Below are 57,671 nucleotides of genomic sequence, written 5' to 3'. Positions count from 1 at the left end.
GTATCCGTTATACTGACGACGAGAAGAAGCTTTTTGACACTAACGGCACTGCGTCTGTACCGTTTGACCCAATCACGGTTGACGACCAACGCATTAGCGGTGATTTAAGCCTTAACCACAAACTGAACAGTGAAGTAAGCGTTTATGCTCGCTACGCGCACGGTTTCCGTGGCCCTTCAATTCAAGGCCGAGATGCAGCATTTGGCTCAGCACCATCTGTAGCTGAATCAGAGGTTATGGACTCTTTTGAAATTGGCTTTAAAGCCGATTTACTTGACGACACCCTACGCTTCAACGGTGCAGTTTACTATTACAGCATCGATGACATGCAATTTACTGCAATTGGTGGTGCTGACAATCTAACTCAGCTTATCAATGCTGATAGAGGCACTGGCAAAGGTTTTGAGTTTGACGTTAAGTGGCTTGCAACAGATAACATTTTGTTAACTGCTGGCTATAGCTTCAACGATACTGAAATAGATGATCCTAACTTGTTAGTAGCGCCTTGTGGTTCTGGTCAATGCACTGTGACTGATGAGCTTGTTGATGGTTTTGCTGCTGTCGATGGAAACCCATTCCCTCAAGCGCCAGAGCAAACTTTTGTATTTACAGCAAGGTATTCAATCCCAATGGGCGATTCAGGTGAGTTCTTCGCATTTACTGATTGGGCTTGGCAAGGTGAAACAAACATCTTCCTATACGACGCTGTTGAGTTCCAAACAGACGGTCAGTTTGAAGGTGGCCTTCGTTTAGGTTATGAAAACTTTGATCACGAATACACTGTGGCTTTGTTTGGTCGAAACATCACTGATGAGGAAAACCTTCGAGGAGCAATCGATTTTAACAACTTGACTGCGATCGATAACCAACCTCGCGTATTCGGTATCGAATTTAGAAAGAGCTTTTACTAAATTTTTATTGAGTTACTAATAAAACGTATTACATAACACAAAGCGGTAGCTGTATTTCAGCTACCGCTTTTTTTATCTGTTACGCCGCCATATGAATATCAGACGTAGGCATTTGTACTAGCTGCTGTAATTTTCTGCACACTTCCACCCAACGGGCAACTTTCTGGTAGTAGACCTGCTCAATTAACTGCCCTTTTTCATTAAACAAAAAGCTCGCTAATTTCCCCTTATTACCCGGCATATAAAAGTGATGCACGGTAAATTGATGAGACAAAGGGGCATTTACCACCTTTTGATACATACAGAAAGGCAGTGCATTTGCACGCTCATCGCCACCAGTTAAGCGACTACGGCGCTGAAACGTATCTGAACCTAAATCAGCCATTATGCCATGTTTTAAAATAAGCTGGTCGACCGCTTTAATACCTGTTTGCATAACTATCTCCTAAATGTTGCGCTAATCAGCGAACCAAGATGTGACTCAAAATAAACCATACTGATATTTATACAGTATATGGTTATTTGTTTAAAATGCAAACAAAAAAGCCGCTTATTCAAGCGGCTCCTGTTTAGTCGTTGTCAAAAAGCTTAATTGAGGGCTGATTCTAGGAATGCCCACTGGTCAGCATACCCCTCTATTTGCATCCATGTAGGTGTGCCTGCACCGTGTCCCGCTCGGGTTTCCACGCGAAGCAGGATTGGGTTATCACAGCTTTGGTCAGCCTGTAGTTGGGCTGCAAATTTATAGCTGTGCCACGGCACAACACGGTCATCGTGATCACCTGTAGTAACTAATGTAGCTGGGTAGCACGTGCCCGGCTTAGTGTTGTGAAGTGGCGAATAAGCATAAAGCGCTTCAAATTCGTCTTTGTTTTCACTTAACCCATAATCAGAGGACCATGCTCGCGCATTTGCACTAGGTGTGTGATAGCGAAGCATATCTAACACGCCAACTGCAGGTAAGGCTGCTGAGAAAAGATCTGGGCGCTGAGTCAAGGTCGCACCAACAAGCAAACCGCCATTCGAGCCACCTTGAATACCCATTTTATCCGGCGTGGTGTAGCCACTTTCAACCAAATACTCGCCCGCTGCGATAAAGTCATCAAATACGTTTTGCTTATCTAACTTAGTCCCAGCCTTGTGCCACTGTTGCCCATACTCACCACCACCACGTAAGTTAGCTATGGCCAGTACATTGCCCTGCTCTACCCATACCATGCGCGATACTGAATAGCGGGGCAGCAGTGAAATATTAAAACCACCATACCCGTACAGTAATGTTTTATTATTTCCATCTAGCTTCAAGCCTTTTTTATGCACAATAAACATGGGAACTTTTGTTCCATCTTTACTGGTGTAAAAAATTTGCTTTGTTTCGTAGTCATCATAATTAACACCGGTATCGATGGATTTAAATAATGATGACTCGCCGCTTTTTACGTCATACGCAAATACTTGGCCAGGGTTAGTGAACCCCGTAAGTTTATAGAACGTTGTATCGGCATTTTTGCTTCCGTAAAACCCGCTAACACTTCCAATATCATTAAACGCAATTTCATCTATTTTCTTGCCGTTTAAATCAAATACACTTACCTGCCCTTTTACATCTTTTAGATACTGAGCAAAAAGTTTTTCACCCAATAGTGAAACGCTCGACAAGGTATCAGATGTACTTTCAATTACGGTTTCCGTTGCTTTAACGCCACCATCGAAATCAACCTTAATAACCTTACCTGTAGGGGCATTTGCTGTAGATGTGAAAAATAACTCGTCGTCATGCTCGCCAATTAGGTCGTAACGGCCATCCCATTTGTCGAAAACCGAAACGAGCTCACTGTCATCATTTTCCAGCGATTTAGCATAAACACCATTCGCCTGATATCCCTCGAACACAGAAATGAGCAGTGTTTTGCCATCTTGAACAACCGAAGGATAAGGGTTCCATGTAGGTTTATTATCAAACGCGAAAACCTTTTTGTCTTCACTTTGCGCTGTACCTATTGCGTGAAAATAGATAGATACGGTTTGGCTATCATCATACTTACCAGCTTCATTTTGGGGGTAACGTGAATAGAAAAAGCCGCTTTCATCTGGCAACCACGCGATATTTGAAAACTTAATGCCTTTAATAGTGTCAGTTAAATCCGACTTCTTACTGGTGTCACGAACGTGAATAGTTTTCCAGTCAGTACCACCGTCAGAAAGCATGTAGGCCAAGAACGAGGCTTTGGGGCTTAGTTCAGTTGACGCCATAGACACTGTGCCATCTTCACTCAATGTATTTGGGTCAATCAGTACTTCAGGCTCACCGTTAACGCCGTCAGCCATATAAAGCACATATTGGTTTTGCAAGCCGTCGTTATAAGAATAAAACAGCTTGCCGTTTACCATATATGGCGTTGAGTATTTTTCGTAGTCCCACAGCGCTGTTAGACGTTCTTTGTATCTTTCTCTAGAGGGCAATTCAGCCAGGTAAGGACGAGCAAGGGTGTTTTGAGACTCAACCCAAGCACTTACCTCATCGCTCTTTTCTTCTTCTAGCCAGCGGTATGGGTCGCTCACTACAGTGCCATGATAGTTGTCTTGCTGAGTCACAGTTTTGGTTTCTGGATAGTCGGACACTTTTGGCATGCCGCCACTTTGTGATTCACCTTGCACTGAACTAGTTGATTCGGTATACGAGCTTGTACACGCCAAGGTTAAACCTGCTGATGCCGCTACTATGGCAGCGTATATTAGATTTTTCTTCATTTTTATTCCTTAAACGAAAAATGCCGGTTTCAACCGGCATTTTCTATTTAGCTTTCTGTCGTAACTTGCGTATGTTTTCGACCTTTAAACACGCTTTTAAGGTCATTTAAAATAAGGTACAGCGCTGGGACAAGCAGCAAGGTGATCACCGTGGCGAACAAAATACCGAAGGCCAATGAAATAGCCATTGGGATCACAACTTGAGCCTGTAAACTGCGCTCAAAAACAATTGGCATAAGCCCCATAAACGTTGTTAGTGAGGTGAGGATAATTGCTCTGAAACGCTGAGTACCTGCGCTAATAGCAGCATCCATTAGCGACATGCCTTCTTTGCGCGCACGGTTAACAAAATCCACCATGATCAAGCTGTCGTTAACTACAACCCCAGACAACGCAATTATGCCGCAGATAGAAAGTACGCTTACCGCCATACCTAATACCAAATGCCCCACAATGGCGCCTACGATACCAAAAGGTATAACCGACATAATAATAAACGGCTGGCTGTACGATTTAAGTGGAATAGCAAGCAAGGTATAAATGGCAAAGAGTGCAAATAAAAGCCCCTGCATTAGGCTGATCATAGCGTCAGCCTGCTCTTTCGAGTTACCTTGAAGCTGGAAGTCCACCTTGGGATACCGCGCTAATAGATCCGGCATCAGATTTTCAATCACATCATTGGTTACTTCTGACGGGTCAAGCAACGCTTTATCCACTGCACCAGTTACGGTTACCGAGCGTTTACCATCGACACGAATAATTGAATCAAAGCCCTGACCAACTGTAAATGTAGCCACCTGCTCAAATGGAATTTCTTGCCCATTTGGCGCGCGGATACGCATGTTTTCAAGATGCTCTATAGAGCTACGTTCCGTTTTCGGATAACGCACCATCACTTTGATTTCTTCATCGTCACGCTGGATACGCTGTACTTCCGCACCATAGAAACCAAAGCGAACCTGCTGACCTAAATCACGCAAAGAAATACCTAGCGCATCAGCCTGAGGTTTCAGCGCGAGTTGAATTTCTTCGCTTCCGCCTGAGAAGGTGTCGTTAATGTCGGTAACACCTTCGTATTTATCCAACGCTTCTTTAAGTTCATCACTTATCGAACGAAGGGCCTTAATATCGCTTGAGCTAAATTCAAAGCTCAGGTCTGAACCACCACCAGGGCCCCCCGGAGAGCTAATATTAAACGACTTAACACCTGGGATTTCTGGTAACTCTTGACGCCACATGTCTTGAATTTCAAAGTCTGTCAGCGTACGCGTTTCACCTTTGGTAAGCTCTGCGAAAATCTCTCCCCCAAGGTTGCCGTTATCAAAGGCAATGGCGTGCTTTATAACGTTTTCACCCGACTCTTCAGCTACTTTGTCGTCCATGCGGTGCATGGCCTCGCGAAGCGTAGTCAGTACATTATCACGCTGTTCAAGCGATGAGCCTGGCTCAAGCTCGAAACTTGCAATCATAAAATCGCTAGGAATATTCGGGAAAAACACGAAACGTACAATACCACCACCGAACAGGCCTACTGTGAGGATCAGCATAGCCATAAACACAGCAACCGTGGTGTAGCGATTTCGCACAGCTGTAGCCAAAAATGGCGCGTATTTATTGTTTATAAACGTCTTAATACCTTCGCTGAAGAAATCTCGGAACTTTTGAAATCTGTTCGCCTTTTCAGGATCGTATGGCTTAAGCTTCATGTGCACCAAGTGAGCCGGCAATATTAGTTTGGACTCAATGAGCGAGAAAATAAGGCACACGATAACCACCATACCGATGGTTTTCCAAATAATTCCAAACGGCCCAGATACCATCAGCATGGGCGAGAATGCTGCAATGGTTGTCAACACGCCAAATGTCGCTGGCATAGCGACCTTTTTGACGCCCGCTATCACGTTTTCAGCGCTATGGCCTTTTTTGTCTATTTCAGAATACGCAGATTCCCCCATGATAATGGCGTCGTCAACCACAATACCCAGCACAAGAATAAACGCGAACAGGCTAAGCATGTTGATAGACACACCAACCATATCTAGCGGCATAACTAACAAGGTGCCAAGAAAACAAACCGGCAAGCCCACAATGACCCAAAACGCGAGCTTAATTTTTAAAAACAAAGAAAGTACCAAGAAAACCAGAAGCGCGCCGAAGAACATGTTTTCCAGCATCATGTTAAGTCGGTCAGCTAAGTAGAACGAACTGTCGCCCCACGTATCAGCTGTTATATGCGCCGGAAATTCCGATTTCTGACTCTCAATATAGGTATTAACTTGCTCAGAGATTTCTAATGCGTTTTGATCACCTACCGCACGCACTCGCAAACTAACAGCGGGTTTATCGTCGAATAGCGCATATTGGTTATTTTCAATAAAACCATCGTTGATATACGCCACATCACCTAATGTCACACGCGTGCCGTTACTGTTTGTTACTAAAACAATCTGCGAGAAATCCCAGCCCGTATAGGCTTGCCCTTTCGTTCTAAGCAGAATATCGCCATTTTCAGTGCGAATTGAGCCGCCGGGTAAGTCGACGCTGGTTTGACTTAAACGAGCTACGACATCGGCGAATGTAAGGTTGTATTTTTGCAAATCAACTTCCGAAAGCTCAACGGAAATCTCATAATCCCTTGCCCCAACAACTTGAACACTTGAAATACCAGGTAGGTTAGCAATGTCGTCGCGCAAATCTTTGGCAAACTCTTTTAGCTCCCGTTCAGACGCGTCACCGTAAACCGAGAGCCAAATTACGTCTTGTTGTATTTTTTGACGGTAAATAACGGGCTTTTCAGTGTCTGCGGGGAAGCTCGGAATAGCGTCAACTTGTACTTTTACTTCATCAAGTAAAGATTGAACATCATAGTCTTCTTCCACCTGAATACTTACCGTACCCATACCTTCAACGGCTGTGGAATTAAGCTGCTTAATACCCTCTAAGTCTTTAATTGACTCTTCAATTTTAAGCAGTACGCCCTCTTCTACTTCCTGAGGTGCGGCCCCCAAATACGGTACGCGAACATTAATAACGTCTATCTCGAAATTGGGAAATACTTGCTTCTGAATACTGAAGGCACCAAATAATCCGCCAACTACAAGCAACCACATCAGAAGGTTTGCAGCTACGCTGTTACGCGCGAACCAGGCAATAAGCCCTTTATTGGTATCAATACGGCTCATTCGCTATCACCTTCGGTGGACGTGCTCTCTACTTTATCGTTATCTTCGCTAGCATCCGATTCAGCGGCATCAGATAGCACTGGCTCATCACCTGGTAGACGAACCTTCATGCCATTATACGGGTTTGGTACGGCACTTCTCACTACCAGGCTTCCATGCTCAATACCAGAACGAATAAACACTTCTTTAGCGGTTGTACGCGCAACCTCAACAGGCTTTATTTCAATCTCACGATTGTCGTTAACAGTCAGTACGGTATTGTCTAAACGTAAAATGCTACGAGGCAACACCACCAATTCTTCATTCTGACGAGACGTGATTTCTGCTTCTACAAACTGACCAAAACGAAGGGGGGCATTATGTGAAGATTTCAGATTGTAAGGATCTTGTACTTCTACAATGGCATATACTACTCGGCTGCCCGTATCTAAGATACCTTCTGAACGCACCAGTTTACCTTCCCAAGTACGTTTCACACCGCCCACAGAGGCCGTTAACGAAACCGGAGCGCCGTCATTGGACTGTCCGGCAATATTGATAAACATTAAGTCGCTGTCAGTAATAGGCAGCCTGACTTCTGCAGTATCGGTGGAGTAAACGGTACCAAGTACTGCGCCCATCGATACAAACTGACCCAGGTCAATATTACGTTCAACCACAATGCCATTATAAGGGGCTGTAATTTGCGTTCTTGCCAAGTTGCGTTTTGCGCGCTCTAGTTTGGCTTCTGCAGCTTTAACGTTTGCTTGTTCTTTTGCCAGTTGCGGCTTACGTAAACCCAACTCAGGCGGTGCAACGCTACTTACCGATCGCCATTCTTGCTCTGCTACTTTGCCGCGAGCTATTTCTTCTTGAAGCGCTGCTTGCGCTTGAGCTAATTCAGCCTCTGCAAGCTTAAGATCCGTGCGATAATCATCTTGTTCAAGTGTTGCCAGCACATCCCCTTTTTTGAACGTACCGCCAGCTATAAATACATCAGACAAACTCACTACTTGGCCACTGACCTGCGCACTTAACGCAGTTTTATTTCGCGGAACAACGTTACCCTGAGATTTTACGATAAAGCTCACGGCCTCTGCTGTTGCTTCTTTCGCTTCAACCAAAAAAGCAGGAATTTCCACGGGTACTTGCTCTGGTGGCTTACGTGATTTGATCATGACTGTCGCGGCGATAAACGCGACCAAAACTATGATTAGTGGAATGCCACTTTTCATCAAGATGGAGTTTTTCATTTACTATCCCTAGGAACGAAGGAAATCCACGCGAGTGAAACGGACGCAACGATGTATTGCACTTTCACATACCACCTGATAACCCACGAAAATCTATTATTATTGTTTCAACACTAGTGTACTGATTTGTGGTTATTGTGCCCACTTAAGATTGTTAAATTTTGTGTCTGTTAATTGTTTTTAAAATACACATAAAAATCAGCCGCCCTAATATAAAAAATTATCAAAAGAATACAAAGTAAGATTGATAATTATCAGATTTTCGTTGATTATTTAATCACTCATTGGTTATGAGTTAACCGGCGGTTGTTATTTGAGCTTAGTCTTTAATGCGAAGTAGCCTCGGGAATGATTTCGCTACGTTGAAGGGAAAACACATTATGAGTCTTAAGAAACAATACCTTAAATCAAAACCTCTGTGCAAAGTGACATTTCGACTAAATGCGGAAGCGGCGCAAGACGCCAAAGAAGCAGCGTTGTGTGGTGACTTTACTGACTGGAAATCACAGCCACTAACGATGAAGAAACTGAAAAGTGGAGACTTTACGTTAACGGTGGATTTAGAGAAGGATCACGAGTACCAGTTTCGCTATCTCATTGATGGTGAAAAATGGGAAAACGATTGGGAAGCAGATGCTTATATTCCCTCACCTGTGAGCATAGAAGACAACTCAGTGGTGCGCGTTTAAATTATTGTTCCATTAAAAAACATACCCGTAACTACTCTAGGTATTTTATAACGATTCCCTACAAAAAAGGCTGCGTATACGCAGCCTTTATCTTCATTTTGCTAAACCTTAAAATTCGATTTACAACGAATTTTCCAGCTCTGGAAGTACATCAAACAAGTCGCCTACTAACCCGTAGTCTGCAACCTGGAAAATTGGCGCTTCCTCATCTTTGTTGATAGCAACAATGACTTTAGAGTCTTTCATACCTGCAAGGTGTTGAATAGCGCCCGAGATACCTACCGCGATATAAAGCTGAGGCGCAACAATTTTACCTGTTTGACCTACCTGCATATCATTCGGAACGAACCCAGCATCTACTGCGGCGCGTGATGCACCAATAGCAGCACCTAGCTTGTCAGCAATGCCCTCAAGAAGCTTGAAGTTGTCACCGTTTTGCATACCACGGCCACCTGAAATTACCACTTCTGCTGCAGTTAATTCAGGTCGCTCAGACTCAGTCAGCTCTGCCGATACGAAATCAGACTTCTCGCTCCCCTTAACAACGTCTAAAGACGTAACTTCTGCGCTGCCGTCTGTTGTTGCAACATCAAATGATGCAGCTCGTACAGTAATCACCTTTTTCGCGTCAGATGATTGTACGGTAGCAATAGCGTTACCTGCGTAAATTGGGCGTACAAACGTGTCTTCACTCTCTACACCAATGATGTCAGAGATTTGCGCTACGTCTAATAAAGCCGCTACGCGAGGCATGAAGTTCTTACCTGTAGTGGTTGCAGCAGCAACAATGTGGCTGTAGTCAGCAGCAAGTTCTACAACTAGATCAGCCGTATTCTCAGCAAGCTGATGCTTGTAAGCAGCATTGTCAGCAACAAGTACTTTTGCAACACCGTCAATTTGCGCCGCAGCTTCAGCTACTGCTTGGCAACCTTCACCTGCGACTAGCACGTGAATATCGCCACCCATTTTCTGCGCGGCATTCACAAGCTTATGCGTTTCAGTCTTTAAGCTTGCATTATCGTGTTCTGCATATACGAGTACGCTCATGAGATCACCTTTGCTTCATTTTTTAACTTGTCTACCAACTCAGCAACATCTGCCACTTTAATGCCACCCTCGCGCTGAGGCGGAGGCGTCACTTTTAGCACCTTAACGTTTGAGTCAAGTGAAACACCAAAATCCGCAGCCGCTTTAACGTCTAACGGTTTGCGTTTTGCTTTCATGATATTAGGAAGCGATGCATAACGCGGCTCGTTCAAGCGAAGATCTGTGGTTACTACAGCTGGAAGCGAAAGTGCAACAGTTTGAAGACCGCCGTCAATTTCACGGGTTACATTTACTTTTTCGCCGTCAACAACGACTTCTGACGCAAAAGTCCCCTGCGGCATACCAGTAAGTGCTGCAAGCATCTGTCCCGTTTGGTTATTATCAGAGTCGATACTCTGCTTACCAAGAATAACAAGCTGTGGTTGCTCTTCTTCAACTACTTTAGATAACAGCTTCGCCACTTGAAGTGAATCAAGATTTTGGTCGGTATCGATTTGAATACCACGGTCAGCACCTAGGGCTAGTGCTGTACGTATTTGTTCTTGGCAGCTCTTATCACCAATTGAAACAACAACGATTTCAGTGGCCACACCTTTTTCTTTTAATCGAACGGCTTCTTCAACAGCAATTTCGCAAAAAGGGTTAATGGCCATTTTTGCGTTGGTAAGATCTACGCCAGACTCATCGGCCTTCACTCTTACCTTAACGTTGTAGTCGATCGCGCGTTTGACCGGTACGAGTATTTTCATATTTACCTCAATTGTTGAGTTCGTCGGTGTCTATTACGTTTCATTAATAATTAACTATTAATAATTAAAAACGTATTACTTCACCACGCTTTTTGAAACTTTAACAATGTGCTCTACGTTAAAAAAGAATCCGTGGAACGTACGTTTTTTAAAGGCTAGCCTTAAAACGCCGTTAACACCACGTTTACCAGCAGTTATAATACACTGCCAGTTAACGTTAACGTAAACTGCTTTGCAATGTACTTACTGTTGACGTAAACGTCAACCTGCATTACCTTGCAAAACGACAATTAATTTACATGTTTTTGACACAAAGCATTATTTGTTTCATCAATAGTGCATTATAAAAATACAAACATAAGGAGCCTCCCGTGGAACGAGAATCGATGGAGTTTGACGTAGTCATCGTCGGTGCCGGCCCAGCTGGATTATCAACGGCTTGTAAGCTTATGCAGCTTGCAAATGAAAAAGACCAAGAGCTAATGGTTTGTGTGGTCGAAAAAGGCTCCGAGGTAGGTGCACACATTCTTTCTGGTGCCGTGTTTGAGCCGCGCTCACTAAACGAACTTTTCCCTGATTGGAAAGAAAAAGGTGCACCTCTCAATACACCAGTAACTGAAGACCACATTTACCTACTTAATGATGAGACTTCAGCGAAAAAGTTACCTAACGCTATTACTCCGAAAACCATGCACAACGATGGCAACTATATTGTGTCTATGGGTAATGTGTGTCGCTGGTTGGCAGAACAAGCTGAACAACTAGGTGTTGAAGTATTCCCTGGCTTTGCGGCCTCTGAAGTCATTTACAATGAAGATGGCAGTGTTGGCGGTGTACTTACCGGCGACATGGGCGTGGGTGAAAACGGCGAACCTAAAGACGGCTACATGCCAGGTATGGAACTACGCGCTAAATACACAGTGTTTGCAGAAGGCTGTCGCGGTCACTTAGGAAAAGAGCTCATTTCGCACTTTAAGCTGGACGAAGACAGTTCACCGCAACATTATGCTATTGGCTTTAAAGAGATTTGGGATATAGACCCATCCAAGCACCAGCCAGGGCTTGTGGTTCACAGTGCAGGCTGGCCACTTGACGATGCAACAGGCGGTAGCTATTTATACCACGCTGAAGATAACCAAGTGTTCGTTGGCCTAATCGTAGACCTAAACTACGACAATCCATACCTAAGCCCGTTTGATGAATTTCAACGTTTAAAGCACCACCCCGTATTTAAACAGTACCTTGAAGGCGGTAAACGTGTCTCTTATGGCGCAAGAGCTATCGCTAAAGGAGGGTTTAACTCGTTGCCTAAAATGACCTTCCCAGGTGGTTTACTCGTCGGCTGTGAAGCCGGAACGCTAAACTTTGCCAAAATTAAAGGTAATCACACGGCCATGAAGTCGGGCATGCTTGCAGCAGAGAGTATTTTTGAAGCCATTTCAGAAAATGCTGAGGCACCTGTAAAAGAGTTAATAAGCTTTACAGAGAAATTTAAATCATCGTGGCTATACGACGAATTGTTCCGCTCTCGTAACTTTGGCCCCGCTATCCACAAACTCGGAAATTTCTGGGGTGGCGCATTTAACACGCTAGAGCAAAATATCTTTAATGGTAATTTGTTTTTCACCATGAAAGACGAACATAAAGACTACGCACAGCTTAAAGAAGCGAAAGATGCAAAAGAGATTTCATATCCTAAGCCAGATGGCGTGTTAAGCTTTGATAAATTGTCTTCTGTATTTTTATCTAATACAAATCACGAAGAAGACCAGCCTTGCCACTTAAAATTAAAAGATCCGTCTATTCCTTTGCAGGTTAATTTACCTAAATTTGCAGAGCCAGCACAGCGCTACTGCCCTGCTGGTGTATATGAAGTAATTGAAGAGGAAGGTGAAAAACGGTTCCAAATTAATGCACAAAACTGTGTTCACTGTAAAACCTGCGACATAAAAGACCCAAGTCAAAATATTAAATGGGTAGTTCCGGAAGGTGCCGGCGGACCAAATTACCCGAACATGTAATTTAAAGTATTAATTTGCTATTTAACGGATATTTTTAAAAAGCGAGCTTGGCTCGCTTTTTTTTTGTGCTACTTTTATTTATTATCCAATAGAAATTAAGTACAACGTATTAAGGTTAATTAATGAGCGATTTTTTAGATATTTTAACCCATGGAAGACGTTTACAAGGTGCTGTTAAGGAATTAAGCATTGAAGAACTTGAACAAGTTCAAGAAAAACTTAGCGGTATAATTGAGAAAAGAAAAGAAAAATTAGTAGAACAAGAAAAGCTTGAGAAAGAAAAATTAGAGAAGCTCGCTGCTATTAAAAAGCAAATGGAAGAAGCGGGTTTAAATGTTGAAGATCTACAGGCATTAAATGTAGAAACAAACAAAAAGGTTGGCAAAAAACGTCCGGTTAAATACAAGCTTGTTGATAGCAAGGGTGAAGAACACCTTTGGACAGGTATAGGACGCATGCCTCGCGTTTATAAAGAAGCGCTAGATAGCGGTAAGTCACTCGACGATTACGCTATTAATTAATTGAAATTGTGAATTAAACAAGGCCTGTTTTTACAGGCCTTATTTTGTTTGAACAGCATGTTCAGAAACGGATAAGTATATTGTGAAGTTGAACTACAAACTTTCGGAATGCGCTTCTACCTCTCCCTGGCTGATTCTCATTCATGGACTATTTGGAAATGCCGATAATTTAGCCGGCATTAAGCGCCACTTTGAGTCTAATTACAACGTGATCAGCATTGATCTGCCTGACCACGGTGAATCCCCATGGACATCTTCATTTTCTGTCGACGATGCTGCAAATGGGGTGTTCGAGATTATGCAATCGCTTAATATTAGAGAAGGCGCGGTTTTAGGCCACTCATTAGGCGGCAAAGTAGCCATGAGATTAGCCTTAAACCACGGCGACGTTGTTTCTCACCTCATTGTCGCCGATATTGCACCAGTATCTTACGACCATAGCCACCAAACCGTATTTGATGGACTCAAGGCCGTTCCTTTAGATGCAATTCAAAGTAGAAAAGATGCTGAAAAAGAAATGGCTAAACATGTGAAAGAGCCAGGCGTTCGACAATTCTTATTGAAGAGCCTATATCAAGATGAAAATGGCGATTGGAAATGGCGTTTTAATGTCAATGGATTAATTGCCAGTTATTCACACATTATTGATTGGGAACAAACAAATCAAACATTTGATGGCGTAACATTATTCATCAAGGGCAGTGAGTCTGATTATATTACGCCAGCCTATCGCGATGAAATAACGCGTTATTTTCCTATGGCTAAAGCACATGTAATAGAAGGTACTGGCCACTGGTTACATGCAGAAAAGCCAGCGGTCTTTAACGCCGTTGTAGAAAGAACGCTCAATAAATCGTCTTAAAGAAGGGTTTTCATCATCATTTAAGATGAGAATGACTATTATTACCTATTTTTGAACGTTTTAGGCTCTTACAGGCGTATATACTGTGATATAGTTGCGCCAGATTTTTTTAAGTAACAACACTATGCTTGCAGAAAATTACGAACTCATTGAGTCCATCATGCTGTATGGCGGCTTATCTATCCTTTTTGGGTTGATGGGTTTTGCTGTACACGATGTACTGCGTAAGAACGATGTGCCACTTATTGGACGAGTGGTAACGTACGGTGTGCTAGGTTTAGGCGCATTAGGGTTTCTTGCGAAGGGCATTATTGAATGGTTTTGGCTAAGCACAGGCGTTTAATTAGTAACGATTAATAGAGGTTAGATATGGCAAGCGTTGGCCTATTTTTCGGAAGTGACACGGGTAATACCGAACATGTTGCGAAAATGATCCAGAAGGAATTGGGTAAACAGCTAATTGATGTTAAAGACATTGCCAAGAGCAGTAAAGAAGACATCGCTGAATTTGATTTGCTTATCTTTGGTATCCCTACGTGGTACTACGGTGAAGCGCAATGCGATTGGGATGATTTCTTTCCTGAACTAGAGCAAATTGACTTCAACGACAAGCTAGTTGCTATTTTTGGTTGTGGAGACCAGGAAGACTATGCAGAGTACTTCCTAGACGCGATGGGCATGGTACGTGACATCGTTGAAGCCAAAGGTGCGATTTTAGTAGGTCAATGGTCAACTGAAGGCTACGACTTTGAAGCGTCTAAAGGCATGGCTGACGACAATCACTTTGTTGGCTTGGGTATTGACGAAGACCGTCAACCAGAACTAACTGACTCGCGCGTTAAAGCGTGGTGCAAGCAAATTCACGATGAACTTTGCTTGGCAGAACTTGCTTAAGCACTGCTGCGAAAAAGAATACAAAAAACCGCTCTGATGAGCGGTTTTTTTTGATAATTAATTAGCTGCGCCTGCTGTCAGTTACGCTAATTCAGCGATTACAGGTGAAACCGCTCTACTGCTTTTCTCAAGCTCTCAGTTTGCGCATCCAACAACATTGTCGACTCGTTCGACTGGCGCGTGCTTTGCGCACTGGAGTCGGCTAAAGCAACTATGCGGTTCAAACTTTTCGCAACATCACCAAGTAAAACATCTTGTTGTTCGGTATCAGCCACAATGTGTTCATTAATATCGCTTAACCGCTCAATGATTTCTCTAATACTCTCTACTTGTTGAGATACTTGCTGGGTAATTTCCACCCCTTCTTGCGCTTGTTCGCGCCCTGCATTAATAGCTTTTACTGCCTGCGCAGCATCTTTTTGTAAGTTCCCAATCATCTGTTCAATTTCTTCCGTAGAGTCATGGGTGCGGTTAGCTAGCGTTCGCACTTCATCCGCAACAACCGCAAAGCCTCTACCTTGTTCACCAGCTCTTGCAGCTTCAATGGCTGCATTCAATGCTAACAAGTTGGTTTGCTCTGCAATCGTTTTAATCACGTCTAAGATACTGCCAATATTGCGAGAGTTGTCGTCCAAACGATTAATGATCTGCGCCGAAGACTCCGCCTGTTTGGCTTGATTACCCACCTGCTGACTGCTTTTTTGTACCAATTGACCAATATCTGTACTTTGCTTTGTTATATCGCGTAGGGCGTCCATTGCTTCATTAATTTGGGCGAGGTTGCTGCGGCTTTTTTCCTGTACATGTTTTGTATTCGTAGACGTTACCGTTACTTGCTCACGTTGCTTGTCTACCTCAGATAAGCTCTTATTACCCAGCTCTACGCTTTCTTTTGTAATGTCTATAAGGCGTTTTTCTTGCTCTAATATATTGCCCACTAGCTCTCGTAAACTATCGGTTAGGCTGTTCACTTTTGCGGAAAGGGCAGAAAACTCGTCATTGCCCTCTTGAGGCAATTTGGTGCTTAAATCCCCTTTACTTAGCTGACTTAAGCCTTTATTGATACGGCCAAGGGGCTTGGAAATACTACGGGTTACAATAACCGCTAAAAATATTGCAGCAACCAAGCCCAGTGCCGCGACAATGATATTGCGCACAAGGTTGGCCTGAACAGATTCAAGAATGGCGTTCTGCCCATCAAGAGATTGCTTCTGGACAGCGTCAAACAAAGTATTAATGTCGGCAAGTGCGGTTTCTAACGCTTCTTTTGCTTCCTTCTGAGCTTTCGCCGCTTTGTCTACTTCAGAAAGTTTTTGTCGCTGCAAAGCAATTAATCCATTTGTGCCGTTTACCGCTTCCATCAGTAAATCATACTGTTCGTTAAAAGAAGCTATCGTACCGCCATCATCTACCCCTGTGGCCAAACGATTTACATAGTCTTTATCTACCTGCAAATTACTCAATTGGTATTCTAAATCTTCAATAATACTCGCACTTTGCGTAGCGTTATCGGTTTCAGCCAGTTCAATGAATGAATCATTCATTGTGAGCAATTTGTTGTCTATTGCAGTACCCGCACCAATTAGCGTTTCAATACTGGGGTTATTTCCCTCTAAATAGGAAAGATCTAGCATTAACGCACTAGCCTCATCGGCCGTCATTAAGACTTTTTCAAGCTGTGCAGCAAGCGCCTTCTCGATATTCATTCGCTCGTTGATAGCGGTATACATGTCGTTACTACTATTAACGTAGGCTAGACTAACGTCGACAGCGTTACTGGCTACCGCGTTGTTTGGCATAAGTGAGTTTAAACGAGACAAGTCGTCAGAGAATGCGGAAGATAAAGTATCAAACGTCTCTTTGTTTGCGACCAGCTCTTCTCTATTTTCGACATGATATCCGTTGGCAGTAATCACTGATAAAGAGAGGATCTCAGTCTTTACTTTTACCATGCTGGTCTGAACTGGCATCTTTTGCTCTACAACGTCTTGTGCAGAATCTTTTATTCCGCTAAGACCAAAATAGGAAAGAATACTGGTAAGTAATAATAAGCAGCCGAATAAGCCAAAGCCTAACGTGATTTTATTTATAATTGTTAACTGCATGGGCACTTCCACCAAAAAAACATGCCAAAAAATAAAAAGGGTTGTATCGCCTTTTTAAGTTTAGTTTAACAGGATGTTAATTCAATGCATCAAAAGTTTTATTTATTTTGCACATTTGTTAGATAAATCTTGCACTTACAATCTGGTCAGGCCAGACACCATGCGGGCTGTATCGAAGTAACAATTTTTATCGCACCAGTGCAATGGATAAATTTTCAGCGAGAAAACAAAGTTTCCACGGTTTTGCTTTTAAATTGTTTCAACTTACCTATAATAACCACCAAATACTTTTTCACTCGTTCTTAGTAGGCTGAAATGGATCAAAATAAAGAATTGAAAAAAGCAGGGCTAAAAGTCACTCTGCCTCGCCTTAAAATTTTACAAATTCTGCAAGAGCCAGAAAACCAACACATCAGCGCTGAAGACGTTTACAAAATCCTTATCGAACAGGGTGAAGAAATTGGTCTTGCTACCGTGTACCGCGTGTTAAACCAATTTGATGATGCAGGCATTCTTAATCGCCACCATTTCGAAGGTGGAAAATCTGTATTTGAAATCAGTCACAAAGATCACCACGACCACCTTGTGTGTTTGAAGTGTGGCAAGGTCATTGAGTTTGAAGATGACATTATCGAAGAACGCCAAGAGATGATTGCAAAGCAACACAAGATGAAGCTAACGCATCACAGCCTTTACTTATACGGTGAGTGTACAGACGGTAACTGCGACAACTTACCTGAATAAGTAACAGTTTTATTCTAGCAAAAGGCCCGCTTTAAGCGGGCCTTTTTTCGTTACGCTTTAAACTTATATGCGTGGTAAGCCTTAATTGCTTTCTCCCACACGTCACCCACTTCCCCTGTGCCAATAGGTTTTCCGTCTACTTCAACTACCGGGGCAACTTCTTTGCTTGAAGAGGTTAACCATACTTCATCTGCCTCCAGCAACTCATCTTTGCTAAACCAAGTTTCTGTAACAACCAGGCCTGCCTGTTTAAATGCTTCAATTGCAATGGCGCGAGTAATACCGGGAAGAAGTTCATGGTTTAAGGGGGGCGTAGATATACATCCGTCTTTCACCATAAACACGTTGCATGAACTTGCCTCGGTTATCATACCTTCGCTGTTGTACAAAATAGTTTCGTTAACGCCTGCGTCAACACCTGCTTGATAGTGCATTACATTGCCTAACAAGGATGTGGATTTGATATGGCAGCGTTGCCACCTTTTATCCTGTTGAAGCGCAACTTTGAAAGGCCTTGCTTCAGATTTTGCTGTGGGCTGTGGTGGCGCTATTTCAAAAGCAAACCCGAATACCGTAGGTGCTATATTCTTAGGGTATGCATGAAAACGTTTTGTATCGGTGCCACGGCTTACGTGGAAATAAACACCAATGTTTCCGCTTTCTATAAATGCTTTGTTTTTTTCGACCAAGCTGGTCAAAATGTCTTGCCATTCTTCTGCTGAATAAGGGTTAGCGATTTCAATAGCTTTAAGGCCTTGCGCCATACGCGAAGTGTGCCCCTTGAAGCCTACTGCGCTACCAGAATACGTTGGAATGACTTCATAAATACCATCACCAAAAAGGAAGCCTCTGTCCATCGGAGAAATTTTAGCCTCAGAAAGAGGCATATACTCACCGTTTAAAAACGCAATCGTCACAATATTTCTCCTTGTAGTCGGCGACGCCTACTTGTCATCAGTAGCCAGTCTGCCCTTGCTTCTTCTTCATGTTGAAAAACAAAATTCACTTTTTCGCCTGGCACGGCTTGGGCCAAGCGACTTATATCACAGGGGCTTACACAGCCAAGTTTTGGATAACCCCCTAATGTTTGTCTGTCGCGCATCATTACAATAGGCTGCCCGTCGCCGGGAACTTGAATTGCACCTAAATGAATTGCCTCTGAGCGCATGTTTTCTATATCGGCTGTAACTGATTCACCGGTCAACCTAAAGCCCATGCGATCGATAGCCGATGAAACCGTATAGCTGCTTGTTTCAAACGTGCGTAAAGCAACAGCGCTAAAACTCGAAAACTGATACCCAGGAATAACCCGAATAGACTCTAAAAAACCATAGTTGTCTATGTGCTGCCGCGAGAGAGTGCGTATTCTAGCGGTGCTTTTAATTCTGCTGTTAGCTGAAATGTCGATGCAATCGCCATCTTTTAACGTGCATCCCTTACCATCCAACCCACCAAGTTGTTCGCGTACTACCGTACATGCACTCCCTACCGCTTTTGGCACATGCCAATTTCCACCTATTGCCAAATAGGCTTTGCTACCAAGTAGAGCGCTGCCAAACGTAATAGTTGCGCCTGCTGGTACGTGTTGACTCTGGTATGTTGCTTTAGCGTTTCCATCTACATCGAGTGAGGGCTCCCTGCCAGTCACAGCAATAATACAATCTTCATCAACCCGTAATCGCACTTCACCAATCGCTTCGAAGCATGGCGTACCGTCTAAATTGAAGGCGAGAAAATTGGCCCAATCATAGGCGTTACTATCCATAGGGCCTGATTCACAAAATCCATCCCGTTGCCGCCCTACTCGCCCGTTATCAATAATAAGGCTATACAGTCCCTTATTGAGTACTTCAATTTTCATCGTTCAACCTGCAATCCTGCTATATATTCCTGTTCAGTAACCGAAACGAACTTAACGACATCACCTGCTTTTAACCGCGCTTCACTTTGCTCTTCGCTGTGAATGAGCATGTCGAATGCCGTAAGCCCCAATAAATTCCATCCTCCTGGTGATTCACTGGGGTAAACGGCAGTTTGCCTGTCAGCGATTGCAACCGCACCTTTAGGTACGCGTTTGCGCGGTGTGCCTAGTCGCGCACATTTGAGCGCTTCTGGAATATCACCCATGTAGGCAAAGCCCGGAGAAAAACCCACTGCGTATACTTTATAAGTCGTGCTAGTGTGCAATTCGATAATCTCTTCAATAGACAGTGACGTTTTCTTACTCACTACACTTAAATCACTTGCATTAGGCGCACCGTACCAAACAGGAATTTCAATCACGGCGCTACTTTCATTCTCTTTTGCTTGCAAAGAGAATGATTGCAGGCTCATGTCTTCAGCGCTTAGATTACTTATGGCACGGTATACACCGTGGCTATCAATTAATGCCATATCAAAAATAATTAACAGGCTGTCATAAGAAGGCACACACTCACGCAGCCAAGCCCACGAATCGCTTCCCTTTTTGCTATCTATCGCTGCCAGCATGTGATGACAGGCATTATTCGCGTCGTCCAGGTTTGCGCCATCAAAGTACAAAATAATGGCGTCTGCACTTGCTGTAACTATTCGCTTAATGCGACCGAAAGCTTGCATCTACTGTCCTTGTTATTTAAACGGCTGTCAGTGCTTGGTTCTGAGTACTTAGTTTTAGATATACCACTCTCAGCACAACAATGGGTAACAGCCTCTTGTATTGTTCTTGTAAAATGTGTTTTTTATGAGGCAGGTTTATAGAAATGTTCTGATTTTCTTTGCAATATTCACCGCCCCTTTAGTATCACCATGTACACACAGAGAATCCGCTTCTATTGCAAGTGTTGCTCCCGAGGCTGTCGTTACTGTTCCCGATGATATAAGTTGTTTAGCTTGAAGCAATGCGTCGCTCTCGCTTAACACGGCACCTTCGATCAAGCGAGATTGCAGTAAACCTTCATCGGTATAACGCCTGTCTGAAAATGCTTCAAAATACAACGGCAGCCCCCACTCTTGCGCAGCTTCTTTAATCGCTGCATTTTGCGACGTAGCCTGTACCATTAGTGCGAGGGGCGAATTTAACGACTGCATATTTATTTCGGCTATGCTTTGCATTACTGTGCGCATGACAGCTGTATCTTTCATCATGTCATTGTAAAGGGCGCCATGAGGTTTCACATAGCTCACGTTGGCCCCACAAACCTTTGCCATTCCACTCAATGCACTTACTTGATATTGAATCATAGCGCTGAGTTCATCAGCAGCAATCGCCATACTTCTGCGACCAAATCCCTGTAAGTCTGGATAGGCTGGATGGGCACCTATGACCACGTCATGTTGTTTAGCTGACAGAATAGCCTGCTTCATGACTAACGGATCACCCGCATGAAAACCACATGCAATGTTGGCCTGATCAATTTCTGCCATAATGGCCGCTTCCACCGGCATAGACCATGCGCCAAAACTCTCACCTAAATCGCAATTTAACTTCATAATGGTTTAGCTCTTACGTTCATTCCAGTATCATGTTACCTGTTCTTTTTAAAAAGTCAGTGCTGATGATAAATATTGGAAAAATTAATACATTACGCGTCGTAGCCCAATACCCTTTTGGCTACGCTTTAGCGCCACTTGTCGAAAACAACGACGAAAACGACTGCGTAATAGAAATAGATGATGCTGAAGAGCTGCAAACTGTGACCCTTGCGATTGACGAAGTAGAAACTTCCCTCGCAGAAGGACAACAGATAGACGTATTTGTAGCCACAGATCAGCGCGGCGATCTTTATGCCACTATCAAAAAACCTTTGATTCAAGTTGGTGAAACTAAGGTACTTAAAGCGGTATCTGCCACTAACTTTGGTGCATTTTTCGACTGGGGTTTAGACAACGACCTTTTAATGCCCAACGACTACCAGGCCCAACCTGTCAATCCAGGTATGTACTATGTTGTTCACACCTTTTTTGATGATAAAACCCAGCGTATTTTAGGTGCTACCAAGCTTCACTATTTTCTAAAGGAAAGTAGTGCCTATCTCAACGAGGGCGACACAGTGCAATGCTTGGTTTATGCCAAAACTGATTTAGGTTTTAAGGTCGTTATCAATGAAAAAAGCTTAGGTCTTATTTTCCATAGCGATGCCTTTAAGCCACTTAAAGTCGGGCAAGCTACTGAAGGGGTAATTAAAACAATTCGTGACGATGGCAAGGTGGATGTAGCCCTTCAGCGCATAGACAAAGGTGGCCGTGATGCACTTCAACAAGCCATTTTGGATGACTTAGAAGCTCATGGTGGGATTTCTACGCTAACAGATAAGAGTGCGCCAGAAGCCATTTACTCTCATTTTAACGTGAGTAAAGCGGCGTATAAAAAAGCGTTAGGGGCGTTATATAAGCAAAAGAAAATCACGCTTAGCCCAGATGCTGTTCGCCTTAACAAATAAACGCACATGTCACAGCTGCATTGAAGCGCTAAACTGGCCTGTCTTGCAGCTTCCTTTTTTATTTTTATGACATTAGGACAAACAATGAAAGCACGTGTTTCTTGGGATCAAGATTTAACTTTTACAGGAACTACAGACAGCGGTTACAAAACGGTGATGGACGGCAGCGGTAAGGCTGTATCTCCGATGGAGTCAGTGCTGTTGGCAGTTGGTGCATGCTCAAGTATTGACGTGGTAGACATTCTTAAAAAAGGGCGCTTTAACATTGAAGCCTGCAACTGTGAATTAGAAGCTGAACGCGCTGAAGAGCCGCCTCGTGTATTTACTAAAATTCACGCGCATTACACGGTGTCAGGTGAAGGCATTAGTGAAAAGGCCCTTGCTCGCGCTGTGCAGCTTTCTGCAGAAAAATACTGTTCCGTCATGTTAATGCTAACGGGTAATGTTGAGATCACTACAAGCTATACTTTGGTTTAATAAACTATAGTAGAACCAGCCTCTTTTTAGCGATTCTCGCTAGGCATTAGTAGAAAAGGCCAACCACTTGGGTTGGCTTTTTCGTTGAAACTGTTTGTTACACTCATAAGTGATTGATATTATTAACAATTAACATTAGTTAACATCTTTGGCATATTAGCTGCTGTATATGGTCATTATTATATAACAACAACTACGTTAGGGTTATTGACCATGGAAACTACAACGCACAGCAACACCTCTTTTTCACCATCACATTCTTTATTACCGTTTTCGCCAACATCACTCAAATTACTTGTTGGAAGCGGTATTGTTGCCCTCTCTCTCTCGATGACAGCATGTTCTGATGCTGATGCCATTAATGACCAAGCCAACGCCACCGAAGTTGAAGAAACCGTTTTTGCTATTCCCGTTGAAACCCAAACCATTGTTACTGGAGACATTACGTCCACTTACGACACAACCGCTATTTTAGAAGCCCGTGAAGAAGCATTTGTGGTTGCGCGAGCATCTGGAATTATCGAAGAAATCTTCGTAGAAGAAGGTGATTATGTTGAAAAAGGCCAGGTACTGGCACAGCTTGATAAACGCCGCTACGAGCTGAACTTATCAAAAGCTTTGGCTGATTTAGCTGGTATTGAAAGCGAACTAGAAAAGGTCAACAAAGTCTATTCTAAAAAGCTTATCAGCGATGACACTTACGACAAGCTCACTTCGCAATTTGAATCAGCAAAAGCATCTGTACGCTTGGCTGAACTTGATTTGAAAGAAGCCACTATCACAGCCCCAATTGATGGATACATTGCAGAGCGAAACGCAAAAGTAGGTAACCTGACTGAATCGTTCCAACGGGAGAGAATGTTCCATATCGTTCAGCAACGTAATCTTCAAGGCATTGTGTATCTGCCTGAAAATGAGCTACCTAACGTAGTGATTGGACAAGGTGCAATGCTTACCGTGGCGGCTTTAGGCGACAGAAGTATCACCGCGAGTGTTGAACGTATAAGCCCGGTCATCGATGCGACCACCGGCACGTTCAAAGTAACGTTAAAAGTACCTAACGAAGATAACAAACTTAAAGCCGGCATGTTTACCGATGTGTCACTTGAGTACGCAACACATGCTAACGCCACGTTGTTGCCTCGTAGAGCGCTAGTTACCATCGATAATAATCATAGTGTATTCGTTGTCGACAACGGCAAAGTTAAAAAAGTTGATATTTCTACAGGTTTTGAAAACAACGAAGTCGTTGAAGTTATTAATGGTTTAAACGGTAATGAAGAAGTGGTTACCGCAGGCCACCAAAACTTGAAAGACAGCGCCCCTGTTGAAGTAGTTAACAGCTAATTCGGCCCAACAAGGAAATCACACAATGCGTATTGTAGATATTGCTGTAAAGCGCCCTGTTGCCGTTAGTATGTTCACTTTTGCGGTATTGCTATTTGGTATGGTGTCGTTTGGCAGACTGTCGGTTAACCTACTGCCTGACTTATCTTACCCTACTCTCACCATTCGTACTGACTACGACGGTGCAGCGCCAGGCGAAGTCGAACAACTGGTTTCAAAACCCATTGAAGAAGCCATTGGTGTAGTGAAAGGTGTACGTAAGGTCACGTCAACATCGCGTGCAGGCCAGTCTGACGTAGTGCTTTCATTTGCATGGGGTACTGACATGGATTTCGCGAGCTTAGAAGTGCGCGAGAAACTTGATGTATTACAACTTCCCCTTGATATAGAAAAGCCAAGGCTCCTTCGTTTTAACCCAAGTTTAGACCCAGTAATTAAACTGGGGCTGACGGCACAAAGCGATACGTCAAGTTTAAGCGTAGCGCAAATGAAGCGATTACGTTTATATGCCGAACAACAGGTAAAACGAGCTTTAGAGTCGGTAGAAGGTGTGGCAGCCGTGCGCGTTGGCGGTGGTTTAGAAAACGAGATACACATTCTTATCGACCAGCAGAAAGCCAGTCAGCTGTCTATTCCCATTACCCGAATTATTGACCGGGTCAGTGCCGAAAACATTAACGCGGCCGGCGGTCGAATTGATAACGCAGCCCAAGCGTTTTTGGTCAGAACCCTCAATCAGTTTGAAACACTGAGCGATATCGAAAACCTTTTCATTGGGCGTTTTGAAGGCAGAAACATTCAACTTAAAGACGTGGCAACGGTTGAGAGTGCTTATAAAGATCGTGATGTGGTAACGCGCTTTAACGGCAATGAAGGCATTGAAATTGCCATTTATAAAGAAGGCGATGCTAATGCGGTTAACGTTGCGCAAAAAGTGGCTAGCCGGTTAAATGAGGTCAACAACAACTTGCCTTCTAACTACACGCTTAGCGAAATTTATGACCAAAGCGTGTTCATTAAGCAAGCTATAGATAACGTAAAATCAGCGGCAGTGATGGGCGGTATTTTAGCCATGTTGGTGCTGTACCTTTTTCTTAAAGACTTCTGGGCTACCGTTATTATCTCGGTTTCTATTCCGGTATCAGTAATTGCCACCTTTAATCTAATGTATGCCAACGACATAAGCTTAAACATGATGAGCTTAGGTGGTATCGCTCTGGCTGTTGGATTATTAGTAGATAACAGCATTGTTGTGCTTGAAAATATCGATCGCCATAAAAAATTAAAAGTGGCTGGGACTAATAACGCTACAGCTAATGAAAAAACGACGGCAGAAGCCACAGGCACTGAAGCATCTGCCGCTAGCGAAGGAACAAAAGAAGTCTCTGGCGCAATTGTGGCTTCGACACTGACCACTATGGCCGTGTTTGTGCCGCTAATATTTGTAGAAGGTATTGCAGGTCAGCTGTTTAAAGATCAAGCGTTAACCGTGTCGTTCGCTTTAGCTGCATCGCTTGTTGTTGCACTCACACTTATCCCTGCGATGGCACATAAGAAGAAAAAGCAACAGCTAGACCACGAAGATGTGTTTACTTCACCAGCGCCTACCCCTCCTACGTCGACGTTTGGCAAAGTTATGTATTACGTTACCCTGCCAGTTCGTTGGGTATTCAGACTTATCTTTGTATTTTTACCTGCAGCCTTGGTCACCTTGGTGATAGGTGCATGGCATATAGTCAGCAAATTATTAAGCGTTGCGTTTAAACCACTTATCTGGGTATTTAACAAAGGGTTTGACCTTCTCGCTTCTGCTTATGAAAAACTGCTGCGCGTAAGTCTTAAAGCCAAAGCGCTGGTGTTAGCTACTGCCTTTATTCTTGCTGCTGGCGCGATAATGCTTGTACCAAAACTAGGTATGGAACTTATTCCTACCCTGTCACAAGGAGAATTTTCGGTAGAAGTGACCCTTCCTGCGGGCTCGCCACTGGCGCGTACCGACGCTATTATCAGCGAGCTTGCTGCGGTTGCAGTAAATAACAATGATGGCGGCGAAACCATGGTGCTTCGCACCTATGCCATGTCTGGTACGGGAAGCCTTATAAGCGCTGCGCCTAATCAGGGTGGCGATCATTGGGGCCGCTTAAACATTGTCATGCAGCCTTCGGCGACAGCTGGCGATATGGACGCGGTAAAGCGTGCCCTTCGTGATTACCTAGCCTTTAAACCTCAGGTTCAGGCAACGTTTTCAGAGCCTGAGCTATTTAGCTTTGCATCGCCTATTCAAATTGAAATTGCGGGTTACGACCTAAATCAGTTACAGCAGTATGGCGACGCCATTGCGACCAAGCTAGCCAGTTTTAGTAATTTTGCAGACGTAACGACCAGCATTAGTGACGGAAACCCAGAGCTTAAAATAGCCTTCCATCACGCCAAACTTGCTCGCCTTGAGCTTGATGCATCAACCGTTTCTCAGCTTATTGCAGCCAAAGTAGGTGGCCGTGTCGCTACACAGTACAGTGTTGAAGACAGAAAGGTGGATGTGCTAGTAAGAACGCAAGAAAACCAGCGAGATGACATCGCCAGCGTGCGTGCCATTGTTGTTAATCCAGGCTCTGCACAACCTATTCCATTAAGTGCCGTGGCAGACGTTTACATGAGTGTAGGTCCTAGCGAGATCACCCGCGTTGGACAGCAGCGTGTAGCGCTGGTATCTGCGAATTTAGCCAAAGGTAAGCTTGATGAAGCGGTTGCCGTTGCTAATAAAGTCATTGATGAAACCCAACTTCCTCTATCTTTAAGTGCAACAGTAACTGGACAAAGTGAAGACATGCAAAGCAGCTTCCGTTCGCTACAGTTTGCCCTAGCACTTGCCGTGTTTATGGTGTATTTGGTTATGGCGTCTCAGTTTGAGTCGCTGCTGCACCCTCTGCTTATTTTGTTCGCAGTGCCGCTAGCCGGCGCAGGTTCTGTGTATGGATTGTGGCTTACCAATACGCCGCTAAACGTGGTGGTATTTATAGGTTTGATTATGCTGTGCGGTATTGTAGTGAACAACGCTATTGTATTAGTTGACCGTATAAATCAATTACGCCGTCAAGGAGTAGATAAAGACACCGCTATTCTAGATGCTGCAAAGACCCGCCTGCGCCCCATTGTGATGACTACACTTACTACGGTGTTGGGTCTATTGCCTATGGCGTTTGGTTTTGGTGAAGGTGCTGAAATTCGCACGCCAATGGCCATCACCGTTATATACGGCCTTCTGTTTGCAAGCTTGCTCACCCTCATATTACTGCCAGTGCTTTACAGCCTGTTCGACGTTAAGAAAAACGTTGCGCAGAAAACGTCTGTTAATACTAATGCGGGCTTTGGTGACGAAGGAGCAATGTCGAAAGGAGGTGTACTATGAGTACACCTTCTCACAACGCTAATAACAGTTCTGAAACCCACACTGACAAGCGCCAAACACGTGACCCGAATCAACGCGAGACAGACATAGCTTCACAGCCGCACCTTTCAAAAATTGCAGGTATAGGCGCCTCGCTTGCACGCTTTGCATTAAATAAGCCCGTTACCATCGGAATGCTGTTTTTGTCTATGTTGCTGTTCGGCATTGTATCTGGCCGCTTATTACCCTTGGAAAAGTTCCCTGGGATTGATATTCCAGAAATGGTAGTGCAGATCCCCTACCCTGATGCAACGCCTGTTGAGATTGAAACGATGATAACCCGTCCGGTTGAAGAAGCTGTTGCTACCATGTCGGGGATAAAGCGATTAAGGGCACGGTCGTACGACAATATGGCTGAGGTCATTGTAGAGTTCGACTGGGATGAAAACCTTAAAGCCAAAAGTATTGAAGCGCGGGAGAAGATTGACGCTATTCGCCACGAACTTCCTGACGATATAGAGCGGATCATGGTGTATAAATTTAACACCAACGATATGCCTATATTCCAGCTGCGTGTATCGAGCGACCGCGACTTATCGAATGCTTACGACTTGCTTGAGCGTAACCTTAAGCGACCGCTAGAGCGCGTTCCGGGTGTATCGAAAGTTGAGCTATACGGCACCATGAAGCGTCAAATTACTATTCGCTTAGATCCTAAGAAAATGGCGGCCTACCAAATAGACGGTACACGCTTAGAGCAGCAGCTTCTAAACGCAAACTTCTCGCTAACCGCGGGCTACATGTACAATAACGGTGAAAAAATTCTGGTTAACCCAACTGGCGAATTTACCGATGTAAACGATTTTAAAAATATGTGGGTTACTCGCAGCGTTCGCTTGTCTGATATTGCCAGCGTGACTTACGAGCTCCCTCAACGCAACGAAGGACGTCATTTAGATCGCACCTTTGCGGTAGGCTTTAACGTATTTCGCGAATCGGGCAGCAATCTTGTAGAAGTTTCCGACGCGGTAATGAAAGTTATCGAAAAAGCCAAGGAAGACCCTGAGTTTACAGGCATTAGTTTATTTGTAATGGACGACACCGCGAAAAGCGTAACTTCGTCGCTGAGCGATTTGCTAAACGCTGGCCTTTTAGGTGCGTTACTTTCAGTTATTGTGCTGTACTTATTCTTGCGCCAGCTTACCACCACCTTAATCGTGGTGCTTTCTGTACCATTCTCAATTTGTATTACCTTAGGTGTGATGTATCTATTAGGTTATACACTCAACATCTTATCGTTAATGGGCCTCATGCTAGCGGTAGGTATGCTGGTAGACAACGCCGTTGTGATCACTGAAAGCGTATTTCAAGAACGCCAACAAGAGGGAGACATTAAGCGAGCCACCCAGATTGGTGTAAACAAAGTCAGTCTTGCAGTCATTGCCGGAACTGCAACCACGGCAATAGTGTTTTTACCTAATATTATTGGGGTAAAAATAGACGTGACTATTTTCCTAGAGCACGTTGCTGTGGCTATCTGTATATCTCTGTTCGCGTCGCTTTTCATTGCTAAAACACTTATTCCCTTGCTGACAACTAAGGTAAAGATCCCTGTTGTAAAAACGCCTAAAACACCGTCCTACATAAAAGGCTATGGTCGTGCGCTTAACTGGATGTTGAAACACCAGGGCGTAACTTGTGTTATTGCTCTGCTTATTCTCGCGTCGACCTTTGTACCTATGCAGGTGGTTACGTCTGACGATGAGGGTAACGACAACCAAGAGCGCATTTGGCTTAATTACCATGTGACGCAAAACTTCACCTTGGATGAAGTGGAAAAAACCGTAAATAAAATGGAAGCTTATCTTTATGAAAACCAAGAACGCTTTCACATTAAGCAGGTATATACCTATTTTACTGCTGGCCATGCGGTAAGTGGTATCACGCTTAATGATGAATTGCCCGTAAGTGTGGGTAAAATTAAGGAGGATATTCGTGAAAACATGCCTTCATTTGTGCGTGCTCGCCCCTCTTTCCAGTGGGATAGCGGCAACGGTGGTGGCGTAAGAGTAACGCTGTTGGGGGAATCTTCAGAAACCTTGCTCACTATTTCAGAGCAAATCATTCCTATTCTTTCCACCATAGATGGGTTGGAAGATGTAAAAGCCGACACGGGATCTACCCGCGATGAGGTTCAAATACGCATAGACAGAGAGAAAGCAAACCGCTTCGGCATACAAGTAAACGATGTGGCTAAACTTATCTCTACGGCACTACGCGGAAGTAATTTACGTACATTCCGCTATGGTGACGCCGGAGAAGTGGCGGTGCAGCTTAAGTTTGGCAGCGATATTCAAGCCTCGCTAAGCGAACTTAAGAACATCAATATTGGGTTTACGCAGGGTCAATCGGTAACGCTGAACATGATTGCAGATTTCTCTGTGGTGCCACAGCTTTCGCAAATTAACCGCAACTATCGTCAAACCGCGCTAGCTATTGGTGCAAACTTAGAGGGTGAAACCACCACCGAACAAGCTCGTGAGCGCATAGAAAAAGCATTAGCTAATATCGAATTGCCGACAGGCTATAAGTGGACGCTAGACGGCAGCTTCTCTCGCCAGGATGAAGCCAATGCCGTAATGCAAATGAATATGCTATTAGCGCTTTGCATGATATACGTTGTGATGGCCGCGCTGTTTGAATCGCTAATTCTTCCAACATCTGTAATTACGTCACTACTGTTTTCCTTCACAGGTGTTTTTTGGGCATTCATGGTTACAGGCACATCTATGTCTATCATGGGGATGATTGGCATGCTGATTCTGATGGGTATTGTGGTTAACAATGGCATCGTATTGGTAGACAGAATTAATCAGCTAATTAATGAAGGCTTGTCGCTGTATGACGCAGTGATTGAAGGATGTATGACACGTATCAGGCCTATTCTGATGACAGTAGCCACTACAGTTCTAGGGCTTATTCCACTTGCGATGGGGAGTACTCGAATTGGTGGCGACGGTCCTCCCTACTCACCAATGGCCATTGCAATCATTGGTGGGCTAGTATTCTCAACGCTAACCAGCTTGTTCTTAGTACCACTTGCTTACGTGTTGCTACTAAAGCTTAGGTTTAAAACGCAACGTTTGTTTAAAACCAGTAAAGCGCGTGTAGCCACGTATATTAAAATCGCTAATTAAGGCGCATTTTAAAGCAAAAAATAAGACAAAAAGCGGGTCTAGTTTTCACCATTTACGTCAACGTGATTGACGATGAGTGCAAGCTAGCCCGCTTTTTCTGGATTTATCGTAACCGCAATCAACGCCTTAGCTACGCGACGTTAAGTATTCATGTACGGCATCAGCGTGACGCTCAACTGAAAACTCAATTAGGCTACTGCCATTGCAGGTCAACCCTTCTTCAGACGTTACCATACGCAACACTTCACGCTGACTAGCACCAATGCGACCTACGTTACGTGAAAGACTAGAGCGAAGTACTCTAACATCATCATTTATCACAGCTTTACAAAACCCTGCAAATTGGGTTTCGCCTACAAAGCGAATGTCTTTTTGCGGTGCTGCGGCAGTTACGTTTACGCTAAATGCTACGGTTGCAGTTACAGCTAGTACTTTTACTGCGTTGGCTAATTTCGATTTAACTGGTTTCATGTTTAATTCCTCAATGTGTAGATAAAGGCTTTAATCAAGTTTGTGGCAAACTCTTAGTTTTTGGTTGAACAAAGCTGAACAATCAACAATTCGCTCAACGCCCTTTATTTATGCATCAAGAATTAAAACTTTTCTGTTGAATGATTGTGTAATGGGGGTAAATGTGTGGTAAATCAGTTTGTTACACCATTGTTACTAGGCTAAATCACTGTTTTATCGAGATTAATTTAGATTACATATTACTAATATATCTAGCGATGGAACTTGTAGGAAGAAAGAAATATAAGACTTAAGTATAAAAAGGCCCCTTTTGGGGCCTTAAAAATGTAATTTTAACAAAATATATAATGATAAAGCGCATCTAATGTACAGAAAACCTCACCATTTCCGTAATTAAATTACAGAAAGCGTGGGCGATTACTCATATTTGCGTTCGCGCTTAGTTTCAATGGCATCAATATAAGCATGCCATGAAGCGTAGCCGATAATAGGCATTAACACGATAAAACCAATAAACCCGGTTACGTAACCAATCGCAACGGTGGTAAAGATGATCGCCCCCCAAATAAGCATGGGCACCTTATTAAGCCACACTGCGTTAACACTGGTTAATACAGCGGTGGCAAGGTCAACTTTGCGTTCCATCAAAATTGGTTGGGTAAACGCCGTAATGAAAAGCATGGCCAATGTAAAACCCGCACCAACAATTGTGCCTAGCGCCAAAAATGGTAATAAGCTTTCTAAATCGTTTTCGATATAAGGCGGATAAAGTGCATGGATTAGCGATGCAACACGCAACCAGAATATCATCATCACCATAAGTAAAATGGCAAAGCCCCACTCGTTAAACGCATTTCTGCGCATTGCACGCAAAGAATGGCGTAACGTGGGCTTATGGCCTTTCTCCATTTCCCAGCTCACATCATAAAGACCAGCAGCCAAAAATGGACCTACCAACATAAAGCAAACAATGGCCGGTAGAATGACCAAGTGCCAACCTGTCATTTCAACCAAGTACATAATAAACCAAGGAATAACCGCGAAGAGAACGCCATAAAACAATGTGAGACCTGGTGCGCGCATAGCGTCTCGTAATGCCAATGACAACCATTTTATAGGGTCGCCAACGTCTAATTCTTTACAGGGAATAACGCGTGCTATACCACTTTGCGTGATTGCATTCTCTGGTGTTTCTTTGAAATGGTGCGACATATTCTTATCACCTCTGCTTGTTAGCCTGTTTGTTACTAACGCGTTTTTTATACACGCCTTACTACTACGATAGGCGCTGAATGAAAAGTTCACAAGCTATTAACATAAATTTTATACTTAAGTGACAAGCGGATCATTCATCTCGTTATGTGGTCAATAAATAGCCACTTGGTGAAAAAAGTAGTGCTTAAAGCAGAAATACTGCAAAAAGGCCATCGCATATGGCTTTGTATTGCGATAATCTCAGGGTATGTAAATCAACCAGATAGACCATGAAAACTGTATCTCGCTCACATAAATTAGATAACGTTTGTTACGACATTAGAGGCCCAATCGCTGCGCAAGCACGCAAAATGGAAGACGAAGGACACCGCATATTAAAGCTGAATATCGGTAACCCTGCCCCATTTGGATTTGAAGCCCCTGACGATATCGTAAAAGACGTTATTCATAACCTGCCTACGTCTCAAGGATATTCAGACTCGACAGGAATTTATGCTGCCCGTGTGGCCGTGATGCAGTACTACCAGCAGCGCAACATTAAAGACATCCGTGTAGACGACGTTTATATTGGTAACGGCGTATCTGAGTTAATTATGATGGCAATGCAGGCGCTACTTAATCATGGCGATGAAGTGCTTATTCCAAGCCCTGACTACCCGCTTTGGACAGCAGCAGTTAGCCTCTCGTCAGGTTCACCCGTTCATTATCGCTGCGACGAGCAAGCAGGCTGGTTCCCAGATATTGACGACATAAAAAGTAAAATCACCAGTAAAACTCGCGCGATCGTACTGATCAACCCTAACAACCCAACCGGCGCAGTTTACGACAAAGCCCTTTTACAAGATGTGGTTGAAGTCGCCCGCGAACACGGACTTGTTGTATTTAGCGACGAGATTTACGACAAAATTCTTTACGATGAAGCAAAACACACCAGTATTGCTTCACTGGCTGACGATGTTTTTTTTGTTACCTTTGGCGGTTTAAGCAAAAACTACCGCGTGGCGGGCTTTCGATCAGGTTGGTTAGTTGTCAGCGGCAATAAGCGCCTGGCGTCGGACTATATTGAAGGGCTTAATATTCTGTCTTCCATGCGAATGTGCGCTAACGTACCGTGTCAAAGTGCTATTCAAACTGCGTTAGGCGGCTATCAAAGCATTGACGACTTGGTGAAAGAAAACGGGCGTCTTCGCATTCAGCGCGACGTGACTACAGATATGCTAAACGGCATTGACGGTATTTCGTGCGTTAAACCTAAAGGTGCCATGTATTGTTTCGCTAAAGTGGATGAGAAGAAATTCAACATTCAAAACGACGAACAAATGGTGCTGGACTTATTAAGCTCTGAAAAAATTCTGCTGGTACATGGTCGCGCGTTTAACCTTACTGAAGGCACGTATTTCCGATTAGTATTTTTACCGCACAGCGATGTATTGGTGCCTGCTCTGCATCGTATTGGCAACTTCTTTAGAACGTATAAGCAAGGGGCGTAATGTGTCTGATAAAAGTCACTTTTTCGCGCATCTGGCGCGCTTAAAGCTTATCAATCGCTGGCCGCTTATGCATAACGTGCGCACAGAAAATGTGCAGGAGCACAGTTTGCAGGTGGCCATGGTTGCCCATGCGCTTGCTTTAATAAAAAATAAGTTTTTTGGCGGCACACTAAACCCTGATCGTATTGCTACCATGGCAATATTTCACGACGTGTCGGAGGTACTCACCGGAGACCTCCCTACCCCAGTGAAATACTTTAACCCTGCGATTAAAGAAGAATATAAAAAGATCGAAAAAATTGCAGAGAACAAGCTAATTGAAATGGCACCAGAGGCATTTCGAGAAGACTATGCGGCGCTTATTGATCATCACTACCATAGTGAAGAAGAAGCTTTTATTGTGAAAGCAGCAGACGTACTTTGCGCTTATCTAAAAACGCTTGAAGAATTAGCTGCTGGTAACCAAGAGTTTAAGCTGGCTAAAAAACGATTAGATAAAACCCTTAAAGAGTATCATTCTGAAGAAGTAGACTACTTCTTAACGCGTTACGTACCAAGCTTTTCTTTAAGTCTTGATGAAATTACGCAAGACGATATGTGAGCGAGGCGGCTAACAGCCCATAAATCACTATACTGACGAATAGAAGTAGCATACACAGCAAGGCAGCGAGGTTTTTTTGGCAACAAGCGATTGGGAATTAGCATTACACGAGCGTCGTTTACCCCGCAGTGAAACAAGAGACGGCGATCACCGCAATCCGTATCAACGTGATAAAGCACGCGTTCTTCATAGCGCCGCCTTTCGTAGATTACAGGCAAAAACGCAAGTGCTCGGTGTGGGGCTGAGCGACTTCTATCGCACTCGATTAACCCACTCTCTAGAAGCCGCCCAAATTGGCACCGGTATTACTGCCCAACTTTGGGTGAAATTTCCAGATATCGCCACGACGTTAGCGCTTGATCCTACGTTAATCGAAACCCTCTGCTTGGCTCACGATATTGGTCATCCCCCATTCGGCCATGGTGGTGAAATTGCGCTTAATTACATGATGCACCAATACGGCGGGTTTGAAGGAAACGGACAAACTTTTAGGATCATCACTCAGCTAGAGCCCTATACCGCCGAACACGGCATGAATTTATGCAGAAGAAGCGTGTTAGGCTTGGTTAAATATCCAAACTTTATCGATGCCCTTCATAGTAAAGGACCTACGCCAGAGCGCCCTGTTTCACTTCGTCAGGTAAAGGCCCACGACTGGCATCCGCCAAAAGGTCTGTTTCGCTGCGATGAGCCCCTATTCGACTGGCTACTTGCGCCATTTAGCAATGAAGATAAAGATGGGTTTATGCAGTTTACTGCAAAACTGAATGCACACAGTAAAACGCAATTTAAATCGTTCGACTGCTCAATTATGGAACTGTCTGACGATATCGCCTATGGCATTCACGACTTAGAAGATGCCATTGTAATGGATATGGTCGACAAGCATCATTTTGTCGAGGATGTAACCACCCCGCTAAAAGCGCTAGATGTACCGTGGCTGTCAGACAATATAGAAGTGCTAACCAATAAGCTATTTAGCGCTGCACATCACGAAAGGAAAAATGCCATAGGCGCGCTGGTAAATAGCTTTATTACAGCTATTGAAATAAAAGGCGTTGAGGGTTTCGCTCACCCGTTACTGGCGTTCAACGCCGTAATGCCTGAACATTTTGCACAAGCCTTGGAGCTTTTCAAACGCTTTGTGTTCAACAAAGTAATACGCCGCCCCGATGTGCAGCTTCTTGAATACAAAGGACAGCTGGTGGTTATGGAGCTTTTTGAAGCCTTTGCATCAGATCCTGACCGCTTACTTCCCGAAAACACCCAAGTTCGCTGGCGTAAGGCCTGTGAGAGCGGCAATGGTATGCGCGTTCTCGCTGACTATATATCGGGTATGACCGATGAATTCGCATCTCGCCTATACAGTAATATCTTTTCACCTAAACAAGGCGGTATTCAAGATAGTCTGCATATGTAGATTGTTTTGTTTTTCCAAATTAATTGAAATGAAAAGACCGTACTCTCGGTCTTTTTTATTATGTTGAACTTACTCGTTACATTAACGTAGCTAAATGTACTGGGCGAAGTGACGACCATTTCTCATAGTCTTATCATAATTTAGGTGACGTAATGCCAAAACCATTTAAACCCTCAGTAAAATTAACTGATAACGACGTAACCAATGAAGGCGTTTATATGAATCGCCGTTCATTGCTCAAATCTATGGGCTTTGTGGGAGCGTCTACGCTGTTGGCGAAGTCGGCAGGCGCTGCCGGTTGGTTTTGGGAAGATGAAGAAGAGAAGGCAGTGTTTAAGGGAAAGGCGCTGGAGTTTAGTCAGCCCCCTAAGTTTCAAATAACGGAAACCCGAACGCCTGAAGATAAAGTGACCAGCTACAACAACTTCTATGAGTTTGGCACATCTAAAGATGCACCAGCCAAAAATGCGACTGAATTTCAAACTAATCCATGGACATTAAAAGTTGACGGGATGGTTAAAAACCCCATTGAGCTTGATCACGATGCCTTAACAAAGCGTTTTCCCCTTGAAGAACGCATTTACCGCTTGCGCTGTGTGGAAGCATGGTCGATGGTGGTGCCTTGGATTGGGTTTGAGTTGGGGGCGTTGTTAAAACAAGCCGAGCCATTAATGTCAGCCAAATTTGTAGCATTTGAAACTTTATATGACCCTGAGCAAATGCCCGGTCAACGAAGCCGCTTTACCGGTGGTGGTATTGATTACCCTTACGTAGAGGGTTTGCGTCTTGACGAAGCCATGCACCCGTTAACGCTCATGTCGGTTGGCCTTTACGGGAAGACCTTGCCACCTCAAAACGGCGCGCCTATCAGGCTTGTTGTACCGTGGAAGTATGGTTTTAAGAGCATTAAGTCTATTGTGAGAATTCGCCTTACCGATAAGAAGCCGCCTACCACATGGAATCGACTGGCCGCCAACGAGTATGGCTTTTACGCCAACGTGAATCCAAACGTGTCGCACCCAAGGTGGAGCCAGGCCAGCGAGCGTAGAATAACCACAGGTGGGCTACTCGCCAGAAATCGCATCGACACCCAAATGTTCAACGGTTACAGCGAAGTCGCGCCGCTATACAAAGATATGGACTTATCCCGTTATTACTAGTTGTAACTTTATGAGGCCACAACCAAATAGCTAGTCATTCATATCAATATCACTTAACTAGAGTTTTTAAACATTATTATTAAGTTGTTCATTTAATGCCGTTAAGAAAAAAACCATTTCGACTCTCTGTATGGCAGCGCCGCAGCCTAAAAGGTCTTATTCACCTTTTCGCATTGGGCTATATCGCCTGGTTGTTTTTTGCAGGGGTAACCGATCAGCTTGGTCCAGACCCTGTAAACACGCTCATCAATGAGACTGGAACCTGGGCAATTCACTTTCTTTTACTAACGCTTACTCTTAGCCCACTTGCTAAATGGCTACCAAGCCCAGAACCGATGCAATTCAGGCGTATGATTGGCGTATACACCTTTGTGTACGCCTTTGCACACCTGCTCACATACATTGTGTTTGAAATCCAGCTTGATATGGCACTAGTGGCTAGCGAGATAGTAAGCAGGCCATACATCATTGTTGGCATGGCAGCGTTACTTCTTCTTTTTGCTCTCACCGCTACGTCGTTCAAGCGTATCCAGCGCAACATGGGAAAAAAGTGGCAGAAGCTTCACAACAGCATTTACCTGATCCTGCCCCTTGCACTACTTCATTTCAGCTGGTCGCAGAAGACGTTTTGGCAAGAGCCCGTTTGGTATTGGATGATTGGACTGATATTAATGAGCCCAAGAATGAAGCTGTGGTATGTGACGTATCAGAAGAAAAGTCAAAAGAAGTCGAGAGACAAAAACGCAGTGGCGTGAGAAAACTAAAGTCGAAAACCTTTTAAACAAGTACGTAAAGCAGCGCAGCATAACGCGCTGTTTTACTAAGCGTTACCGCGAGAATAAAAAACCAAATCGGGCTTCTAAGTACACCTGCTACTAAAGTAATAGGGTCGCCAATAATAGGTACCCAGCATAAAAACAAGCTCCACTTCCCCCACTTTGTAAAGGTGTAACTTGCACGGTTAAACGCCGCTTCGCTCACTTTTAACTTATCGGTCGCAATTTCTTTTCCGAACTTGAAGCCCAATGCATAATTAACCACCGAGCCGAGTACATTTCCTAACGAAGCAACAACAAGCAACAACAACCAGCTCAACCCACTACTGTATAAAGCACTAAGCACAATTTCAGAACTAAAAGGCAATATAGTGGCAGCCAAAAATGCCGATAAGAACATCCCCAAGTAGCCTAAATGTATTAATGCGCTCAACGCTCCTCCAGCTTTATACAGTAGTTTTCTATGTAAGATTCGCGCGCATCTTACCTTAATCGGAGTATGAATACTTCCTTCAGAATTCGATAGCACAAAAAAAACCATTACCTTTTATGTAGTTACTGAGAAAACACCGATTTGTGTGAAAAAAGTACAACTAAATACTTGCCAAAGCCCTCCTTTGAGAATACTGTATACACATACACACTGTATAAGTAACCAGTGTCAATTGATAACAATATTCCCGAAGTTCAAACTATGAACTTCAGGGCAAATGCATAAAGGGTTTTACTATGAACACATCTTCAGTTTCACGATTTAATGCTTTGCGCGCTTCGGTTTCAAATGTTGTTCAACTACCTTTGCCGATAGAAGGGTTTCCAGGCGAAAAACAAGGTAATGGAAAAGGAACTAACGACAAAGGTTGGAATTATCTGCTTTCAAACACGGTGTCGTTTTCTAAATCTGTAGATCACGCTATCCGTATTCAAAAACCTGAAAAAGAAAAAATGCCCGAATGGATCAGTAAGCTGATTACAGGTGGCCAGTGTAAAACACTGTATGTGGAAAATATTGATTTAGACCTTCAACCAACCGATAGTGAAATGATCAGAAAGCTGTGTGAGCTTTACTCTGTCAGCCTGGTGAATGTACGTGTTAACAGCATTAATGACGAACAAAACGTAGCATTAGGTCCTTGGTAATACAAAGCCTGTTTATGCTTACATCTTGCGTTTGCCCCATCTTACGTTTGCCTGAGTAGCGGTGCGTAAACAAAACCTAAATATTTATTTTCATACAACTCTTTGGCGTGGAATCTCTGACATGTACCCTTTGGCATGGACCGCCAAGGAATCTTTGAATATCGGCAACATTTACGTTTAAAAAAGTTGGGGCTCACGCAACTTATACTTATACTGTAGCGCTTTGTTTTACTCTTAAACTGCGAGTTGTCTTATGCGCTGTTACTGTTGCTCATCAAAATCCTTCGACGAATGCTGCGAGCCTTTTATTAAGGGTGATAAACACCCTAGTTCTGCAGAGCAACTTATGCGCTCCCGGTTTTCAGCCTACGCCACAGCGCATTATCAATATATTCTTGAAACCTACACCAAAGAAAAGCAGCAGGGTCTCTCTGTAGAGGATTTGGCGCAAAGCGCACAAGGTGCGACATGGTTCGCACTTAAAGTACACCCCACTCTAGCGGCTAGCTCCGTAGATAGCTTGGTAGGTAACTTGGTCAGTAGTACTGAAGATAGTTCGATAGACAGTACTGTACATGCCGACGCTAAAGTCGAAGCAGTAACCAACGCCGAGCCAATCTCTAAGACTAATTTAAAGTCCATCTCCAAACCCATCACCAAACCCATCACCAAACCCAATAATGCCATTGTTGAATTCACTGCTTACTATTTTGAAAATAAAAGTATGTATCAGCTTCACGAAACGTCGAATTTTAGTGTTGAAGACGGTAAGTGGCGTTATCACGACGGCGTATTACACGACGACTGCGGCAAAATTAAATACGGGAGAAACCTACCTTGTGTTTGCGGTAGCAACAAAAAATTCAAACAGTGCTGCGCAACTAAGAGCCGCTAACCCAATTGCAATAACTAACTGTACTCCCTTCCCTGCGTATCTTGATTGTTCATCTTTCCTTTAATTTAAAATTAAAGGTGAATTGAATACGTATGCATGATGTTTATTATTTGTAAACAAAATATAAGCTTTACTTTCATCTTTTATCTCGCTCCCACATAAAATAGGACACACTATGAAGATGAAGAAACATGCGGCAGGCGTTCTAATAGGCGCAGCACTGAGTACATTAAGTTATCAAAGCTATGCCGACGTTATACTACACGCATTTAACTGGATCTACGATGACGTCGCCGCAAAAGCCCAGGAAATTGCGGATCTTGGTTACACCAAAGTACTTGTTTCGCCTGCTTATAAATCGACAGGTGATCAGTGGTGGGCGCGATATCAACCACAGGACTATCGAGTTATTGATAACCCACTTGGTGACACTGCTGACTTTCAAGCGATGGTTAATGCATTAAATGCCAAAGGTGTAGAGACCTATGCGGATATTGTCTTTAATCATATGGCGAACGAAGCATGGAAACGTTCAGACTTAAACTACCCCGGAAGTGAAGTACTACAGCAATACTCATCAAATCAGGGATACTACAATGGCATCACATTATTTGGTGATGTAAGTAGCGGCCTTTTTGGCGGTGGTGACTTCCACGGTACGTATGATCAAGGTGGTCCTAAGTGCATTAGTAACTACAGCGACGTGGGCGATGTTCAGTACAATAGATTATGCGGCGCCGCGCCAGATCCTGGCTTGCCCGACCTAGACCCCAATAATTGGGTAGTAGCCCAGCAAAAAGCGTATCTTCAGGCGTTAAAAGGCATGGGTGTAACCGGTTTCCGCGTTGATGCTGCAAAGCACATGACCAACTATCATATCAACGCGGTGTTCGACAGCAATATAAAAAACGGCGTGCATGTTTTCGGAGAAATAATTACCACGGGCGGTGCAGGCTCTAGTGAGTATGATAACTTCCTTGCACCTTATTTATCAGCAACAGGTCACTCGGCCTACGACTTCCCGCTTTTCGCGCAAATACGTAGTGCATTTAGCTTCGGTGGTTCGATGAATGCCTTAGTTGACCCAGGTGCGTACGGTCAGGCTTTATCAGGCGACAAGGCCATCACATTTAGTATTACCCACGACATCCCGCTAAACGACGGCTTCCGCTACCAGTTACTTGACCCTACCGACGAACATTTGGCAAATGCCTATGTACTAGGCCGTGACGGTGGTGTTCCATTACTGTACTCAGATAACAATGAAAGTGGTGATAATCGTTGGGTAGATTTGTACAAGCGTGATGACATCAAGGGTATGGTTAAATTCCATAACGGAGTTCAGGGCAGTGGCCTGCAAGTGGTAAGTCATAATGACTGCGTTATTTTCTTCAAGCGTGACCATCAAGGCGTTGTGGGTATTAATAAATGCGCAGACGGCCAAGATATATGGGTAGATACATCTACGGACAATTTGTGGTGGTATAGAAATTACCGCGATACGTTAAGTAATGATGTGCAATATATTACAACTCAGTGGCACAAGTTCTATGTACCAGGAAGAAGCGCCCGAATGTGGCTTATGGAATAACCCACTGTTAACAAGAAAAGCCTGAACATCGATTGTTCAGGCTTTATTGTTAAGTTACCCACGTGTCAGGCTTGTAGGATCAGGGCACAAGCACCATCTTACCTTTCACTTCCCGGTTCATTACCTTGGCCATGGCTTTCGTTGCTTGTTCTAAGGGTAATGCTTCATCTACGACCACCTTCACCTTACCTTGCACATACCAAGTTAAAAGCTCTTGCATATTTTCCGCAAAGCCTTTTGGATCGTGCTGAGTAAACGAGCCCCAAAATACGCCCATAACCGAATAGCCTTTTACCAGCGCTAAATTAACCGGGAATTTCGGGATCTCACCGCCAGCAAAGCCAACCACAAGTATACGACCTTCCCATGCCATACTGCGGCTGCAAGCGTGGAATGTGTCACCGCCAACGCATTCATAAACTACATCGACACCTTTGCCGCCTGTGACTTCTTTCAGCGTTTCTTTGAGATCTTTTTCTTTGTAGTTAATTAAAACGTCTGCGCCATACTCTTTAGCAAGCGCCAGCTTTTCTTCTGTTGAGCAAACTGCAATAACTTTAGCGCCCATAATCTTGCCTATTTGCACTGCTGCTAAGCCAGTACCACCCGCTGCGCCGGTTACAACCAGTGTTTCGCCTGGCTGCAGTTTTGCGCGCTGCTTTAACGCGTGATGTGCTGTCGCATGCGCAGTTACAAGAGCAGCCCCCTCATTAACATGGATGGGATCAGGTAACGGCATAACATGAGTGGCAGGGATCAGCGCTTTTTCTGCGTAACCACCTAAGTTAGACAACGCAATAACTCGTTGCCCTTCTTTTAAATGGCTTACGCCCTCACCTACTTCAGATATGGTGCCTGCCACTTCATTGCCAGGAATAAACGGGAAGTCTGGCTGCATTTGATACAGACCTTGCACCAATAGTCCGTCTGGAAAGTTCACCCCTGCGGCTTCAACATTTACGACTACATGCCCTTTTTTTACTTCTGGGTCTGCAACGTCTTTAAATTGAAGTTCTTCAAGTGGTCCAAAAGATTCGCATACAATTGCTTTCATACTGTCTCCAGTTGCTTTGTTCGACGAGCACGCTATTGATAGCATGACCTGTCATTAAATAGGTTATATGGCGTTTATTCGCTTTGGTGAATGGTTTGGTTCGCGATTTGCGCCAGAGGTCGCACCATTGCGCCTAATTGCATAGCCTTCTCGCTTGACGCATTGCCATCGTGTGCGCGTTTTACCACGCCTTGTAAAATAGCGGCTAAACGGAAAAAACTAAATGCGAGGTAAAACGTCCAATTGCTAATGGCATCAATACCTCTTCGCTCGCAATACGCATTGATATATTCTTGTTCACTTGGAATGCCTAACTGCTCTCTGTCTAAACCACCTAACCCAGCTGCGTGCGCAATGTCAGAGGGAAGGCGCAACTGCATACATTGGTAAGCCAAATCGGCATACGGATGCCCCAACGTTGATAATTCCCAATCAAGCACCGCGACTACTCTTGGGTTTTTAGGGTCAGACATATCAAACATCATATTGTCTAAACGAAAATCGCCATGGACCAACGAGACTTGACCATCATCTTTTGGCAGGTTGGCCTCAAGATACTGAATAAGACTTTCAATTTCTTCAACATGCTCAAGTTCTGACGCTCTATACTGCTTTGTCCACCTGCTTAGCTGACGTTCAAAGTAGCTGCCAGGCTTTCCATAATCGCGTAAGCCTGCGCTTTCAATATCTACACTGTGAAGCGCTGCAAGCACCCGGTTCATTTCATCATACATGGCACCGCGAATAGCAGAAGACGCTATTTCAGGCAGTGCACTATTCCAAAAAATGTCACCTTCAACATAGGCCATAATGTAAAACATGCTACCGATTATGCTGGCATCTTCACATAAATGGTACGCTTTGGGCACAGGCACTTCTGAGCCCTGCAACGCATTGATAACGCGAAATTCTCGGTCAACTGCATGGGCCGATTTCAGTAACTTACCCGGAGGTTGACGGCGTAACACGTAGACGCCGTTGTCCGTAGTAAGCTTAAACGTCGGGTTCGATTGCCCACCCGCAAATTTCTCAGCGCTTTTGACGTGCCCAATACTCGGGCACGCAGAAGATAAATACGAATTCAGCACTGCTAAATCTATGACATGTGGGGCTTTCGCATTGTCTTTAGACACATTCACTCCTTACCCGTAATTTTTTGTATTGTTTATTTACAACACTGACTTATTCAGCGACTGCTTTTTCAGCAATAAGATTACGACCTAACTGCATCATGTGAACCTGATCAGGGCCATCTGCCAGCTTGATAGTACGCGCATAAGCGTACATGGCAGACAATACGAAATCTTGGCTTGTACCTGCAGCGCCGTGCATCTGAATGGCTTGGTCGATAACGTTACAGGCCATAGTAGGTGCAACTATCTTGATAGCAGCGATAAGGTCGCGCGATACTTTGTTGCCATAGCGATCCATCTTATCAGCCGCTTTCAACGTAAGTAGACGCGCCTGTTCAATATCACAGTGCATCTGCGCAATGCTTTCTCTAACCGATTGCTGTTTTGACAACGGTTTGCCAAACGCCACTCGGCTTTCAACTCGTTCACAGGCCATATCGAGCGCGCGCTGTGCACAGCCAATAAGGCGCATACAATGGTGAATACGGCCCGGGCCTAAGCGCCCTTGTGCGATTTCAAAACCACGCCCTTCACCAAGCAGTAAGTTTTCTGCCGGTACACGTACGTTTTCAAACAAGACTTCAGCATGACCAATAGGCTCGTCGTAATAGCCCATTGCTGCCATTGGGCGAACAATAGTTACACCCATGGTGTCCATAGGAACTAAGATTTGAGACTGCTGCTGGTGACGAGGCGCATCGAAATCAGTTTTGCCCATTACAACCATAATCTTACAGTTTTCATTCATAGCACCGCTGGTGTACCACTTACGGCCGTTGATAACGTATTCATCACCATCGCGCTTAATGGAAGTTTCGATGTTAGTCGCGTCACTTGATGCCACTGCAGGCTCTGTCATAGCAAAGGCTGAGCGTATTTCCCCGTTTAAGAGAGGCTCTAACCACTGCTTTTTCTGACTCTCGTTACCGTATTTCGCCAGCACTTCCATATTGCCGGTATCTGGCGCACTACAGTTGAAGATTTCAGAGCTAAACAAAACTCTGCCCATTTCTTCACAAAGTGGTGCATACTCTGCGTTAGTCAAGCCCGCGCCATATGGCTTATATTCTTCAGGTAAAAATAGATTCCAAAGACCCGCTTCTTTTGCACGCTTTTTCAATGTATGCATCATTTCAGGCGTTTTCCAACGACCTTCGCCATTGTTGGCAGAGCCATTTTCTACGGCGTGAATGTATTCCTTTTCAATTGGATACACTTCTTCTTTCATAAACGCTTTTAGTTTTTCTAAAAGTGCTTGGGTCTTTTCATTATATTCAAAGTTCATAACTGCCCCATTTAGCTGTAGGTAATGGCGTGTAACCTGTCAATCACATCCAGGTGAGGTACGCTGTTGAAGTTATTAAGGTGAACGCCTCGCGCATTGGCAAAGCATTGAGAAAAACTGGCATTTCGGATCTGCAAATTCATATTCACAACGGTGGCCGCATCGTAGCCAAGAATGTGTTTGAGCATCATGGCAATTGCACCGCCAGAACTCACAACGAGAACACGCTTCGCATCTATACTTTGAAGGTGCGTGAGCATACTGTGAACTCTGTCTTCGAACTGACCCCATGTTTCATCAAGGAGTTCATGCGCCAATTCGTCTTGCGACCAGGCAAGCATTGCTTTTTTTAGCAATCGGTAATATTCAGAAGGCGAAGCACCTTCAGGTACTTTTGCTTCTGGGTAGCGTGTTAAATAGGAGGTAGCCACTGCCTGAAAATTGAATTCATTCAGTGCGCTATTCACTGTAACTTCAGGTAGCGTATAGTCTTCAGTAGCAATACCCGAGGCAATACCTTCTTTGGTTTCGTGATGCCTAACCATGTCGCCAGAGAAAACTGCATCAAATTCAACATTGCGATGCTTGAAATAGTCACCAAGCCAAATGGCCTGTTGCCCACCCAGTTCACTAAGTTTGTCATAGTTCGCTTTGCCAAAAGACGCTTGACCATGTCGCACTAAATAGATGTCTGTCATACCGCTGCCTGATGTTATTAATATGTTAACTTTCAACCAACATACTAAGGAAAACAGCGATATAAGTTTAATTGATATTTTGAATGAGTATGCATCATGTGAAACTATTCACTGCCAAACATCTGTTCGCTTTTTGCACGTTGCGAACAAAATTTGACATGATAGCTTCAAATGCGTGCAATATATGTTCATTAGATTGTATAGTGAAAAAGCACGACACGACGTCATAGGGAAGTTGGCGTATTTAAGATGTAAAGGACTGTACGTATTTGGACGCGACCTTGTCGTGATTAATTTTGTTTAAAGCCCACCGCTTTTGAAAAATAAAAAGAACCAAAATGAAGTCACTTACACACGCTTTGTCTTGTAATAGCTCAAGCATATCTACACCCCAAAACGCCATTACGCGTTGCCTATGTAGTTCGCCGTTTATTGCCTCTATTGTCTCGTCGACACTTGCTTTGGCTCCCCACGCTCACGCCGATGAGAATGCTCTATCTACTCCGCATAACAAAAAGGCGCTGGAACACATTGTTGTACAGGCGCAAAAGACCAGTCAAAACTTGCAAGATGTGCCCGTTGCGGTCACTGCGCTTTCAGGTCAAGACCTAGTTGAAACAGTTAGCCGAGATGTGTTTGACCTGCAAAACTACGTACCTGCTTTTGGCGCGTTTCAAAATCAAAGCGTAACAAATTCAGGGTTTTCAATACGCGGCATTGGCACGTCTTCACAAAACTTCGGCTTCGAGTCTTCGGTGGGTTTATACGTAGATGGTGTGTACCGTGCACGACAAAACGCGTTAATTAACGACTTAGTCGATATTGAATCTATTGAAGTGTTGCGTGGGCCACAGGGCACACTATTCGGAAAGAATACTGCCGCTGGCGCAATGACGTTAACTACGGTCGCACCTTCACACGACGAGCGCGACGGCTTTGCCGAAGCCATCATCGGCAATGATAACTTAGTTCGTTTAAGCGCTGGCTCGTCGTTTTCGCTTATCGACGATATTCTTGCCATGCGGGTTTCGGGTTTTAGCTCTAATAGCGACGGCTTCATTACCGATGAGCGCAGCGGGCAAACCCTAAATAACCGTAACCGTTCTGCGATAAAAGCACAGTTGCTTTACACTCCAACAGATGAAATTAGCGTGCGACTTATTGCTGATTACGGCGAGCTAGACGAACGATGCTGCGGCGCACTTACTTTTCAAAACAACATTCAGGCTAATGACATAGCGGGTAAATTCGGCACTGATGCGCTGCTGCTACAACCGCCGTTTAATGCAACTATTTACGGGCGCGATAACTTTTATGACTATAAAACCTCGCTGTCGCAAACTCCCCTTTCAAAAATGAAAGACAAAGGACTATCAGTTCAAGTAGATGTGGCATTAAACAAAGCATGGGATTTAGTGAGCATAAGCGCGTACCGCGCGTTTGACAGCTTAGATACGGTAGATACCGACTTTTCTGATGCGGACCTTCTTACTGCCACTAACGACGCCAAGCAGCAATCGTTTTCTCAAGAAATTAGATTACATTACACCAGTGAAGATGTGCGCGGTTTAATAGGTGTTTACTATTACAGCCAAAACTTAGATCTAACCTTTGATACTACCACGCAAGATGATTTTAGCGTGTTCTTTAATGCCGCCGCGCCCGATCTGCTGCCTTTGGCTAACGCCATCAACGAGCTATCTGCAGTTACATCAGGCTTTATTGCGCCTGCTGCAGCCCCCGCGCCGTCCGGTACTACTTTCGCGCACAGCGCCAATCAAGAGCAAGACAGTATTGCTTTATTCTCTCAGCTGGATTGGCTGTTAAACAGTGATTTCACCTTAACAACGGGCTTGCGCTATACCCGCGAAGAAAAGTCGATTGTCGGAGCCTACGATGAGCAAGGGCCTGGTATTGACGGACTAACTCAAGACCCAGCGCAATGGCCTAATGTAGGTCGTGCTGTAGTTGGGTTACAAAACATCGCTGCTGCGTTAGCGGCGGGACAAGCTCCTACAGCACAGTCCCTTAACGCTATCGCACCATTTCAACGAGCGGGCTGGGGATATTTTTTCTTGGGATCTGCAGCGGTTATGCCACGCCCTGACTTAAACGAAGAGCTTGATGATTCACAGTTAACCGGCACGGTAAAACTGGCTTATCACCCTAATGACAACACGCTAACCTACGCTAGTTTTGCGACTGGTTACAAAGCCGGCGGTACGAATACCGACAGAATCTTACCTTCGCTTAGCCCGCTTTTTGATGCTGAAAAATCGCGAAGTGCTGAAATAGGTATAAAACACGATTTTGAAGAATACGGCGTGCGCGTAAATGCTGCGGCGCACTATACACAAATTAGCGACTTTCAGGCGACGACCTTTACCGGAACGGGGTTCAACCTGCAAAATGCGGGCGATATCATAGTAAAAGGCATAGAGCTTGAAGCCACATGGCTAATGACAGAAAGCACCGAATTACATGCAGTTGCGTCGCGCACATTGGCGAATTTTGATGAGTTTAAACGCGGTACCTGTTGGGTAGCATACACGTGGCACACGGGCATTGACGACCCGGGCCGTGTGGAGCCAAACGACCCGTTCTGTTCAAGAGACGGTGACCGCGTAGGCTTCGAGCCTCAGAACTCACTGTCTCTTATGCTGAATCATTATTTCGAAGTTGGGAATTATCCTGCCTCCGCCAGTATTGACTACCAATACACGGGCGACGTATTTCTTGATGATGCGAACGACCCGTACAAATACGCTGACGACTTTTCATTATTTAACGTTCGCGTAAGTTTCACTATCCCACAATGGGATAGCGAAATTATTGCGTGGTCGCGCAACGTTTTCGATGAAGAGTACGTTGCACGAAGTGGCTTTGATGTACCCGTACAAACCGGAAAGATCATGGCCTACCCAGGCGCGCCTAGAAGCTTTGGCGTTACCTTCAGAAAGTCTTTCTAACGCTTTAAATGTGTAGGTTTGGTATGAAACACCGCATGGCACTGAGCAATAACAGACAGCGCTATATGCTCTGGTAGCTCACCACCAATGTCGAAACCAGCGGGGCTTGCAAAATACTGAGTAAAGTTGGTATCGCCAAGCCCGGCTAAATCCATAATTTCCTGCTTACGGTGCAGTGGCCCGAGCATTGCCGTATAGGTTAACGATTGCTTGCTAAGCACCTGCAGCGCCTTTGCATCAATTTCTCGATGATGGGACATAAGCACCGCCGCTTGAATGTTATGTTCGCCCATATGAAGACGTAAACCTTCGGTTGATGGATCCTCAATGAGATAATTTACCTCGGGAAAATGTTCAAGTCTTGCTTGTGCAGGCCTTGGATCCCAAAGACTTACTAAATAGCCCTGCAAACTAGCAAGCTTGGTCATAAAGGTAGCGTCGTACCCACCTCCAACAACAAGTAGGTGGATAGGCGGCAGCATCAAAACCGACAACATGCGCTTGCCATCAACGGTGTCTAGCACAGCTTTTCTAGGTTTAGCAGAATGGTCTTCCAATTCCGTGCAATCACCCAAAGTACCGTCTACAGCGCAGCGCCACTCACACGCTTTTCCGTTTGATAAGCTTTTGCTAACCACATCCAACGATAAATACTGGTTACTCTCGTTAACTGGTACAAGTGCTAAGTGCACCACACCGCCGCATCCAACACCAAGTTTAAACGCGATGTCTTCTTCATCTTCGTCATCGTAAACCGCGGTACGACTAACGCCGTCGGCCATTACTCGCTGGGCTTTTTTAACGATGTCACTTTCTAAGCAGCCGCCGCTTAATATACCTAGCTGATGCCCTGCATCACTAAACAACATCATGGCGCCTGCTTTGCGGTAGCATGAGCCTTCGGTTTTAAAAATAAAACCTAACACCCACTTATGCTTGTTTTTAAGTGGAAGCCACTGGGCCAACAAATGGTTAACGTGATTACTCATAACTACCTCTACACCCGTTTAACCTGCTTATTGCTGTGATGCCGCTTGGGAAATAAATGCAGCCAATGTTGCTGGCTCTTGTGCCCCGGCTACGCCCTGATTACCAATGACAAAAGTAGGTACACTCTGAATACCACGCTGCATCCAAATAGTTTCCTCCTCACGCACTGCTTGCGCGTATTTTTCACTTTTAAGCGCTTGTTCAGCTTCAGACTTATCAAGGCCAATAGTTTGTGCCAACGTTACTAGAACACCTAGATCATTAATGTTTTTACCGTCTGTGAAGTAGGCTTTAAATAAGGCCAGCTTCATTTCTTCTTCAAGACCGTTTTCTGCAGCAAAGTGAATAAGTTGGTGAGCCTTAAACGTGTTCTGCATGCGAGAGTCGTCAGTAAAGTTAAACGAAAAGCCTAATTGCTCGCCCGCTTCTACTAACCGCGCTCTGTTCTGCGCGCTTTGCTGTTCACTAATGCCGTACTTTTCCATTATGTGCTCGCGAAGGTTTTGCCCTTCTTCTGGCATATTGGGGTTTAGCTCGAACGGGTGAAACTTAATATCCACTTCAATGTTATCAAGGGTTTTAATGGCTTCTTGCAAACGCTGGTACCCAACAATACACCATGGACATGCTACGTCAGAAACCATATTAACTGTTACACTCTGCATACCGCTCGCACTTTGTACACCTTGCTCATTTGCTGCCATGATAGGCCTCGCTTTTTTTTTGAATTCATGAAGATTTAAGGGCTTAGATAAGGTTACAAAAAGAAACTTCAACCCCACACTGCGATTATTTCGTCGCAGTTACATCAGTTTTTGCTGTGACTTTTTTTGTCGTGCCCATTGTGGTGCTGTAAAGCGTGGAAAGTTTTTCAAGGGCTGAGTGTGCCCATATTTCATAGCCTTTCGTGGAGGGATGAAAGCCATCTTCTGCCATCAAACCACTTTGCTGAATATCCGTCATAGATCCGCTCACATTAAGTGCACTAACATATAATACGTCTGCGTTAGCCCGGGCTGTTACGCTATCAGCCAAAGCTTGGTTTAGTAGCCACGCGCGGTAACCTAATAGTGCGCGCAAAGGTTGCGGAAGCGCAGGGAAGCAATGAATTGGCGGTAGCGCAGTAAACAATATTGTTTCGCACCCAAATTTATCTGACAGTAGCGTACTCATAGCATCGATGTTTTGTCGCCACCGTTTCAACGGTACAAATTTGGTCACGTCGTTAACACCAATAGAGACTAGCACCGACGAAAAGTGCTCGGCAGGCATTTCATGGAGAAGATTGAGCACATCTTCACTTTTAAAACCTGTTTTAGCATTCAACGTCACTCGCGTTGGCCCATGCTTAACAAGGTTTGAGTACAGCAGACCTGGGAGTGCCCCCATTTGCGTCGTTGCACCAACACCAGCGGCAGCAGAATCGCCTATAACCAAAACGTTATTAGTTAGCAGCAATTTACTATCGGCTGAGGCTAATACCCGCTCGCCGTCAGGCTCTGGCAGTACAGCTGTCTTTTTCCTCACCCACAATGCTTGAAGCAAAATGACTGGAAGAAGTAAAACAATTATCAGGTTTAATACCAAAACCTTGAAGTAGATCAAATCAGCCTCCTAAGCAATCCATTAAGCTTTAACCATCGAATTGAATTCGCGCCTAGATATCTACATATAAGTGCAGAGCCAATATGACAATAATTGCCGTACAACAACGTCCTGTATCAATCATTACCAAATATGCGTTGAATGCTCCTCGCTATACCTCTTACCCTACTGCACTTAAATTTGAACCGCTACAAGATGACATACTTCCACAAGCACTTGCAGTGTCAAAAGCGCCGGCAGTAAGTCTCTACATGCACATTCCATTTTGCAAAACGCTGTGCTACTACTGTGGCTGCAATAAAATGGTGACGCGTCACAATGAAAAAGCGGACGAATATTTAGATTACATAGAAAAAGAAATCCTGTCTAAGCGTTATTTAACTGACGGCAGGCGTGCAGTTTCTCTGCACTTGGGTGGCGGTTCACCCAGTTTTTTGAGCGAGACTCAGCATACTTATTTAATGTACCTGCTTAAGAAACACTTTACCTTTGAAGCAGGTGCTGAACTGTCAATTGAGTTAGATCCCAGAAATATCGATAAACACTATCTTCAAAACTTAAAATGTCTCGGCTACACACGCATTAGCTTTGGTTTACAAGATACTGATTACAATGTTCAGAAAACCATAAATCGTGTACAAAGCACGTCTCACATTGCCGATTTAGTATTCGAGGCTCGGTCGCTGGGTTTCGACTCAGTTAACTTAGATCTAATTTATGGTTTACCAAATCAGTCAATTGAAACGTTCTCATCAACCATCGCCGCGACAAAAGCCATGATGCCAGATCGTATTTCGCTTTTTAGCTATGCACACCTTCCCGAGAGGTTCGCAGCGCAGCGTAAATTTGCTGAAGAAACACTGCCAAGTAGTGAAGAAAAAGCGGCGCTTTACAAGCTTGCCGTTAACAGCTTTACAAACATAGGTTATGAAATGATTGGTCTTGATCATTTTGCCTTAAGCAAAGACTCACTGGCTATTGCGAAAAATAAAGGCGATCTTCACCGCAACTTTCAAGGCTATACTTTACGTGGAGACACCGACCTTATAGGCTTCGGCGTATCAGCCATTAGCACCGTAGGTAATGCCTTTGCGCAAAATGCTAAGGAGCTAAAAGAATATTACAGTCGGTTAGACAACCACCAGCCCAATGCGAAGGTTGGGCTGTCATTAAGTGCCGACGACCTGATTCGCAGAGACGTGATTTCTAGCTTAATGTGCAATTTAGCGGTAGACAAGCAAGCAATTGCCGACAAGCACCACATCACTTTTGATGAATACTTTGCTTCAGCCTTAAACAACCTTGAAGAACTTAAAGAAGACGGGCTTATCGAAATGACATCTCGGTATATTCGAGTGCCAGAGTCTGCTCGCATTTACATTCGGGCTATTTGTGCGCGTTTCGACGCTTATTTGAACGCAAGTGAAATACTCAGTAGCTACTCCAAAGCCATTTAAACCTAGGGCAATTTAAACCGCGCAATCACTTGCATCCCTACATCAAGCTTAAGACGCGATAGAGAGATACAGCTAATGCTGGCATAAAGGGTTTGGTTACTGCCTAGTACATCAAGTTTTAACAACACTTTCGCGCTGTTTACGGTCGCTAGCTTTTTAGAAGTTAGCTTTGTATCTGCGAGTTTTGTATCGGCGTTATTTTCAGGCTCGTTCAGGAGACTGAGTGGATTCGCCACGGGTTCGATGCTAGATATAACACATGGCAGCGCATTTAAAATACTGATTGTGCTGGCATTGCCAAAGTCAGCAATATTGGTATCGATACTTACATCACAAGCTTTAACTGCAAAACGAACAAAAACTTGCTCACCGCTTTGCTGAGGCAAATAGGACACTGATTCTGCAGTGACGAATATCTCGTGCCCCGCTACCTCAACGCGCTCAATTCCGTTTTCCGACTGGCACTGCTCATTGCCTTGTAAGGTTAGAACATTTTGATCTTGTTGCGTTTGGCTACCGTGTTTGTAGCTGACAACGGCGCTTTGTGACTGGTTGCTGTCGTGTGCTCCGCTTTGCGCAGTAACTTTAAATCCCTCAAGTACGCTAGACGGTGTCGCAAATCCTTCTTTTTCGAATACTTGAGTCAATACATCGCGCGTTTTTCCACAAAGCTCGGTACGGCCTTGGTCAATAAAAACCAACTCATCGCTGAACAAGGCAAGGTCATCTAAATCGTGAGAGATTACAAGGCAGGTGAGCTTCCCCGACACACACAAATTGTTCAAAAACTGGTAAATTTTGCGACGGGTGAAGATATCAATTGCGCTTAACGATTCATCTAGCAATAACACATCTGGCCCATTGACCAACGCCCGTGCAATCGCGACCCGCTGCGCTTCACCACCAGAAAGCGCTTGAACTGGCTTATCGATTAAATGTTCGCAATAACAGCCGCGCAAACACGCATCGATAGACATTGCATTAGGGCTTGCGTGACGCTGCGCAAGGGCTAAATTACCGCGCACATCGGTATGGGGAAATAGCATGGGCTGCTGAAAAACGATGCCGACCTTTTGAGAGGTCCACGGCGTTTGCACACTTGCGCTTTTTTCTACGCCAGCTAGGGCGCGAAACAAGCTGCTTTTTCCCGCACCTGATGGACCGGTAATCCCAATGAATCGGCTTTGTGGCTGCAATGAGATTTGTGCGTTAATGCGATTTGGTAGTAGCGCAGATATTTGCATGTTAACGCGCCTCATCACTTTGTGTGATACCGTTAAAGCGATAGAGCGCCGCGAGCATCACGAATGAAAAAACCAGAAGGGCCAACGCAAGGTTGTGTGCACTGTTATATTCCAACGCTTCTACCTGTTCATATAGCGCGATAGACAGCACCTGAGTTTCTCCAGGAATATTGCCTCCTATCATTAGTACTACGCCAAACTCGCCTATGGTATGGGCAAAGCTTAAGCCTAATGCCACTACAATGGGCGCTTTGCTTAAAGGCAGTACTATTTTTATAAAAGCTTCGGTGGCCGAAAAACCCAGCGTTTTTGCTACATCCAAATAACGATTATCTAATTGCGAAAAGCCGCTGTACAAAGGCTGTAGAGCAAAAGGAAGGGAGTAGATGACAGACCCCAATACTAAACCTTCAAAGCTAAATGCTAAATTGCTCCCGGTTAGGCTTTGCCATCCCTGCCCCAACGCACTTTGCGGCGAAAAAGCAATAAGCAAATAAAAACCCAGCACAGTTGGCGGTAACACCAAAGGCAACGCGAGTATCGACATCACCAAAGGCTTAGCTTTGCTCTGCCATTTCGCTAAAAACCACGCTAGCGGCAATGCGATTAACAACAGCAAACCACTGGTTATAAAGGCCAGTTTTAAGGTGAGTAATATGGCTTCAAGTGTCGATGCCCCGAAGAATTCTGTGAGCATACTTAGTTACCTACGCCCGATGCAATGGTAGGTTCATAGCCCCATTCAATTAAGCTGTGCTGCACCCCTTGCGACATTAAATACTGTACGAACAGGCTGGGTGATGACACTCCATTAGCGTCACTCAAACGAAATGCTCTGGTTGGCTCAACGTTGTCGTTGTGAATAGGCTCATCAACTGGCGCTGCCGCATTTTTAATTGGAAGTGGTTCGAACAGATTCGGAGATAATGTAGCTACCGTTTTACTATTAACCACCAACGACTGAATGATGGGTTGATACAAGGTTTCAGGTACTGGGACGATAACCGTAACAGCATCGGCGCTTTTGGTATTCACAACACTGTTAAAATTAGAAGGCAAATTAGAGGATAAGTCTGCGGGCAAATCTAAGGCCAATGAGTACGCAACGAACGCCCCTTTCACGCTGCCGGTGGTATAAAACTGCAAGGTTTGTAGCACGTTTTTACCCATCACTCTGTGAGGTAAAAACTGTTGCCATAAGGATAAGTTTTGCAACGTCTGTTGCGCAGCATCACCATAGGGGGCCAGTTTAGGATTTGCGATAGCTACCTTGTTTTGTGGATTTTCCATTAATTGTACAAGCTGCTTCGACAAGCAATCGGTAAGCTGAACGTTTATTTGTGCAGTGACGTCTCCAGTAGATGAGCGCGCGATTTGCTCGCAATTCCTTTTACCGGATGTTTCATGTGATGCCTCACTTGATAAGTCGCCAGCATAGACAAACGCAAGCTTGCCTTTAGCGTAATCCACCAGATTGCCGTGGTGAACTACGTTGTTATCAACCAACGCTTGCGGCCGAGCGCGATCTGCAGATAGAAAAACGTCGAAGCTAGCACCATGTTGAATTTGCGCATACAAAGTACCGCTAGAAGATACCGTTACCGCGACTTCTATGCCGGTTAGCTCAGTAAACTGCTCGGCAATACTCTTTAGCGGTTTTGCAAAGTTTGCCGCAACGGCTACGTTAATTTTTTCGTCGCGCTTGAAATTTACTGACTGGTTTTGTTTTTCGGCACTAATAACGCTCCCTTCATTTACATTATTATTTGCCGCTTCAAAACTGCTTGCATGTGCCACAGAACTTGAAAAAGCTGTAACGCCTAGGGCTACACTTGCACTTACCAAAATAAGCATGGCCAAGTTAACAAAGCTTGAAAGTCGCATTGCTAAAGAACAAACCATTACTTTTTGCGCATCCACTTAAGTGCCGCTTTATCGTCAGATGCTTTTGCCGCAACCCATTCAGATTTATCGCCCTTAAATTCTTTTTTCCAAAGCGGTACCGACTGTTTAAGCATGTCCATTAAGTAGCAGGCAGCGTCAAACGCCGCCTGGCGGTGGGGAGCGGCGGCACCTACCCATACAATTTGTTCGTTGTTGTGTATGCGCCCTACTCTGTGCAGTGCGCCAGCACTGTTAAGTGAAAAGCGTTCGCTCGCTTGTTCAACCAGAAGCATTAACGCTTTTTCAGTCATGCCCGGGTAATGCTCTAATTCGATGCCGTCTATATCGCCAGCGTTATTAAAGTCTCGCACTAGCCCAGTAAAAGTAACAATCGCGCCGGTGTTGCCGCAGGCCTTCTCATCTGCCGACTGCTTTAGCCTAGCGTACAGCTCGCCTTGGTCGAAATCTTCAACTTGAACTAGCGCGAACATAGCTAGCCCCCTGTCACAGGTGGAAATAGCGCCAGCTCATCGCCGTCGCTAAGTACTGTTTGGAGATCGCAAAGCTCTTGATTACAGGCAGTAAGCACACTGCCCTCTAGGGCTAATGCCCACTTGTCACTACGCGTTTTAAGCTGCGATATCACGGTCTCAATAGTGCTGCTCTCGCTTATATGGAGCGCGATATTGTCCTCTCCAGTAATCTCTCGGGTTTGTGCGAATGTTTTTACCGTTACCTGCATGCTTTGCCTGTTATCTACGTTGTTAAGGTTGCTTTGTGCGCGCTAATTAATCTTTCCAAGCCTCGGAAATACGTTGAGCCTAAAATGCGTTGCTTTTTGAGTGCGTGTACGCTTTATGCACGTCATTGTCTAGCTCACTGGCCTTTCACTGGCCTTTGTGAAAACTAGGTGTCGGACCGCCAGTGGCCTGTCTTACCGCCTTTTTTCTCCAGTACCCGCACCCCTTCCATATGCATGCCAGGGTCGATGGCTTTGCACATATCAAACAAGGTTAATAGCGCCACATTTACACCCGTGAGCGCTTCCATTTCAACGCCGGTTTTACCGCTTAGCTTACAATAGCAGATGGCTTGAATTCGGTTTTGGTCGGCCTGAATGTCAAAGTTTATATCCACCTTTGACAATGCCAATGGGTGACAAAGAGGAATAAGATCGGCGCAGCGTTTCGCCCCTTGAATACCCGCTACACGGGCAACTGCAAATACATCACCTTTTGCAATTTTTGATTCAGAGATTTGGCGAATAACGTCTTCGCTTACGTATAAAAAACCTTCTGCTGTGGCTTCTCGCTTGGTAACGTCTTTGTCGCTAACGTCGACCATATTGGCTTCACCGCCAGCGTTTAAATGGCTAAAGGTACTCATGCTTCTACCAAATGCTTCACAAAGTTACACGGTCTAAAGTCGGCATCAAGTTGGCTAGAAATAATTTTTTCCCACGCCGTACGACACGCGCCTGTTGAACCTGGCAGGCAGAAAATAACCGTATTATTAGCAAAGCCCGCTACTGCGCGAGACTGAATGGTTGATGTACCAATCTCTTCATAGCTAATTTGGCGAAATAGCTCGCCAAAGCCGTCAACTTCTTTGTCGAACAATACACTGATGGCCTCTGGCGTTGAGTCGCGGTGGGTGAAACCTGTACCACCGGTAATTAATACGGCGTGAATGTTTTTATCGGCAATCCACTTCGACACCACGGCGCGCTGTTGATAAATATCGTCTTTCACCAAGTCGCGATCATAAAGGTTATGGCCAACCGAGGTAAGCGCCTCTTTCAAGTAGTCTCCCGACTTGTCGTTTTCGAGGGTGCGCGTATCTGAAATAGTGAGTACGGCAATATTAAGGGGTTGGCTGACAACTGACATATGAAATCCTAATTTGATATGCGACATTTTGGCGGTTTTTGATAAAGTACCAGCCAAAATACTATTTGGTAATCACTTTATAAGGGTGCATGCCATGAATTCAACAACTAAGTTGGCATAAACTATGTCTAAAAGCCTAACTAATCAGCAGGCTATGCGTTATAAC

Annotated in this window: 51 protein-coding genes (1 of these 51 running past the window's edge); 23 read left to right on the top strand and 28 right to left on the bottom strand. The window is 44.4% G+C overall.

Annotation, left to right across the window (positions count from 1 at the left end; translation table 11 throughout):
- A protein-coding gene (locus BIZ39_RS08515; RefSeq protein WP_187446807.1) for a TonB-dependent receptor crosses the window boundary here: on the top strand, window positions 1-911 show its final stretch. The gene continues 1,372 nt to the left of window position 1, outside the view; the window shows 911 of its 2,283 coding nt (coding positions 1,373-2,283); the start codon falls outside the window, past its left edge; the stop codon is at window positions 909-911.
- Between the two features lie 79 nt (window positions 912-990).
- Here BIZ39_RS08515 and BIZ39_RS08510 read toward each other — a convergent pair whose 3' ends face one another.
- The 4 genes from BIZ39_RS08510 to BIZ39_RS08495 form a co-directional block, all read right to left on the bottom strand.
- On the bottom strand, window positions 991-1,347 hold the full coding sequence (locus BIZ39_RS08510) for a hypothetical protein (RefSeq protein ID WP_187446806.1): 357 nt from the start codon (window positions 1,345-1,347) through the stop codon (window positions 991-993).
- 152 nt (window positions 1,348-1,499) lie between these two features.
- Complete coding sequence (locus BIZ39_RS08505; protein ID WP_187446805.1) at window positions 1,500-3,662, bottom strand: prolyl oligopeptidase family serine peptidase; 2,163 nt, start codon at window positions 3,660-3,662, stop codon at window positions 1,500-1,502.
- A gap of 47 nt (window positions 3,663-3,709) precedes the next feature.
- Window positions 3,710-6,844 (bottom strand): efflux RND transporter permease subunit, encoded by a 3,135-nt coding sequence (locus BIZ39_RS08500; RefSeq protein ID WP_039225505.1) that lies wholly within the window; start codon window positions 6,842-6,844, stop codon window positions 3,710-3,712.
- Complete coding sequence (locus BIZ39_RS08495; protein ID WP_049587287.1) at window positions 6,841-8,076, bottom strand: efflux RND transporter periplasmic adaptor subunit; 1,236 nt, start codon at window positions 8,074-8,076, stop codon at window positions 6,841-6,843. Before BIZ39_RS08495 ends, BIZ39_RS08500 begins: the two co-directional genes overlap by 4 nt.
- 380 nt (window positions 8,077-8,456) lie before the next feature.
- Here BIZ39_RS08495 and BIZ39_RS08490 point away from each other — a divergent pair, with 380 nt between their 5' ends.
- Window positions 8,457-8,765: an isoamylase early set domain-containing protein gene (locus BIZ39_RS08490; RefSeq protein ID WP_014949733.1), complete on the top strand. Its 309-nt coding sequence runs from the start codon at window positions 8,457-8,459 to the stop codon at window positions 8,763-8,765.
- A 120-nt stretch (window positions 8,766-8,885) separates the two neighbouring features.
- Here BIZ39_RS08490 and BIZ39_RS08485 read toward each other — a convergent pair whose 3' ends face one another.
- The gene (locus tag BIZ39_RS08485; RefSeq protein ID WP_187446804.1) at window positions 8,886-9,812 is read right to left on the bottom strand and encodes an electron transfer flavoprotein subunit alpha/FixB family protein; all 927 of its coding nucleotides are present in this window, start codon (window positions 9,810-9,812) and stop codon (window positions 8,886-8,888) included.
- A complete protein-coding gene (locus tag BIZ39_RS08480; RefSeq protein WP_014949735.1) occupies window positions 9,809-10,561 on the bottom strand; it encodes an electron transfer flavoprotein subunit beta/FixA family protein in 753 nt (250 codons plus the stop codon). Before BIZ39_RS08480 ends, BIZ39_RS08485 begins: the two co-directional genes overlap by 4 nt.
- Before the next feature lie 371 nt (window positions 10,562-10,932).
- Between BIZ39_RS08480 and BIZ39_RS08475 the strand changes: the two genes are divergently transcribed.
- From BIZ39_RS08475 to fldA, 5 genes are all read left to right on the top strand, one after another.
- Complete coding sequence (locus BIZ39_RS08475; protein WP_187446803.1) at window positions 10,933-12,582, top strand: electron transfer flavoprotein-ubiquinone oxidoreductase; 1,650 nt, start codon at window positions 10,933-10,935, stop codon at window positions 12,580-12,582.
- Between the two features lie 122 nt (window positions 12,583-12,704).
- Window positions 12,705-13,103 carry an H-NS family nucleoid-associated regulatory protein gene (locus tag BIZ39_RS08470; RefSeq protein ID WP_014949737.1) on the top strand — a complete coding sequence of 133 codons (399 nt, stop codon included), beginning with the start codon at window positions 12,705-12,707 and terminating at the stop codon, window positions 13,101-13,103.
- Between the two features lie 82 nt (window positions 13,104-13,185).
- A complete protein-coding gene (locus BIZ39_RS08465; RefSeq protein ID WP_187446802.1) occupies window positions 13,186-13,965 on the top strand; it encodes an alpha/beta fold hydrolase in 780 nt (259 codons plus the stop codon).
- A gap of 124 nt (window positions 13,966-14,089) precedes the next feature.
- A complete protein-coding gene (locus BIZ39_RS08460; protein WP_012519093.1) occupies window positions 14,090-14,308 on the top strand; it encodes a DUF2788 domain-containing protein in 219 nt (72 codons plus the stop codon).
- Between the two features lie 26 nt (window positions 14,309-14,334).
- Window positions 14,335-14,859 carry a flavodoxin FldA gene (gene fldA / locus BIZ39_RS08455; RefSeq protein WP_014949739.1) on the top strand — a complete coding sequence of 175 codons (525 nt, stop codon included), beginning with the start codon at window positions 14,335-14,337 and terminating at the stop codon, window positions 14,857-14,859.
- A gap of 98 nt (window positions 14,860-14,957) precedes the next feature.
- On the opposite strand, the gene BIZ39_RS08450 is transcribed toward fldA, so the two are convergent.
- Complete coding sequence (locus BIZ39_RS08450; RefSeq protein WP_014949740.1) at window positions 14,958-16,964, bottom strand: methyl-accepting chemotaxis protein; 2,007 nt, start codon at window positions 16,962-16,964, stop codon at window positions 14,958-14,960.
- A gap of 315 nt (window positions 16,965-17,279) precedes the next feature.
- Between BIZ39_RS08450 and fur the strand changes: the two genes are divergently transcribed.
- On the top strand, window positions 17,280-17,708 hold the full coding sequence (fur, locus tag BIZ39_RS08445) for a ferric iron uptake transcriptional regulator (RefSeq protein WP_014949741.1): 429 nt from the start codon (window positions 17,280-17,282) through the stop codon (window positions 17,706-17,708).
- 50 nt (window positions 17,709-17,758) lie between these two features.
- Here fur and BIZ39_RS08440 read toward each other — a convergent pair whose 3' ends face one another.
- The 4 genes from BIZ39_RS08440 to BIZ39_RS08425 form a co-directional block, all read right to left on the bottom strand.
- Window positions 17,759-18,625 (bottom strand): D-amino acid aminotransferase, encoded by an 867-nt coding sequence (locus BIZ39_RS08440; protein WP_014949742.1) that lies wholly within the window; start codon window positions 18,623-18,625, stop codon window positions 17,759-17,761.
- Window positions 18,622-19,569, bottom strand: a complete 948-nt coding sequence (locus tag BIZ39_RS08435) for a biotin-dependent carboxyltransferase family protein (protein WP_187446801.1) — start codon at window positions 19,567-19,569, stop codon at window positions 18,622-18,624. Before BIZ39_RS08435 ends, BIZ39_RS08440 begins: the two co-directional genes overlap by 4 nt.
- Window positions 19,566-20,306: a 5-oxoprolinase subunit B family protein gene (locus BIZ39_RS08430; protein WP_049587281.1), complete on the bottom strand. Its 741-nt coding sequence runs from the start codon at window positions 20,304-20,306 to the stop codon at window positions 19,566-19,568. Before BIZ39_RS08430 ends, BIZ39_RS08435 begins: the two co-directional genes overlap by 4 nt.
- Window positions 20,307-20,441: 135 nt before the next feature.
- Window positions 20,442-21,179, bottom strand: a complete 738-nt coding sequence (locus BIZ39_RS08425) for a 5-oxoprolinase subunit PxpA (RefSeq protein WP_049587280.1) — start codon at window positions 21,177-21,179, stop codon at window positions 20,442-20,444.
- A 65-nt stretch (window positions 21,180-21,244) separates the two neighbouring features.
- Between BIZ39_RS08425 and BIZ39_RS08420 the strand changes: the two genes are divergently transcribed.
- The 5 genes from BIZ39_RS08420 (at window position 21,245) to BIZ39_RS08400 (ending at window position 30,538) form a co-directional block, all read left to right on the top strand.
- Window positions 21,245-22,129: a S1 RNA-binding domain-containing protein gene (locus BIZ39_RS08420; protein ID WP_049587278.1), complete on the top strand. Its 885-nt coding sequence runs from the start codon at window positions 21,245-21,247 to the stop codon at window positions 22,127-22,129.
- Between the two features lie 84 nt (window positions 22,130-22,213).
- A complete protein-coding gene (locus BIZ39_RS08415; RefSeq protein ID WP_014949747.1) occupies window positions 22,214-22,606 on the top strand; it encodes an OsmC family protein in 393 nt (130 codons plus the stop codon).
- A 213-nt stretch (window positions 22,607-22,819) separates the two neighbouring features.
- Complete coding sequence (locus BIZ39_RS08410) at window positions 22,820-23,953, top strand: efflux RND transporter periplasmic adaptor subunit (RefSeq protein ID WP_039225481.1); 1,134 nt, start codon at window positions 22,820-22,822, stop codon at window positions 23,951-23,953.
- 25 nt (window positions 23,954-23,978) lie between these two features.
- Window positions 23,979-27,362, top strand: coding sequence for an efflux RND transporter permease subunit (locus BIZ39_RS08405; RefSeq protein ID WP_187446800.1), 3,384 nt, complete (start codon window positions 23,979-23,981; stop codon window positions 27,360-27,362).
- The gene (locus BIZ39_RS08400; RefSeq protein WP_187446799.1) at window positions 27,359-30,538 is read left to right on the top strand and encodes an efflux RND transporter permease subunit; all 3,180 of its coding nucleotides are present in this window, start codon (window positions 27,359-27,361) and stop codon (window positions 30,536-30,538) included. Before BIZ39_RS08405 ends, BIZ39_RS08400 begins: the two co-directional genes overlap by 4 nt.
- A gap of 126 nt (window positions 30,539-30,664) precedes the next feature.
- Here the strand turns inward: BIZ39_RS08400 and BIZ39_RS08395 are convergent, their stop codons facing one another.
- Together BIZ39_RS08395 and BIZ39_RS08390 are read right to left on the bottom strand one after the other, a co-directional pair.
- Window positions 30,665-31,009, bottom strand: coding sequence for a DUF3718 domain-containing protein (locus BIZ39_RS08395; RefSeq protein ID WP_187446798.1), 345 nt, complete (start codon window positions 31,007-31,009; stop codon window positions 30,665-30,667).
- A 417-nt stretch (window positions 31,010-31,426) separates the two neighbouring features.
- Window positions 31,427-32,221, bottom strand: a complete 795-nt coding sequence (locus BIZ39_RS08390; protein ID WP_014949751.1) for a DUF2189 domain-containing protein — start codon at window positions 32,219-32,221, stop codon at window positions 31,427-31,429.
- Window positions 32,222-32,493: 272 nt separating this feature from the next.
- Between BIZ39_RS08390 and BIZ39_RS08385 the strand changes: the two genes are divergently transcribed.
- The 5 genes from BIZ39_RS08385 (at window position 32,494) to BIZ39_RS08365 (ending at window position 37,650) form a co-directional block, all read left to right on the top strand.
- Window positions 32,494-33,714, top strand: coding sequence for a pyridoxal phosphate-dependent aminotransferase (locus tag BIZ39_RS08385; protein WP_014976750.1), 1,221 nt, complete (start codon window positions 32,494-32,496; stop codon window positions 33,712-33,714).
- 1 nt (window position 33,715) lies between these two features.
- Window positions 33,716-34,315, top strand: a complete 600-nt coding sequence (yfbR, locus tag BIZ39_RS08380; RefSeq protein WP_012519109.1) for a 5'-deoxynucleotidase — start codon at window positions 33,716-33,718, stop codon at window positions 34,313-34,315.
- A 76-nt stretch (window positions 34,316-34,391) separates the two neighbouring features.
- A complete protein-coding gene (locus tag BIZ39_RS08375) occupies window positions 34,392-35,735 on the top strand; it encodes an anti-phage deoxyguanosine triphosphatase (RefSeq protein WP_187446797.1) in 1,344 nt (447 codons plus the stop codon).
- Between the two features lie 152 nt (window positions 35,736-35,887).
- Window positions 35,888-36,895: a protein-methionine-sulfoxide reductase catalytic subunit MsrP gene (gene msrP / locus BIZ39_RS08370; RefSeq protein ID WP_187446796.1), complete on the top strand. Its 1,008-nt coding sequence runs from the start codon at window positions 35,888-35,890 to the stop codon at window positions 36,893-36,895.
- A gap of 95 nt (window positions 36,896-36,990) precedes the next feature.
- Window positions 36,991-37,650, top strand: a complete 660-nt coding sequence (locus BIZ39_RS08365) for a sulfite oxidase heme-binding subunit YedZ (protein ID WP_187446795.1) — start codon at window positions 36,991-36,993, stop codon at window positions 37,648-37,650.
- 22 nt (window positions 37,651-37,672) lie between these two features.
- On the opposite strand, the gene BIZ39_RS08360 is transcribed toward BIZ39_RS08365, so the two are convergent.
- Entirely contained in the window at window positions 37,673-38,071 is a 399-nt protein-coding gene (locus BIZ39_RS08360) for a YqaA family protein (RefSeq protein WP_187446810.1), read from the bottom strand.
- Window positions 38,072-38,400: 329 nt separating this feature from the next.
- Between BIZ39_RS08360 and BIZ39_RS08355 the strand changes: the two genes are divergently transcribed.
- From BIZ39_RS08355 to BIZ39_RS08345, 3 genes are all read left to right on the top strand, one after another.
- Entirely contained in the window at window positions 38,401-38,811 is a 411-nt protein-coding gene (locus BIZ39_RS08355; protein ID WP_049587264.1) for a hypothetical protein, read from the top strand.
- A 253-nt stretch (window positions 38,812-39,064) separates the two neighbouring features.
- Complete coding sequence (locus tag BIZ39_RS08350; protein ID WP_049587263.1) at window positions 39,065-39,706, top strand: YchJ family protein; 642 nt, start codon at window positions 39,065-39,067, stop codon at window positions 39,704-39,706.
- Window positions 39,707-39,881: 175 nt separating this feature from the next.
- Complete coding sequence (locus BIZ39_RS08345) at window positions 39,882-41,297, top strand: alpha-amylase family protein (RefSeq protein ID WP_080986408.1); 1,416 nt, start codon at window positions 39,882-39,884, stop codon at window positions 41,295-41,297.
- Window positions 41,298-41,376: 79 nt separating this feature from the next.
- Here the strand turns inward: BIZ39_RS08345 and BIZ39_RS08340 are convergent, their stop codons facing one another.
- The 4 genes from BIZ39_RS08340 to BIZ39_RS08325 all read right to left on the bottom strand — a co-directional run bounded on the left by BIZ39_RS08340 (window position 41,377) and on the right by BIZ39_RS08325 (window position 45,467).
- Window positions 41,377-42,351, bottom strand: coding sequence for an NADPH:quinone oxidoreductase family protein (locus tag BIZ39_RS08340; protein WP_187446794.1), 975 nt, complete (start codon window positions 42,349-42,351; stop codon window positions 41,377-41,379).
- Between the two features lie 74 nt (window positions 42,352-42,425).
- Window positions 42,426-43,484 (bottom strand): phosphotransferase family protein, encoded by a 1,059-nt coding sequence (locus BIZ39_RS08335; protein ID WP_053103816.1) that lies wholly within the window; start codon window positions 43,482-43,484, stop codon window positions 42,426-42,428.
- A 49-nt stretch (window positions 43,485-43,533) separates the two neighbouring features.
- A complete protein-coding gene (locus BIZ39_RS08330; RefSeq protein WP_187446793.1) occupies window positions 43,534-44,769 on the bottom strand; it encodes an acyl-CoA dehydrogenase family protein in 1,236 nt (411 codons plus the stop codon).
- Window positions 44,770-44,780: 11 nt separating this feature from the next.
- Complete coding sequence (locus BIZ39_RS08325) at window positions 44,781-45,467, bottom strand: histidine phosphatase family protein (protein WP_171338293.1); 687 nt, start codon at window positions 45,465-45,467, stop codon at window positions 44,781-44,783.
- Window positions 45,468-45,805: 338 nt separating this feature from the next.
- On the opposite strand from BIZ39_RS08325, the gene BIZ39_RS08320 reads away from it, so the two are divergent.
- A complete protein-coding gene (locus BIZ39_RS08320) occupies window positions 45,806-48,436 on the top strand; it encodes a TonB-dependent receptor (RefSeq protein WP_187446792.1) in 2,631 nt (876 codons plus the stop codon).
- Here BIZ39_RS08320 and BIZ39_RS08315 read toward each other — a convergent pair.
- From BIZ39_RS08315 to BIZ39_RS08305, 3 genes are all read right to left on the bottom strand, one after another.
- Complete coding sequence (locus BIZ39_RS08315) at window positions 48,433-49,425, bottom strand: XdhC family protein (RefSeq protein ID WP_069944466.1); 993 nt, start codon at window positions 49,423-49,425, stop codon at window positions 48,433-48,435. The genes BIZ39_RS08320 and BIZ39_RS08315 overlap by 4 nt on opposite strands.
- A 27-nt stretch (window positions 49,426-49,452) precedes the next feature.
- Entirely contained in the window at window positions 49,453-50,130 is a 678-nt protein-coding gene (locus tag BIZ39_RS08310; RefSeq protein ID WP_187446791.1) for a DsbA family oxidoreductase, read from the bottom strand.
- A gap of 85 nt (window positions 50,131-50,215) precedes the next feature.
- On the bottom strand, window positions 50,216-51,031 hold the full coding sequence (locus BIZ39_RS08305) for an SGNH/GDSL hydrolase family protein (protein WP_187446790.1): 816 nt from the start codon (window positions 51,029-51,031) through the stop codon (window positions 50,216-50,218).
- An 83-nt stretch (window positions 51,032-51,114) separates the two neighbouring features.
- Here BIZ39_RS08305 and hemN point away from each other — a divergent pair, with 83 nt between their 5' ends.
- Window positions 51,115-52,488 (top strand): oxygen-independent coproporphyrinogen III oxidase, encoded by a 1,374-nt coding sequence (gene hemN / locus BIZ39_RS08300; protein WP_187446789.1) that lies wholly within the window; start codon window positions 51,115-51,117, stop codon window positions 52,486-52,488.
- 2 nt (window positions 52,489-52,490) lie between these two features.
- Here hemN and BIZ39_RS08295 read toward each other — a convergent pair whose 3' ends face one another.
- The 7 genes from BIZ39_RS08295 to moaB form a co-directional block, all read right to left on the bottom strand.
- On the bottom strand, window positions 52,491-53,732 hold the full coding sequence (locus BIZ39_RS08295; RefSeq protein ID WP_187446788.1) for an ATP-binding cassette domain-containing protein: 1,242 nt from the start codon (window positions 53,730-53,732) through the stop codon (window positions 52,491-52,493).
- A 1-nt stretch (window position 53,733) separates the two neighbouring features.
- A complete protein-coding gene (gene modB, locus BIZ39_RS08290) occupies window positions 53,734-54,429 on the bottom strand; it encodes a molybdate ABC transporter permease subunit (RefSeq protein ID WP_187446787.1) in 696 nt (231 codons plus the stop codon).
- Window positions 54,430-54,431: 2 nt separating this feature from the next.
- Complete coding sequence (modA, locus tag BIZ39_RS08285) at window positions 54,432-55,652, bottom strand: molybdate ABC transporter substrate-binding protein (protein WP_187446786.1); 1,221 nt, start codon at window positions 55,650-55,652, stop codon at window positions 54,432-54,434.
- Window positions 55,634-56,107, bottom strand: coding sequence for a molybdenum cofactor biosynthesis protein MoaE (locus BIZ39_RS08280; RefSeq protein ID WP_014949772.1), 474 nt, complete (start codon window positions 56,105-56,107; stop codon window positions 55,634-55,636). Before BIZ39_RS08280 ends, modA begins: the two co-directional genes overlap by 19 nt.
- Window positions 56,108-56,109: 2 nt before the next feature.
- Window positions 56,110-56,358, bottom strand: coding sequence for a MoaD/ThiS family protein (locus BIZ39_RS08275; protein WP_061095255.1), 249 nt, complete (start codon window positions 56,356-56,358; stop codon window positions 56,110-56,112).
- A 164-nt stretch (window positions 56,359-56,522) separates the two neighbouring features.
- On the bottom strand, window positions 56,523-57,002 hold the full coding sequence (moaC, locus tag BIZ39_RS08270; RefSeq protein WP_187446785.1) for a cyclic pyranopterin monophosphate synthase MoaC: 480 nt from the start codon (window positions 57,000-57,002) through the stop codon (window positions 56,523-56,525).
- Window positions 56,999-57,505 (bottom strand): molybdenum cofactor biosynthesis protein B, encoded by a 507-nt coding sequence (gene moaB, locus BIZ39_RS08265; protein ID WP_014949775.1) that lies wholly within the window; start codon window positions 57,503-57,505, stop codon window positions 56,999-57,001. The genes moaC and moaB overlap by 4 nt, the downstream gene beginning before the upstream one ends.
- Window positions 57,506-57,671: the final 166 nt, after the last annotated feature.

This window comes from Alteromonas sp. BZK5 (assembly GCF_014349115.1).
Lineage (GTDB): Bacteria > Pseudomonadota > Gammaproteobacteria > Enterobacterales > Alteromonadaceae > Alteromonas > Alteromonas macleodii.
Note: the sequence above shows the minus strand (reverse complement) of the source record. Positions and strands in the feature narration are given on the sequence as shown.

Excerpts from the sequence above, each read along its gene's own strand:
- BIZ39_RS08310 (WP_187446791.1), bottom strand. The coding sequence starts at position 50,130 with ATGGCAGCAAATGAGCAAGGTGTACAAAGTGCGAGCGGTATGCAGAGT.
- hemN (WP_187446789.1), top strand. The coding sequence starts at position 51,115 with ATGACAATAATTGCCGTACAACAACGTCCTGTATCAATCATTACCAAA.
- modB (WP_187446787.1), bottom strand. The coding sequence starts at position 54,429 with ATGCTCACAGAATTCTTCGGGGCATCGACACTTGAAGCCATATTACTC.
- BIZ39_RS08430 (WP_049587281.1), bottom strand. The coding sequence starts at position 20,306 with ATGCAAGCTTTCGGTCGCATTAAGCGAATAGTTACAGCAAGTGCAGAC.
- moaB (WP_014949775.1), bottom strand. The coding sequence starts at position 57,505 with ATGTCAGTTGTCAGCCAACCCCTTAATATTGCCGTACTCACTATTTCA.
- BIZ39_RS08325 (WP_171338293.1), bottom strand. The coding sequence starts at position 45,467 with ATGACAGACATCTATTTAGTGCGACATGGTCAAGCGTCTTTTGGCAAA.
- BIZ39_RS08295 (WP_187446788.1), bottom strand. The coding sequence starts at position 53,732 with ATGCAAATATCTGCGCTACTACCAAATCGCATTAACGCACAAATCTCA.
- fldA (WP_014949739.1), top strand. The coding sequence starts at position 14,335 with ATGGCAAGCGTTGGCCTATTTTTCGGAAGTGACACGGGTAATACCGAA.
- BIZ39_RS08280 (WP_014949772.1), bottom strand. The coding sequence starts at position 56,107 with ATGTTCGCGCTAGTTCAAGTTGAAGATTTCGACCAAGGCGAGCTGTAC.
- BIZ39_RS08410 (WP_039225481.1), top strand. The coding sequence starts at position 22,820 with ATGGAAACTACAACGCACAGCAACACCTCTTTTTCACCATCACATTCT.
- BIZ39_RS08275 (WP_061095255.1), bottom strand. The coding sequence starts at position 56,358 with ATGCAGGTAACGGTAAAAACATTCGCACAAACCCGAGAGATTACTGGA.
- BIZ39_RS08485 (WP_187446804.1), bottom strand. The coding sequence starts at position 9,812 with ATGAGCGTACTCGTATATGCAGAACACGATAATGCAAGCTTAAAGACT.
- msrP (WP_187446796.1), top strand. The coding sequence starts at position 35,888 with ATGCCAAAACCATTTAAACCCTCAGTAAAATTAACTGATAACGACGTA.
- moaC (WP_187446785.1), bottom strand. The coding sequence starts at position 57,002 with ATGAGTACCTTTAGCCATTTAAACGCTGGCGGTGAAGCCAATATGGTC.
- BIZ39_RS08460 (WP_012519093.1), top strand. The coding sequence starts at position 14,090 with ATGCTTGCAGAAAATTACGAACTCATTGAGTCCATCATGCTGTATGGC.
- BIZ39_RS08490 (WP_014949733.1), top strand. The coding sequence starts at position 8,457 with ATGAGTCTTAAGAAACAATACCTTAAATCAAAACCTCTGTGCAAAGTG.
- BIZ39_RS08510 (WP_187446806.1), bottom strand. The coding sequence starts at position 1,347 with ATGCAAACAGGTATTAAAGCGGTCGACCAGCTTATTTTAAAACATGGC.
- BIZ39_RS08355 (WP_049587264.1), top strand. The coding sequence starts at position 38,401 with ATGAACACATCTTCAGTTTCACGATTTAATGCTTTGCGCGCTTCGGTT.
- BIZ39_RS08435 (WP_187446801.1), bottom strand. The coding sequence starts at position 19,569 with ATGAAAATTGAAGTACTCAATAAGGGACTGTATAGCCTTATTATTGAT.
- BIZ39_RS08385 (WP_014976750.1), top strand. The coding sequence starts at position 32,494 with ATGAAAACTGTATCTCGCTCACATAAATTAGATAACGTTTGTTACGAC.
- BIZ39_RS08320 (WP_187446792.1), top strand. The coding sequence starts at position 45,806 with ATGAAGTCACTTACACACGCTTTGTCTTGTAATAGCTCAAGCATATCT.
- BIZ39_RS08360 (WP_187446810.1), bottom strand. The coding sequence starts at position 38,071 with ATGTTCTTATCGGCATTTTTGGCTGCCACTATATTGCCTTTTAGTTCT.
- BIZ39_RS08415 (WP_014949747.1), top strand. The coding sequence starts at position 22,214 with ATGAAAGCACGTGTTTCTTGGGATCAAGATTTAACTTTTACAGGAACT.
- BIZ39_RS08345 (WP_080986408.1), top strand. The coding sequence starts at position 39,882 with ATGAAGATGAAGAAACATGCGGCAGGCGTTCTAATAGGCGCAGCACTG.
- BIZ39_RS08365 (WP_187446795.1), top strand. The coding sequence starts at position 36,991 with ATGCCGTTAAGAAAAAAACCATTTCGACTCTCTGTATGGCAGCGCCGC.
- BIZ39_RS08420 (WP_049587278.1), top strand. The coding sequence starts at position 21,245 with ATGATAAATATTGGAAAAATTAATACATTACGCGTCGTAGCCCAATAC.
- BIZ39_RS08500 (WP_039225505.1), bottom strand. The coding sequence starts at position 6,844 with ATGAGCCGTATTGATACCAATAAAGGGCTTATTGCCTGGTTCGCGCGT.
- BIZ39_RS08350 (WP_049587263.1), top strand. The coding sequence starts at position 39,065 with ATGCGCTGTTACTGTTGCTCATCAAAATCCTTCGACGAATGCTGCGAG.
- BIZ39_RS08400 (WP_187446799.1), top strand. The coding sequence starts at position 27,359 with ATGAGTACACCTTCTCACAACGCTAATAACAGTTCTGAAACCCACACT.
- BIZ39_RS08480 (WP_014949735.1), bottom strand. The coding sequence starts at position 10,561 with ATGAAAATACTCGTACCGGTCAAACGCGCGATCGACTACAACGTTAAG.
- BIZ39_RS08395 (WP_187446798.1), bottom strand. The coding sequence starts at position 31,009 with ATGAAACCAGTTAAATCGAAATTAGCCAACGCAGTAAAAGTACTAGCT.
- BIZ39_RS08470 (WP_014949737.1), top strand. The coding sequence starts at position 12,705 with ATGAGCGATTTTTTAGATATTTTAACCCATGGAAGACGTTTACAAGGT.
- fur (WP_014949741.1), top strand. The coding sequence starts at position 17,280 with ATGGATCAAAATAAAGAATTGAAAAAAGCAGGGCTAAAAGTCACTCTG.
- BIZ39_RS08330 (WP_187446793.1), bottom strand. The coding sequence starts at position 44,769 with ATGAACTTTGAATATAATGAAAAGACCCAAGCACTTTTAGAAAAACTA.
- BIZ39_RS08390 (WP_014949751.1), bottom strand. The coding sequence starts at position 32,221 with ATGTCGCACCATTTCAAAGAAACACCAGAGAATGCAATCACGCAAAGT.
- BIZ39_RS08450 (WP_014949740.1), bottom strand. The coding sequence starts at position 16,964 with ATGCAGTTAACAATTATAAATAAAATCACGTTAGGCTTTGGCTTATTC.
- BIZ39_RS08405 (WP_187446800.1), top strand. The coding sequence starts at position 23,979 with ATGCGTATTGTAGATATTGCTGTAAAGCGCCCTGTTGCCGTTAGTATG.
- BIZ39_RS08425 (WP_049587280.1), bottom strand. The coding sequence starts at position 21,179 with ATGAAGTTAAATTGCGATTTAGGTGAGAGTTTTGGCGCATGGTCTATG.
- BIZ39_RS08340 (WP_187446794.1), bottom strand. The coding sequence starts at position 42,351 with ATGAAAGCAATTGTATGCGAATCTTTTGGACCACTTGAAGAACTTCAA.
- BIZ39_RS08505 (WP_187446805.1), bottom strand. The coding sequence starts at position 3,662 with ATGAAGAAAAATCTAATATACGCTGCCATAGTAGCGGCATCAGCAGGT.
- BIZ39_RS08315 (WP_069944466.1), bottom strand. The coding sequence starts at position 49,425 with ATGAGTAATCACGTTAACCATTTGTTGGCCCAGTGGCTTCCACTTAAA.
- BIZ39_RS08495 (WP_049587287.1), bottom strand. The coding sequence starts at position 8,076 with ATGAAAAACTCCATCTTGATGAAAAGTGGCATTCCACTAATCATAGTT.